Source organism: Promicromonospora sp. NPDC023987 (assembly GCF_040639055.1).
Taxonomy (GTDB): domain Bacteria; phylum Actinomycetota; class Actinomycetes; order Actinomycetales; family Cellulomonadaceae; genus Promicromonospora.
In genome coordinates this window covers 1-53078 of the sequence record NZ_JBEZZF010000038.1, presented here as the reverse complement: position 1 = coordinate 53078, position 53078 = coordinate 1, and the positions used below count along the sequence as shown (strand labels likewise).

Sequence of the window (53078 nt, the reverse complement as noted above, 5' to 3'; positions counted from 1 at the left end):
CTCGGTGAGGCTGTTCACGCCCCGCTTCATGGCGCCGTAGGCGGGCAGCACTGGGTTGGCGCGCAGGCTGCCGATGCTGGGTATTTGTTGGTCCGACGCCTGCTGGCCCGACAAATACCCAGCACTCAACGGAGGGGGGAGGGTGGTGAGGAGGGTCTTCAGGTTCAGGCCCGGGGTTGCCTCGATGCGGATCGAGCCCGGCCCGGTGCCGTCCCCGTCGGTCAGCTCGCGGACGCTGCCGGAGGTGATCAGGCGTCCGTGGTCCACGATGTGGACGTGGTCGGCGAGGTCGGCCGCCTCGTCCATCAGGTGGGTGGTCAGGACGATCGCTACGCCGTCGGCGCGCAGCTCCCGCACCAGCTCCCAGACGGCGCGCCGGCTCTGGGGGTCCATGCCGGCGCTGGGCTCGTCGAGGAAGACGACGTCGGGGCGCCCGACGACCGCCGCTGCGAGCGCGACCCGCTGGCGCTGCCCGCCGGACAGGCGGCGGACCGTGGTGCGGGCGAAGCCGTGCAGGCCCAGCCGTTCGGCGAGCTCGTCCACCGGGCGGGGCGTCGCGTACATGGCGGCGACGTGGCGCAGCAGCTCCAGCGCGCGCACCCCGGTGGGCAGGCCGCCGTCCTGCAGCATGACGCCGACGCGTGGGCGCAGGGCACGCGCGTCGGCGACGGGGTCGCGGCCCAGGACCCGGACGGTGCCGCCGTCGGGCGAGCGCAGGCCCTCGCAACACTCGATGGTGGTCGTCTTGCCCGCACCGTTGGGGCCGAGGACGGCGGTGACGGCGCCCGGGCGAGCGACCAGGTCGAGGCCGTCGACGACCGCGCGGCCGTCGTAGCGTTTGACGAGACCGCGCACCTCCACGGCGACCTCGGCGGCGGCACCGGCAGGACGATGTGGTGCGGCGCCTGCGGTGGCCGCCTGGGCGGGGTCGATCGCGGGCGCGTCGGACAGGGGCACCGCACAATCGTAGGCGGCGTCGCGGGGGACGTCGTCGCACTACGTGACCCGGGTGTGGACCGTGCGTGTGAGATGTGTCGCGATCGACCCGAACTGAGGCTCGCCTTCCTTGCGCATCTCGAATTAGGGAACAAGGATGTTCTCAAAAGCATTGGCGTCTAGGAAGGCGTGCCGGGGGTGAAGCATGCCTCCGGACCGACGTGAGGGAGGTGACCAGCATGAGCGCACCGACACAGGTGCCGGTCGGGCACGTGGCGAGCCACGAGACCGATGGCACCACCCGCCGGCGAGTGCTCGAGCTCGTCGCGTCCCGTGGCCCGGTCACCGCCGGCGCCCTCGCGGCCGTCCTCGAGCTCACGGCCCCGGCTGTGCGCAGGCACCTGACCCTCCTGGAGGAGGACGGCAAGATCACCGTGCACGAGGCCTCCCGGTCGGGCGTCCCCCGGCGCGGACGTCCCGCACGGCGGTACGTCGTCACGGGCGGCGGCCAGTCCGAGCTGGCCGGCGGCTACCAGGAGATCGCCCGGCAGGTCCTGCGGTTCCTGCGAGAGACGGGCGGCAGCGAGGCGGTGCACGGCTTCGCCAAGGAGCGGTTCGACGCCGTCGCGCGCAGCTACGCACCGCACCTCACCGCCGACACCGCAGAGGGCCGGGCCGCCCAGCTCGTCCAGCTGCTGTCCGCCGACGGTTATGCCGCCTCGGTCCGGCCCGTTCCCGCTCCGCTGACCGGCCCGACGGCCGGCACCGTGGCGCGAGCGGTCCAGCTCTGCCAGGGGCACTGCCCGGTCCAGCACGTGGCCGAGGAGTTCCCCGAGCTGTGCGAGCAGGAGGCCCGCGCGTTCAGCGAGCTGCTGGGCTCGCACGTCCAGCGCCTCGCGACCATCGCCGGTGGCGCGCACGCCTGCACGACGAACATCCCCGTGAACCTCCCTCTGCCAACCCCCGCGACGAACATCCCCGCGACGACCCCCACCGAAGGAAAGTGATGAGCGCAGAAACGCAAGCGCCAGAGCAGCGCTCCGACGATGAGATCATCGCCAGCATCGGCTCTTACGAGTACGGCTGGCACGACAGCGACGCCGCGGGCATGTCCGCGCAGCGCGGCCTGAGCGAAGAGGTGGTCCGCAACATCTCGGCGCTGAAGAGCGAGCCCGAGTGGATGCTGAACCAGCGGCTCAAGGCGCTGCGCCTCTTCGGCAAGAAGCCCATGCCGAGCTGGGGCTCCGACCTGTCGGGGATCGACTTCGACAAGATCAAGTACTTCGTGCGGTCCACGGAGAAGCAGGCCACCTCCTGGGAGGACCTGCCCGACGACATCAAGAACACGTACGACAAGCTCGGCATCCCCGAGGCCGAGAAGCAGCGCCTCGTCGCGGGCGTCGCCGCCCAGTACGAGTCCGAGGTCGTCTACCACCAGATCCGTGAGGACCTGGAGGAGCAGGGCGTCATCTTCGTCGACACCGACACCGGCCTGCGCGACTACCCGGAGCTCTTCCAGGAGTACTTCGGCACCGTCATCCCGGCGGGCGACAACAAGTTCTCCGCGCTGAACTCGGCCGTGTGGTCGGGTGGCTCCTTCGTCTACGTGCCGCCGGGCGTGCACGTGGAGATCCCGCTGCAGGCCTACTTCCGGATCAACACCGAGAACATGGGCCAGTTCGAGCGCACGCTGATCATCGCCGACGAGGGCTCGTACGTGCACTACGTCGAGGGCTGCACGGCGCCGATCTACACGTCGGACTCCCTGCACTCCGCGGTCGTCGAGATCATCGTGAAGAAGAACGCCCGCGTGCGCTACACGACGATCCAGAACTGGTCGAACAACGTGTACAACCTGGTCACCAAGCGCGCCACGGCCGCTGAGGGTGCCCAGATGGAGTGGGTCGACGGCAACATCGGCTCGAAGGTCACCATGAAGTACCCGGCGATCTACCTGCTGGGCGAGCACGCCCGCGGCGAGACGCTGTCCATCGCCTTCGCGGGCGAGGGCCAGCACCAGGACGCCGGCGCCAAGATGGTGCACGCGGCGCCGAACACGTCGTCGTCGATCGTGAGCAAGTCCGTGGCGCGCGGCGGCGGCCGCACGTCCTACCGCGGCCTGGTCCAGGTGCTCGAGGGTGCCTCCCACTCCGCGTCCAACGTCCTCTGCGACGCGCTGCTGGTCGACCAGATCTCCCGCAGCGACACCTACCCCTACGTGGACGTCCGCGAGGACGACGTGTCCATGGGCCACGAGGCCACGGTCTCGCGGGTGAGCGAGGACCAGCTGTTCTACCTCATGTCCCGAGGTATGGAAGAGACCGAGGCCATGGCCATGATCGTGCGCGGGTTCGTCGAGCCCATCGCGCGCGAGCTGCCCATGGAGTACGCACTCGAGCTCAACCGCCTCATCGAGCTGCAGATGGAAGGGTCCGTCGGCTGATATGACTCTCACGACCGATCACACGCGCGCTGTTGCCGACGGCGCCCACACGCACGGCGCCGTCAAGCCCCAGGGCTCGCGCGCCGAGCGCCGCACGTCGTTCTCGCTGGACGACATCCCCATCCCCAACGGGCGCGAGGAGGAGTGGCGCTTCTCCCCGGCCGACCGCCTCCAGCCGCTGTTCCAGGCGGACCTCGGTACCTCGGGCGTCACGGTCCAGGTGACCGCGGCCCCCGAGGTCCAGGTGGAGACCGTCGCCCGCGACGACGCCCGCCTCGGCACCGCCGGCCAGCCCGGCGACCGCACGGCCGTCACCGCGTGGAACGCCTTCGAGCAGGCCACGATCGTGACCGTCCCCAAGGAGGCCGTGGCCTCCGACGTCACCTCGGTGCGCCTGACCGGCGTGTCGAAGGACGCGACGGCGGCCCACGTGCTGGTCCGCGCAGAGCGGCACTCCGAGGCAGTGGTGGTCCTGGACCACGACGGCAGCGGCACGCTCGCCGAGACGGTCGAGATCGTCGTCGAGGACGGCGCGCAGCTCACCGTCGTCAGCGTCCAGGACTGGGCCGACGGCGCCGTGCACGCCTCCTCGCACCGGGCCCGCATCGGGCGCGACGCGAAGCTCAAGCACGTGGTCGTGACGTTCGGCGGCGACGTCGTGCGCGTCACCCCGGACGCCGAGTTCACCGCCGCCGGTGGTGAGGTCGAGATGGTGGGCCTCTACTTCGCGGACACGAACCAGCACCAGGAGCACCGCCTCTTCGTGGACCACGCGGTGCCGGACTGCAAGTCCCGCGTGACCTACAAGGGCGCCCTGCAGGGCTCCGGTGCGCACACCGTGTGGGTGGGCGACGTCCTGATCCGGGCCGCCGCCGAGAACACCGACACCTACGAGCTCAACCGCAACCTCGTCCTGTCGGACGGCGCGCGCGCGGACTCCGTGCCGAACCTCGAGATCGAGACCGGCGAGATCGCCGGCGCCGGCCACGCCAGCGCCACCGGCCGGTTCGACGACGAGCAGCTCTTCTACCTCCAGGCCCGGGGCATCCCCGAGATCGAGGCCCGTCGTCTCGTCGTGCGCGGCTTCTTCGCCGAGCTCATCCACGAGATCGGCGTCCCGTCCGTCGAGGAGCGCCTGCTCGCCTCCATCGAGGCCGAGCTGGAGAAGTCGATGAGCGTGATCACCGGGGCACCGTCCGTCGTGCCCACCGAGGCCGAGGTGGCTCCGAGCGCATGACCGCACAGCTCGCCTGCATGACCGACGACCTGGGCCCGGAGGAAGCGATGCTCGTCGAGCTCGACGGCGCCGACGGGGCCCCGGTCCCGGTCGCCGTGGCGCGCGACGCCGAGGGCACGTACCACGCCATCTCGGACATCTGCTCCCACGGCGCCGTCTCGCTGTCCGACGGCGAGGTGGAGGGCACCCTCGTGGAGTGCTGGCTGCACGGCTCCCAGTTCGACCTGCGGACCGGCCAGCCCCTCCAGCTTCCGGCGGTGCGCCCGGTGCCCGTCTACCCGGTGACCATCGACGGCGACAAGGTGCTCGTCGACATCGACGTCACCGTGCCCGTCTCCTGAACAACTGACTTCGCAAGCTACCCCTGGAGTAACCGATATGCCCACCCTCGAGATCCGCGACCTGCACGTCAGCGTCGAGACCAAGGAAGGCCCCAAGCCGATCCTGCGCGGTGTCGACCTGACCATCGCCAGCGGTGAGACCCACGCCATCATGGGACCCAACGGCTCCGGCAAGTCCACCCTTGCGTCGGCGCTCGCCGGCCACCCCAAGTACACGGTCACCTCGGGTACCGCCACGCTGGACGGCGAGGACCTGCTGGAGATGACCGTCGACCAGCGCGCCCGCGCCGGCCTCTTCCTCGCCATGCAGTACCCGGTCGAGGTCTCCGGTGTGTCGGTCGCCAACTTCCTGCGCACCGCCAAGACCGCCATCTCCGGCGAGGCCCCCAAGCTCCGCACCTGGGGCAAGGAGGTCAAGGGCGCGATGGAGAACCTCCGCATGGACCCGGCCTTCGCCGAGCGCTCCGTGAACGAGGGCTTCTCCGGTGGTGAGAAGAAGCGCCACGAGATCCTGCAGATGGAGCTCTTCAAGCCGCGTTTCGCGATCCTCGACGAGACCGACTCCGGCCTCGACGTCGACGCGCTGCGCGTCGTGTCCGAGGGCGTGAACCGCGCCAAGGAGGAGACCGACATCGGCATCCTCCTCATCACGCACTACACGCGCATCCTGCGCTACATCAAGCCCGACTTCGTGCACGTCTTCGTCGACGGCAAGATCGCCGAGGAGGGCGGCTCCGAGCTGGCCGACCGCCTCGAGGAAGAGGGCTACGACAAGTACCTCGGCGCGAACAAGACGGTCTCGGCCTGATCCACTGCTGACGTATCGCGAAGGGACACCATGACCACCACCGACACCGTGCGTCCGGGCGGCACCGCCCCGGGCGACGCCACCCCGGCGGTCGCGTCCGTCGAGACCGAGATCTCGACGACCGAGCTGGCCGCCGTTCGGGCGGACTTCCCGCTGCTCGAGCGCACGGTGCGGGGCGGTCAACCCCTCGTGTACCTGGACTCCGCCGCGACGTCCCAGAAACCGCAGGTCGTCCTCGACACCGAGGTGGACTTCTACGAGCAGCGCAACGCAGCGGTCCACCGCGGCGCGCACCAGCTCGCCGAGGAGGCCACCGAGGCGTTCGAGCAGGCGCGTGCGGCGGTCGCCGCGTTCGTCGGCGCGGACGACGACGAGATCGTCTGGCAGCCGGGCGCCACGGCCGCGATCAACGTCGTGGCCTACGCCTTCTCCAACGCGACCCTCGGTCGCGGGGGGGAAGCCGCCGCGCGGTTCCGGCTCGCGCCCGGTGACGAGATCCTCGTCACCGAGGCGGAGCACCACGCCAACCTCGTCCCGTGGCAGGAGCTGTGCGCCCGCACCGGCGCCACCCTGCGCTGGATCCCGGTGACGGACCACGGCAGGCTCGACCTGTCGAACCTCGACGCGCTCCTCACCGAGCGCACCAAGGTGCTGGCGTTCGGGCACGTGTCGAACGTGACCGGGGCCGTCGCGCCCGTCGCGGCGCTCGTCGCGGCCGCCCAGCGCGTGGGCGCCCTCACGGTGCTCGACGCGTGCCAGTCGGTGCCGAACATGCCCGTGGACCTCCACGAGCTCGGCGTCGACTTCGCCGCGTTCAGCGGGCACAAGATGCTCGGGCCCACCGGCGTCGGCGCCTTGTACGGGCGGCGCGAGCTGCTCGAGGCCATGCCGCCCACCGTCACCGGCGGGTCCATGGTCGAGGTGGTGACCATGGAGAGCACCACCTACGCGCCGCCGCCGCAGCGGTTCGAGGCGGGCACCCAGATGGTCGCGCAGGCGGTCGGCATGGGCTGCGCCGCGCAGTACCTCGACGAGCTCGGCATGGCCGGCGTCGCCCGGCACGAGACCGAGCTCGCGGCGGAGATGCTGAAGATCGCCGAGATCCCGGGCGTCCGGGTCATCGGACCGCTCGATACGGCCGATCGCCTCGCCGTGGTCTCGTTCGTGGTCGACGGCGTGCACGCGCACGACGTCGGACAGGTGCTCGACGACAAGGGAATCGCCGTCCGGGTGGGGCACCACTGCGCGCAGCCGCTCCACCGCCGGTTCGGCGTGGCAGCGACGGCGCGCGCGTCGGCGTCGGTCTACACGACGGTCGAAGAGGTCGTGGCGTTCCGGGAAGCGTTGGCGGGGGTCCGCGCGTTCTTCGGAGCAGAGTGAGAACTTCGGCAAGACTGTTGGGAAGATCGAGAGAGGCAGCGTCGTGAGCACGCTCGAGCAGATGTACCAGCAGGTGATCCTGGACCACGCGAAGCGTCCGGTGGGCCACGGGCTCGTCGACCTCGCGGCGGGCCACGGGCACCTCGCGGGGGAGTCGCACCAGGTGAACCCGACGTGCGGTGACGAGGTGACCCTCCGGGTCGACGTCACGCCGGAGGGCACGGTGGCGGGCGTCTCGTGGGAGGGGCAGGGATGCTCCATCTCCCAGGCGTCCGTGTCGGTCATGACATCGTTGGTGGAGGGCGTACCCCTCGCCGAGGTGGCGCGGCTCGACGGGCTGTTCCACGACCTGATGTCGTCCCGCGGCAAGGGCCTGGACGACGACGAGGCCGAGGACGCACTCGGTGACGCGGCGGCCTTCACCGGCGTGTCGCAGTACCCCGCGCGAATCAAGTGCGCGCTGCTCGGCTGGGCAGCGCTCAAGGACTCGCTGGCGCGCAGTGGCGCGCTGGCAACGAGGTGAGGAGAGACCGATGACTGAGGCGAGCACCGAGGTCGGGCAGGAAGCCCCGGCCGCTCCCGCTGACGGGGTGGGCCCTTCGCCCACCACCGCGGTGGACGTCGAGGAAGCGATGCGCGACGTGATCGACCCCGAGCTGGGCATCAACGTCGTCGACCTGGGCCTGGTGTACGGCATCCAGGTGGACCAGAACAACCACACGACCATCGACATGACGCTCACGTCGGCGGCCTGCCCGCTGACGGACGTGATCGAGGACCAGACCGCGCAGGCGCTCGAGGGCATCGTGGACGGGTTCCGCGTGAACTGGGTCTGGATGCCGCCGTGGGGTCCGGAGAAGATCACGGACGACGGCAAGGAGCAGCTGCGGATGCTGGGGTTCAACGTCTGAGCCGGAGGTGCAGCGCAGGGTGCGGGCTGAGGAACGAGGCACGCGCCCGTAGCGGAACCGCAGGCTCAGACGTCGGAAGAACGTCTGAGGATCTAGCAGGTCAGGTGGCAGGTCCCTGAACTGGGGAAATGTCCCCTGACCTGCTAATTCTCTTTCGGGCCCGCGGGACGGAAGTGGACAGGAGTGGCCTCGTGAGGCCAGCCGAAGTCCCAGCGAGGCCGGCTGGCGCGGTGTGTGCACCTGGTCGGTGAGCGGACCCACCGCAGCAGACCTTCCCGTCGCACCTTCGAACTCCTGGGGAGCACACGAGCCCGGTGACCGGCAAGGTCACGAGCGTCCGGGCACGGTACAGCGGCCCAGACACGGAAAAGCACACCCGTTCCTTCGGGGACAAGCTGGCGGCCGAGGCCTGGCTCAACGACGAGCGGATTCGGTATGAGTCGGCCCCTGGAAGCCACATCCTTCCCGAACTGGTCGACATTCCGCTGAAGAACCTGACCTGACCCGACTCGATGTGACGAGCTGGTACACGAAGCTGGCCGCGACACTTGCGGAGGCGCGGTCACGGACGTGGCATGGACAGGAGAAGTCCGACGGACGTGGCGCGCTGTACTCGGCCTATCAGACACTGTCGTCGATCCTGACCGACGCCGTCGACCACGAGCTGCTCGACGCCTCGCCGGCGAAGGCCAGCGCGTGACCGAGGGCTCGTATGACGCGCTTGGCCGGCTGGCACAGTTGTGGAAGCCCGGGCGTGTGAGGGGTGAGGACACGGCGTCGGTCAAGTACTGGTATGGCGTGCGTGACACCGGCGTGAACGGGGTGCGCACCCAGACGCTCACGTCCGACGGGTCCGGCTACCGCACGAGTTTCACGATCTACGACGGACTGCTGCGTGAACGCCAGACTCAGGTGCCGTCGGCGTCGGACCTGGCCACGGGCCGCGTCATCACCGACACCACCTACGACACGCGCGGGCTGGCCACGCTGAACAACCATGCCTGGCATACGACCGGTGACCCTGCCTTCGGACTCGTGACGACGTCGGCGGCGGTACCCGGGCGCACCTTGACCGAGTACGACGGCGCAGGCCGGCCGACCCGGGAACGGTTCCAGGTGGACGAGGACGCCGAGGACTACGACAACGGCACCTACGTCCTGAAATGGGAGACCCGCACCCAGCACCGTGGAGACCGCACGCTCGTTACTCCTCCCGCCGGCGGCACCCCCACCACCACGATCACCGATGCGCGGGGGCGCACGAGGACGATCCGGCAGCACACGGGTACCACGCCAGCTTCCGGCTACGTCGCGACGACGTACACCTACGATGCCGCCGACCGGCTCACCCGTGCCGTGGACGACGCCGGAAACCGGTGGACGTACGAGTACGACCTGCGCGGCCGTCAGACGCGCACCACGGACCCCGACAAGGGCGAGGCGTTGACCGCCTACGACATTCTCGGGCGCGTGAAGACCACGACCGACGCGCGCGGCCAGGTCCTCGGCTACACGTACGACGCGCTCGGGCGCAAGACCAGCATGCGTGAAGGCGGAACGAGCGGGACCGTGCGCGCCGAGTGGACGTACGACCTGCTCGGCGACGGAACTAGAGTGCCGGGCCAGCCGGCGTCCGCGACGCGGTACGTCGGCACCGGCACGGACCAGAGCGAGATCGTCACGACCGTGGACGGATACGAGGTCCACGGTCAGCCCACGGCGACCACGACCACGATCCCGCAGAGCGTGAACGGCACGGACCTGGGCGAGCTCGCACGGTCATGGACGACGACGTACGGGTACACGGTCTCCGGACTTCCCGAGACCGCTAACTACCAGTTCGGTGGCGGTATCCCGTCCGAGACGTTGAAGACGTACTACGACGCGGCCGACCGGCCGCGTGGACTGGCCAGCGACCGTGGCGGCATCTATGTGGCTGCCGCGGACTACAAACCCACCGGGGAACCCGCCCGCTTCTCCCTCGGGAACACGCACGCCTACGTGCAGGACTGGGACTACGAGTTCGGCACCAACCGGCTGAAGAAGACCACCGTCGTGGCTGAGGACCCCTCGGGTGTGGCGGTGGATGTGCGGCGCGCGTCCTACACGTGGGATCACGCCGGTAACCTGACCAGTGTGTTCGACACCCCCGCAGCCAACCTCGGAGGCCGCGCACACGATCGCCAGTGCTACGACTACGACGGCCTCGGCCGCCTGATCGAGGCATGGACCCCGGCCACCGCCGGCTGCGGCACGGCCCCTTCGTCGGGGATCCTGGGAGGTGCGGCCGCCTACTGGCACTCGTACTCCCACGACTCGGTAGGGCAACCGCACCAGTGTGGTCGAGCACGCTGTCGGGTCCGGTGGTGACACGACCAATACGTACGACTACCCGGCTGCGGGCGGCGCCGCCGGGAGTCAGCCGCATGGCGTTACCCAGGTCGAGCACACCGGTGACCAGACCGGGACCAGTAGTTTCGCCTATGACGACGCCGGGAACATGACGGGTCGTGAGCACGCAGGACTGCCGCTCCAGGAGCTGTCCTGGGATGCTGAGGGCGAGCTCGCTACGGTTGCTGAGGATGCCGACGGGGACGGGGCTGTCTCCACCGTGGAGCAGGACGACGCCGACGGCTACGTCTACACCGCTGACGGGAAACGCGTCCTGCGGACCCAGGATGATGCCACGACGCTGTACCTCGGGCATCAGGAGCCCACCCTGGATCACTCGACGGGGAGTGTCTCCGGGCAGCGGTACTACGCGTTCGGCGGGATGACGATCGCGACGCGTACGGGGTACAACTTCGGTGACGTGGACACGATCATCTCCGACCAGCAGGGCACCGGCACGGTGCAGGTCCCGAACGTGGACGGGCCCGGGCAGCGCGTGCATCGCTATACGGACCCCTATGGCAAGCCCCGCGGCCCGCAGGCGTCCCAGCCGGGGGCGGGTGGCGGCGCAGACGGTAATTGGACCGGCGAGCACGGTTTCCTCGACAAGCCCGTCGACGCCACCGGCCTCACCGCTATAGGCGCTCGGATGTATGACCCGCTGCTGGGTAAGTTCATCTCCGTGGACCCGATCATGGATCTGACTGACCCGCAGCAGTGGAACGGGTACGCGTACAGCCACAACAACCCCACCACCTTCACCGACCCGACCGGTATGCGGGAGGTCTGCGAGACCGGGTACTCCTGCAACTACGGCAAGGGCGGGAGCATCACCAAGGCCAAGAAGAGGCCCAAGCCAAAGCCCACCATCTGGGATATTGCTTCTGGGATCAGGCACAGTCGTACCTACAGCATCTTCCGGCCGGCACCGATGATTGTTCCAGCCGACCCCAGGCAGCGTGCCCTGCAGGACATTCGGTCGGCTCAGGCTGAACTTGCTCGAGCGCGTGTTATCGCCGCAAAGGCGCGAGCAGAGCGTGCCCGCAAGGCGACGATAGCTGCACAAAAGAGCGCGGCATTCTATGCCGGTACAAGGCTGGCATCGCCTGGAGGCATGCGAGGTGCTACGCAGGCTGGGAGCGTCCACTACTGGCGAGGATTTTTCTTCCAGCAGACTGGCCTCGATATCTTTGCACCCAGATACAATGTTGAGGTAAATGCTGGCGGATGTGTCATCGGCTGCTTGGACGGTGCGCTCGGTTACGACAGTAAGCATGGTCCCTATGCCGACGGTTCGTGGGGTGGAGGTGCGGAGCTGGGGGTTAGTGCAGGAATTGGTATCGGCAACGGGATCAGCCCTGGCTCGTATTCGGGCGTCGCGGGGTCGACGTCGATTGGGCTGATGACCGTATCCGGATCTGCTGTTATCGGGCCAGGTGTGATTGGGTCGGCAGGTTTGGGGTACTCGCCGAGATTTGGATTCCGACACGGTGTTCACTACCAGCGTGGCTTCACGATAACGGCGCACTAGGTGGGTTTTAACATGGAAGACAACGCACGGCTGCTCCTTCTAGGTCTGGGAGTGGTATTCGTGATCGCAGGAATTGTTGACGCCATATTCCACAGGCAGATGGGAGATCTTGCTAAGCGGATCGTCGATCGGATTCCGGAGAGCTTTATCGAAGATATGTTTCCAGTAGATCCTCGTGGGTATAATTTTCGGCGAGGGGCACTTATTAGTGGAGTTCTGTTCTCGATATTTGGCTCCGCATACGTATGGGTCATTCTTGCGATCTTATGAGCCAACGGGACGGTCGAACATTTGATAGCAACCATCGCCTACGTCACATGTACAGATGTGAAAATGCACTTGGTGGTCGAATGGCGTCCGAAACTGCATCCAGGGCTGTTTCACATTGGCAACCTTTGGAACTGCTGGGAACGCAGTGTCCTTGGACGGCAGGTCCGGGGACGTGGCGTGCCTGATGACGCCGCAGCTGTCCGCGTCCCCCTCGTTGGCCCACGCGGTGACGAGATCGGCGACCTCGAAGGCTGGACCACGACCGGTCAGGCGTTCACCGCGGCGCAAGATTGGTATGGAGAGCACGCCGTACGTCAGCGACCTGATGCTCGGTCTCGGCGGGTGGGTCGGTGGCTCCGCGGTGGGCTCGGGTGGTGCTGAGCCATGACGAAGGAGCGTCGGAAAGACTCTGAACGCGAGGCTCTGTTCATCAGTCGAGCAAACGCGGCACGGCACTTTATTCAGACCGTCGGCATATTCGCATTATGTGTCGCCGTGACAATCGTGGCCGCAGTGATGGATATGCCAAATCTTGTCGCAATTATGGCACCAGCATCGACTATCTCCGGCACGCTCGGATTCCTGTGGATCGTTGACCGAGTGAAACCAACAGCTGTCACGCTGGTGCGAATCCCCAGAGCGCTGCGCAGTGTGCCGTTCATGGTGGCCGCAGTCGTCCTGGCGGTTCTGGCGGCGGTCGCACTATCTCTCCAGTTCGGAGCCGTGGCGGGCCTGGCGGCTCACCTCCTTGTGTACGGCACCGAGTTTGCCTTGGCGGTCGCAATCAAGGCTGGTCGGGTGCGCCGCGAGCCGCCGGAGTGACGCCCCTCCTTTGCATGGTGTGTACCGCCTGCTGAGGGGGCGGTGACTAGTCCGGCGAGCACGGTTTCCTTGACAAGCCCGTCGACGCCACCGGCCTCACCGCTATAGGCGCTCGGATGTATGACCCGCTGCTGGGTAAGTTCATCTCCGTGGACCCGATCATGGATCTCACCGACCCGCAGCAGTGGAACGGGTACGCGTACAGCCACAACAACCCGACCACGTTCACTGACCCGACTGGCATGCGGGAGGTCTGCGAGGCCGGGTACTCCTGCAACTACGGCAAGGGCGGGAGCATCACCAAGGCCAAGGAGAAGCCCAAGCCCATGCCGGCCACGGTCGAATCCACTGCCGACACTTCCAATTGGGCTGGTGGAAAACATTTCCGTGCACGATTTCAGGCATACGATGGAAGCATGCGGAAGAACCTCTTGGGCGGATGTTCGGACCCATCTCGAAAGCGAATATAACGGCAATGGCGAGTATGAGAACATTGCCATTGCGCTACTGGGTTCGCACGAATTACTCGCAAGACCGACAGCGATCACGTCCGATGGTGGAGACGGTAGTTGACGGACTGCGACTATCCAGTACCGGGTAACCAACGACACGACGCTTGCCTCCGCGACGCGCTTTGGATACAACAGTCCGGATACTGATCGGGCAAAGAACTGGATCGCGAATGGTTCCTTCGGGGGAAGGGTGTCACAGGAATTCGTGTGGTATGAAAGGTACACATATGACTATCAAGGGAACTAGCACCGGTCGGACGGGGAGGGTAGCCTCGGCGGCTGCAGTCGCCGTAGCGCTCGCAGGCTGTGCCCCGCTTGAGTTTCCGGTCGACATGGGAACTCCTGTTGACATGACGCCCGAAGACCTATCTGGGGTATGGGTCCGGACTAATGATGAGCAGGGCGATCAGGTGCAAATTTGGTTCGGTTCCGAGGGTGAATTCTTCACGTGCAACTTTCCTGCCCCATATGTCTGGAGTCACTCCGAGTTGTATGGTGACGGCTCAGTGTCGATCGATGGATACTTTGAATTCGGCAATGGTCGCATATATGCTGGCACGGAAGGTTCAGGTCGGGCTGGCGCGCCCGTGATACTTTTCCCAGGGCAAGTCGATGGCAGCGAGGTGCTGCGAGTTCAGGCAGGAGGAGACCCTGATTCCTCTGATGTCATTGATTTTGTAAAGGACAGCAATGTTGACGGCCTTGAGAAGGTGTGCTGACCTCGATCCCTGTCTTTTGCCGTCTGATGTTTCGCTCGTCTGCCACAGGGTCGCGTTCTGCATGATTCATGACGGTCTCAATATGGCTAGATCTCGAGTTTCGACAACCTGTGCAGTGATATTCGTTATGTCGGTGGCCCGAGCGCTGCCCGCCGAGAAAGCCGTCGCGGTCCCACTGGGAGACGCGTTACCTATGTCCTGGACCCCCGATTCGCCTGCATACCGGTTCCGTGAGGGTCTGCGACAGATCCATGTAATGGCCGACAGTTCCGCGTTCATCATGTCGGGCTACCGGTCCCAGCCGGCCCGCGCCGCGGAGGTCCGCGCGGACCCAGATTCCCTGCTCCAGGTCGTGACAGGGATCGAGGAGATCGCCGAGGACAACTGGGCGGCTAAGACAGCCGTCGCTTCTCTGCTGGTGCGCGCCCGTGCCTACCTGCCGGTCTCCAGCAGCCTCAGGGATACGGCTACCGTTTAGGTGCCCCCGAGCAGCGCGACGTTGCGATGCTCACCTTGGCCGCGCTGACCGCCTGGAGCGCGGACTCTCAGCCGCAGCCCTTGTCGACGATCCTGGACCGAGCCATGGCGGTGCCCGCCGGGCAGGGATGAGGTCCCTCAGTGAGGAGCGCCTGCTCACTGCCGAGCGGGAGACGCCAGCTCCGGCTTCCGTGCTTGGTTGCGGAACTTCGTGGGTGATGCGCCGACCACGCGGCGGAACGCGGTGCTGAACGCGCTCTCGGACTGGTAGCCAGTGGCTCGTGCGAGGTCGGAGATCGAGAGCGTGTCGCGAGTGAGGGCGTCGCGGGCGAGGCCCATGCGCCATTGGATCAGGTACTCCAGTGGCGGGACCCCGACGTGGTCCTTGAAGGTCCGGGCGAACGCGGAGCGCGACATGTGGCTGATCTCGGCGAGCTCCTTGAGGCTCCAGGAGTGGGCCACGTCCGCGTGCACGGCGCGTAGGGCGGTGCCGATGCCGTCTTCGTTCAGTGCGCCGAGCCAGCCGGCGGGCCGGTCTGTCTGGCCGGCGTGAGCGCGCAGCATGTGCACGAGCAGGACCTGCGCGAGGTGGTTCTGCACCAGAGGGCCACCGGCGCCGTCGGCCCCTACCTCGGTCGCCAAGAGTGCGATCAGCTGCCCGAGCTGCATGCCACGAGGGTCAGCGGCGCGGACGATCACGAGCGGCGGCAGAAGATCGGTCAGGAGGGCCGCGTAGCTGTCGTCGAACGCGATGTGCCCGACGCAGAGGTAGCTGTCGTCCTCGGACTCCGGGCCTATCCGCACGATCCCGTCGTCGGGCGCCAGCACCGGCTGCGCGGGGCGCGGGCTTGCGTCGAGCGCGCTGGCCAGCACGTAGGGCGGCGGGTTGCCCAGCATGAAGGTGTCACCCTCCTGCAGGAGCACCGGCTCGTGCCCGTCGAGGATCAGCCAGCACGTGCCGCGCACGAGGCCGCCGATCCGCACGTGCAGGAACGTGTCGAAGCGCAACGCCCACTCGCCCGTGGCCCGGAGGTTGGGCCCGACCACCGTTCGAGGCTTGAGCAGGCTGATCGCATCTGCCACTGGGTCGTTGAAGCCGAGCAAGACTCTTCTCCTGGGACTATCGGTAAGAAATCGTGGACCATCCGTTATGGAGGATACCTCGGCGCTCGTGCAGTATCGATGACGAACGCATCGGCGCCGAGAGAGCAACGGAGAGAGTCGCATGGGACAGCTTGAGGGCAAGACAGCGGTCGTGACCGGCGGTAGCAGCGGGATCGGTCTGGCGGCCGCGGTGCGGCTGGCGGACGAGGGTGCGTATGTGTTCGTCACGGGGCGACGTGAGGCCGAGCTGGAGGCCGCTGTCAGGACCATCGGGGCCCAGCAGGCCACGGGAGTGGCGGGCGACATCTCGAGGCTGGAGGATCTGGACCGGCTCTATGACGTCGTCCGGGCACGGGGCGAGGGGGTGGACGTGCTGGTGGCGAACGCGGCGGTCGGTGCGTTCGTGACACTGGAGCAGACCACGGAGGAGCACTTCGACCAGACCTTCGGGATCAACGTCCGGGGAACGCTGTTCACGGTGCAGAAGGCGCTGCCGTTGCTCAACGAGGGGGCATCGGTGATCCTGACCGGTTCAACGGCCGCCGACCGCGGCATGGAGGCGTTCGGCGCCTATTCCGCGTCGAAGGCGGCGGTGCGGTCGTTCGCGCGGACGTGGTCGACCGAGCTCAAAGGCCGGGGCATCCGCGTCAACGTGGTCTCGCCGGCGTGGATCGAGACCCCCGGCGGCACCGCCTCCTTCGGCGACGAGGAGACCGCCCGAGCCATGAAGGACCACGTCGCCGCGACGGTACCCAAGGGCCGTATGGGACAGCCTGAGGAGGCTGCCGCGGCGGTGGCGTTCCTGGCCTCGGAACAGAGCAGCTACATCGTCGGCTCTAACCTCTACGTCGACGGCGGCACCAACCAGATCTGACCGGATGGCCGCTACCCGTGCCACGGTACGGGTAGCGAGCTTCAGCGGATCGGCTCACTCGTCATAGCTACACGCCGACGACGAAGGTCAGCGCGGCCCACATCGATACTGTCGAAACCGTCGTCCAGAGGACGATCGCCACGCCCTGCCACAGCAGCACCCAGCCCCGCGACGTTCCGCCGGCGACGAGTAGCGCGGATGTGAACTGGGTCGGGATCGCCAGCGGACCGAGGATGCTCGCTCCAGGCACGCCGAATCGCACGAGCCACTTCTTGAACTTCCGCTGTCCCTTCGACTCGGGCTTGGCCGGGCCGCGCGGACCCTTCCGATCCATCACCGCGGTACGCGCCCGGGAACTGAGGAACACCACGAACAGCACGCAGATGAAGTTGCCCGATGCGGCAGCTATGGCCGCGATGACTGGATTGATCCCGCCAGAGACGCCGATCAGTGCCGCAACCTCTCCCTCGATGAACGGGATCGCGGCGGCGAGCATGATGACGAACGGTTGGAGGATCTCAGGCACCTGAGACACAAGCTCCTGAAAATTCCGGACAAGGTCCTCGATGGCGGTCATTGAAGCGTCCCTCTCTACGGTCGGCTCGGTTCGCCGACATCACACGCAGTAGAGACCGTGTTCCTGGAACAGGGTCAACCTCGCCGGGAAAAGACCTTCGACCCCTTGACTGTGTTCCGGCAACACGGTGTCAACTGACGGCACGACGGGCAGAGACGGAGACGTACCCATGACATCGGCAACATCACGAACCCAGAGTCCGAAGCCCGTTCCACCGGGTGTGGAGTACCACCGGGTGCTCGCGGGGGAGGAGCGGCGAATCGGTCGCGGCCTGCTCGCCATCCTCCTGCTCGTCGGAGGCATGTTCGGCGCGATCCAGGTGTTCTACCTGCTGGCTGTCTGGATCGAAGGGCTCATCGGCATCGAGCCACAGATGTTGACCCCGCTGACGTTCGGCGCCGGCGTGGCCGCCACCGCGCTGCTCATCCCGTGGAGCATGCTGATCCAGCGCCGGCTCTACGGTGTGCGCGGCCCGTCGCTGCACTCGGTCGTATCCCGCTTTCGCTTCGACCTGTTCGGGCGCGCGCTGGCGGTCGTCGTGCCTCTCTTCGTGACCGCGGTCGCCGTCACCGAGTACCTGGAACCGCGTGCGACCGCCGTGTGGTCGCACGGCGACCTCATCGCGTGGTTCGTCGTCGTCGTGCTGCTGGTACCCCTGCAAGCAGCAGGAGAGGAGTACGGTCTGCGTGGCCTCGTCTTCCGCGTCGCGGGGAGCTGGGTGCACGGCCGGTGGGCGTCGCTCATCCTGGGCATCGTCGTCTCCGGGGCCGTGTTCGCCGTGATCCATACCGCAGGCGGCCCGTGGTGGAACGTGTTCTACGTGATCTTCGCTGTCTCGACGGCCCTCGTCACGTGGCGCACCGGGGGAGTGGAGGTCGCCGTGGTCATGCACGGTGTCTACAACGTCATGACCTTCACGTTCTGGTTCATCTTGCACGCCGACCTCACCGACAGGTTCGATCGGTCGGCCGGCGCAGTCACCCCGGCGCTGCTCATCCCCAGCAGCCTCGTCTTCATCGCCATCGTGGTGATCGTGTGGATCCGGACCCGGCGCACGGGCCCCGCGAAGACACCGGCTGCTGGTGTGCGGCACCCAGAGGGCTCGGGTCCCACAGCGGGCGCAGGCTCTGAGCAACGACGATCATTTGACACAGTGGCGACCACATAGTTTCTGCTGACACAGGTGGCTGGCTTGCGCTCCGTGAGCGCGGAGAGGGTGGGACATGCCGTGGAGTACGCGCGAGCTGGCAGACCTGGCTGGAACGACGGTCAACACGGTTCGTCACTATCACCGAGTCGGGCTGCTCGACGAACCTGAGCGTCGCTACAACGGATACAAGCAGTACGGGGTCGGGCACCTCGTGAGTCTCCTTCGGATTCGACGCCTCGCCGAACTGGGTGTGCCGCTCTCGGCGATCGGCGACGTCAACGCAGGAGCCGATCACACACCGGATGCACTCCGTGAGCTCGACACCGAGCTCCAAGCGAGCATCGAACGCTTGACGAAGGCCCGGGGAGAGATCGCCGCGATCCTCCGTGAGGAGTCTCCCGCGCACACACCAGCAGGATTCGCCTCCGTGGCATCGCGGCTGTCCGAAGCGGACAGCTCGATGATCCACATCTACACACAGCTGTACGACGAGGAAGCGCTCGCGGATGTTCAGAAGATGGCCGAGGCTGACTCCGGTGATCTCAGCGCTGACATCGAGCAGCTTCCAGTCGATGCGGACGAGGAGACACGGCGGGCGCTCGCTGAGCGGCTCGCGAGGACCCTGAGGCAGAACTTCATCGACTATCCGTGGTTGACCGATCCCGCCGCACACCTCTCCAAGAGCGAGCTCATCACGGCGGAGACGTTCGTGGAGGCGGTGGCGGAGCTGTACAACGCAGCTCAGCTGGATGTCCTCGTCCGCGCCAATGCGCTCGCACGAGCAACAGGGGCCGACCCAGACATGGCCGACGGCCAGACACCGATGAAGCATCAAGAAGGGATCGAGCAATGACTGAGCAAGAACCGGCGCGTTCGGCTGACTCGAACGACTCGAACGACTCCGCCATGCTTCGGCCCCGGACCTTGGCGGAGGACCTTCTCTTGCTTCTCTTCCAGCCGAGCTCCGGTCGCCAGGGGGGTGCCGGGAACATCGCCGGCGAGGCCACGCTCTACTGGGTTCTCGCCGGCGCAGTGCTCGCAGACCTCGGCCTCGGCGGCCACGTCCGAACCGGCACCACGCGCATCGGCACGATGACCGTAGAGGCCGTCGCCGACAATCCTCCGTCCGACCAGCTGCTTCGTTCGAGCTGGGACTACGTCGCTCGCAAGTCGCGAGGTGTGCAGACGGTCCTCGCTGCGACGGGACCCGCCTTGCGTGAACCGTTGCTGGACCGACTCGTCCAACGCGGAGACCTCCGCCGCCGCACACAGAAGACACTCGGCCTGTTCCAGACCTCAGTGCTTCAGGAGGGTGACACCGGCCGCCGTGACGGCCTGCTCGCCGAGGTCCGTGCCGTGCTCGTCGACGGTGAGAAGCCCACGGAACGCACAGCGGCGCTCGCGGCGCTCCTTTATGGCAGCGGGACTCTGCCTCAGTTCGACCGCGACATCCCATGGACCTCTCCGGTCATCGCCCGCGCTGAAGAACTCAAGGACGGCAACTGGGGAGCGGACGCCGCGGCAAGGGCCGTGGCGCGCACCGTCACGGCGGCCATCGTGAACAACGTCATCATCGCCGCGGCAGTGCTACCTCGCGGATAGCGCGACGACCGGGGGCCGATCGCTTGAGTGCTGCGCGGCGGAGGCAGCTCACCGGTCACGCTCTGTCGCGGGGCCCGTCGCGGCACGGTGGCGCTCCTGGGTGCCCGGCGTGGGGAACAACAGCGCGAAGGTCGCGCCGGACCCGGGAGCGCCGTCGATCGTCAGCGTGCCGCCGTGGGCGCCGACGATCTCGTTGACGAGTGCGAGGCCGAGGCCGAGGCGTATCCTGCCCGCTTCCTTCTTCGATCCGCGGCGGAACCGTTTGATCAGCTCACGCGCGAGAGCCGGGTCAAGGCCTTCGCCGTCGTCGATCACGGCGAGGCCCACTTCGGTGCCGCGTGACCGCAGGGCGATGACGACTCGACCGCCCGGGCGCACGTGGGCGAACGCATTGTCGACGAGCGAGGACACCGCGCGGCGCAGGGCGCTGGTGGTGCCCTTGACGACGTAGCTGGTGTCGGGTCGCGCGTCGACGACGAGGTCGAGGCCCGCGAGCTCGGCCCGGGCGGCGAACGAGGCTCGCACCTCCTGCGCGAGGGCGTTCAGGTCGACGGGCACCCGGGGGAGCGGCCGGTGCTGGATCTCCGCGGTGAGAAGAAGGTCGTCGACCACCTCTGCGGCGATCTTGGCGTCCTGAGCCAGTTGCTCCAGCTCCAGCCGCTGTGCCGGGTCGACCGCCGCTCCGCGGAGCAGAAGCTGGGCGCGGGTCAGCACGATCGCCAGTGGAGTCCGAAGCTCGTGGCTGACATCGGCGACGAAGTGTCGTTGCGACGCCAAGGCTTCGCCCAGCGAGCGGACGGCACGGCGGCCGAAGGCCCAGCCGAGCGCCGCGGATGCCAGGACGCCGAGGGCGCCGGCTGCCAGGGAGAACCGGGCGAGTCGTTCGGTCTCCTCCTGCTGTTCGACGAAGTTCATGATGGCGGTGACGCGGGTGCCGTCGGCCGCTTCTCCGACATAGGCGAGAAACGGGTTGTCACAGATATCGACGCGTGACTGGCCGTCGGGCAGGCGTGCCGCGGTCTCGCGCACGTGGCGCTCCGGGCAGCTGGTGGGCATGCCGTCCAGGACCACGGTGTCGGTGCCGTCCAGGGTGACGTGGTGGCTCCCGGCCTCGGCGACCTTGGCATGCAGCTTGTTCTCGGACGCATCGCGCCGAGCCTCGAGACCGACCACGTACACCAGGGCGATCACCGCGGACACCACGATCGCGACCGCTGCGCCGGTCTGGAGCGCAACGGCCAGTGACGCCCTGCGCAGCAGCCTACGGTCGCTGATCGCAGCGCTCACGAAGGCCCGAGCCGGTAGCCGAGGCCGCGTACCGTGCGGATCATGCCGTGGCCGAGCTTGCGTCTCAGGTAGTAGACGTAGGTGTCGACGGCGTTCGGGCTGTCCGCGTTCTGGAAGACCCGCCGATGGAGCTCCTCACGGCTACGGACGCGGCCGGGGTTGGCTGCGATGACACGCAGCAGCGCGCACTCCTGGGCGGACAGCTCGACGGGTTCGGCGCCGGGGGACAGGACGCGGCGGCTCGCGACGTCGAGGCGGCGCCCGCCGAGATCGATCATGGGCGACGTGTCGGTATGCCGGCGCAGGAGGGCGCGCAGGCGCGCCAGGAGCTCGTCGCTGTCGAACGGTTTGACGACGTAGTCCTCGGCGCCGGAGTCGAGGCCCTCCACCCGGTCCTCGGTGGTACCTCGTGCGGTGAGCAGCATCATCGGCGTCGTGATCCCACGGCTGCGTAGGCGGCGGACCAGTTCGACCCCCTCCAGCGCGGGAAGCGTGCGATCGATGACCAGGGCGTCCCACCGGCCGGTCAGCCCGTGGTGCAGCCCGGCCTGGCCGTCGAAGACGGATACCACCTCGTAGCTCTCCGCGGTCAGCAAGCGGACGAGCAGCTCCGAGAGGCGCTTGTCGTCCTCGACGAGCAGCACACGACGAGCGTCGAGGTCCATGCGCAGATCGTCTCACCCGCGCTCTGAGGTTGCTCTGAGATTTGGTCCAGAGACTTGATCACAACCGGGACTTGTCGGTTCCCGGGCGCGATCCGTCGCGGGTCGCCGTGCACCTCACCTACCCAGCGTTCCGCACCACCGTTGACGACCGATGCGCTCAGGGGGCGCACAGGGGGTATCTGATGCAGCATCTTCTCGACCACGCCCGTTCCTTTCCGAACCGGTACGCCCGGACCGTGCTCGCGCACCGCGCGCACGCCGACGAGTTCCTGCCGCTGTGAGCCCCCTTCGGAGTGCGGCGGCGCATGCGCCGCCGTCGAGGCGCGGGACGTTCCTGGCGGACCTGACCGCGTCGTTCGTGGTCTTCCTGGTCGCGGTGCCGCTGTGCGTCGGGGTGGCCGTCGCCTCCGGCGTTCCGGCCGAGCTGGGCCTGGTGACCGGTATCGTCGGTGGACTGGTCACCGGGTTCCTCCCGGGCAGCAGCCTGCAGGTCAGCGGCCCGGCCGCCGGACTGACGGTGCTGGTCTACCAGGCGGTGCAGCAGTTCGGCATCTCGGTGCTGGGGGTCCTGGTGCTCGCCACCGGGTTGCTCCAGCTCATGATGGGTGCGCTCCGTCTGGGCCGCTGGTTCCGGGCCATCTCGGTCTCGGTCGTCGAGGGGATGCTCGCGGGGATCGGGCTGGTGCTGATCGCCGGTCAGCTCTACTCCATGGCGGGGATCGGCGCGCCCAGCGAAAGTCTTGCGAAGATCACCGGGCTTCCCGGGATGCTCGTCGACACCTGGGGCTCCAGGACCGCGCTGACGTCGTTCGCGCTCGGCCTGGGCACGATCGCCGTGCTCATCCTGTGGCAGAAGATGCCACGGCGGTTGCGGGTCGTACCCGCACCCCTGGCCGCGGTCGGGCTGGCGATCGTCGCCGGCGCGCTGCTCGGGCCGTCGGTGGACAAGGTCGAAGTCCATGGTCTGCTGGACTCGATCCAGCCGCCCGGCCTCGGCGACCTCGGCCGGCTTGCCGAGCTCGGAGTGATCGGCACGGTCCTCGCCTTCACGCTGATCGCCTCGGCCGAGAGCCTGTTCAGCGCCGCAGCCGTGGACCGCCTCCACGACGGGCCACGGACGCGGTACAACCAGGAGCTCATGGCGCAAGGAGCCGGGAACGCCGTGTGCGGTGTGCTCGGTGCCCTGCCGCTCACGGCGGTCATCGTCCGCAGCGCGGCCAACGTCCACGCCGGTGCGAGAACCAAGGCGTCCCGGGTGCTGCATGGAGCATGGCTGCTGCTCTTCGCCGCTCTGGTGCCCGCGGCTCTCGGCCTCATCCCTGTCACGGCTCTGGCGGCGGTGCTGGTGCACGCCGGGTTCAAGCTGATCCCGCTGGCCGAGATCCGTCGGTTGTGGCGTGCGCACCGGGGCGAAGCGCTCGTCCTCATGGCGACCGCGCTCGCGATCGTCTCGGTGGGCATGTTCGAAGGAGTGCTTGTCGGACTGGCCCTCTCGGTCGTCAAGACCGCCTGGGACACCTCCCGCGTGCACCTGGAGGTGAGCGACGAAGGCCACGACCCGCTCGTCGCGCGCCTGAGTGGCAGCGCGACGTTCCTGCGCCTGCCCAAGCTGCTCGACCAGTTGGAGGCTCTGCCTCAGGACCGCCCTGTCGAGATCGATCTGTCCGGCCTGCACCACCTCGATCATGCCTGCCGCACCTCGCTGGAGAACTGGGCCGCGCGACACAGCGCCGAGAGTGTCGAACCGGTGCGGTTCGCCCGACAGCTGTGAGCGGGTCTTCGGGCTGTTGCGCCGAGTCGTCGACTCCCGTTGCCGTTCATCAACGCTCCGAGATCGCCGGGAACCGGTGGCGTCCCGAGCCGGCCACGTGGGTCGCTCCGTCCGGCAGCGTCACCTCCGCGGTCGCGTTGACCGGAACGGTGACGGTGACTTCTGGACCACCCCGGCGCCGTCGCCAGGCGACCGCGATCCGGCCTCGCGGGGTGTCCACGTGGGTACTCGCCCAGGCGAGGTCCCCGAACGCGCCCGGGGTGACGCGGAAGCGGGCCCAGCCGGGCTCGAGCGCTTCGAGTCCGAGGACGCGGGCCAGCATCCAGCCGACGGGCGAGGACAGCGTCGGGTCGTTGTGGCTGCGGGCGTCGGCCTGCCACTGCTCCCAGAAGGTCGTCGCACCGAGACTGCGCCAGTAGCCGTATCCGGGATAGCCCTCGGCGCTGAGGACGTCGAGCGCGAGGTCGGGATGGCCGTGGTCGCTGAGCGCGTACGGGAGCGAGATCGTGCCGAACGACCCGGTGTCGAGGTGGCGGTCGTTGCGCTCGACCTCGGCCGCGAGCCGGTCTGCCACCGGGCGGATCATGGCGTCGGGTACCAGCCCCAGGTGCAGCGGGATCGCATTGCTCGTCTGCCGGTAGTCGACAGTCATTCCCGTCCGGTAGATGCCGGCGGAACGGTCCAGGTAGCGCTCGTTGAAGTCGTCGGTGAGCTCGGTCGCCCGGCGGCGCCAGCTACGGGCCTGGGCCTGATCGTCGGCCACCTCGGCGATGGCTGCGGCGTCCCGCAAGGTCTTGATCAGGTAGGCGGCAGCCACCAGCCCGGTGCCCTCCGGCGCGTACGGGTCGCCGTCCTTGCTGGGCGGGTACCAGTCGCCGAAGATCTCCAGGAGCTCCCCGTCCTGCTCCTGAAGGATGAGCAGGAGCTCCACGTAGCGGCGGACCGCCGGGTAGTGCCGCTCGGGTACCGTCCGGTCGCCGTGGTGCAGGTAGTAGCGGTGGACCAGGTGCGGGTAGGCGGCGGTCGTCGAGGGCGTGACGGGACGCGGGAAGGGTGCGATCGGCGTGTAGTGGCTGATGGTTCCGTTCTCGGCCTGTCCGATGCGGATGTCGTCGAGCCACTTGTCGAAGAGCGGCGCGCTGCTCAGCCCGAGCAGCTGGGTGGTGTCGGCCTGGAGCCCCTGGGCCAGCCACCCCATCTTGAGCAGGCCGGACGTGTCGGGGTGACCGTGCATGCCGTTGCGGCTGGTCCGAGCCGCCGCATCGACGATCCACTGCAGGACCGGTTGGTCGAGGGCGAGATCCATGGTCGGGTCCAGGTCGGAGCGGACCGGCACGGCGACCAGATCTGGCCGTTCGGTCGTCCCGGTGACCTCGACGTACTGGAAGCTCTTGTACGCCCAGGACGGCTGCCAGTCGATCGGGCCCCCGGCGGCGATGTACTCGTCGCGCTGCAGTCTGCCGGTGATCGAGGGATTCTCGACCCCGCCCGGCGCGCCGGGATCGATGCGCCCGTGCTCTCCGAGCTTCTCGTGCTGCAGGATGCCGACCACGGAGTTCGCGGCGCTCTGCCCCCGCAGGCGTACCCAGCCGGAGACGACCTCGCCGAAGTCGTACAGCCAGACCCCCGGCTCCGGTTCCCGGACCGCGACGGGCTCGACGGGCCGGTGGGTACGGATCGGCTGATGGGGGTAGGGCTCCAGACGACCCTGTGGCGGCGGGACCTGTCGGGCGGACGCCCAGCCGCCGTCGTCGTAAGCCGCTGTGGTCCAGCCCTCCAGCTCACGTGCGCGTCGGGCGTCGTAGGTCTCCCCGGTGTAGAGGCCGTCGAACAGGGTCGGGCCCTCGGTCAGACGCCAGTCCGGGCCGCTGCCGACGACGACCCGCTGACCGTCGTCGAGCGTGACCTCCAGCTGGGCGAGGACCTGGGGCTCGCTCGTCCACGGCTGCAGGTTGGTCCCGTCGGAGTCCGCGGCACGGGTGGCGAAAAGCCCGCGTCCCACGTCCACGCCGATGGCGTTGTCGCCGCGCCGGACCAGCCGGGTGACGTCATGAGTGGTGTAGAGCACGCGCCTGGTGTAGTCGGTGAAGGGCGGGGTCAGCTGCCGATCGCCGACGGCGCGATCGTTGAGCATGGCCCGGCCGTGGCCCAGGCCGACCAGATAGAGCCGTGCCGACACCGGGTTTCGGTCCAGCCGGAACGTATGCCTGAACCGCGGGTTGGGCGGCGGGTCGCCGGGCAGGGCGTACAGCCACCGGTCGAGCAGCTCGATCTCCTCGCCGTCGGCGACCGCGGCGCCGTGGGGGTACGGGCTGCCGTCCTGCTCGTCGCCGAGCCGGCCCTGCCAGGCGACCGCGTCCGTGGAACTCGTGACCCCCAGGTAGTAGCGACCCTCACCCATCGGCTCGGCGAGGTCCAGCCGTGCTTGCGCCTCTTTGGGGCCGACGGTCGCCTGTCCCCGGGCGAGGACCTCGCCGTCGGCCCGGTCCCGGCGCAGGACCAGGTCGACGTCGGCCGACTCTGCGGACACCGTGAGCAGGACGGCGACGGCGCTCATGCTGCCGGCGACGGCAAACGTCTGGCCGAGCTCGTGACCCGGCACGACCCTGTCGGGCGTGAAGCGCTCCGGCTCGAGGGTCCTGGTCGGCTGGGGAAGAACGGCGCCGCTCCCGATCCAGGCTGCCTGCCACGGTTCGTCGGGCAGTGCGGTCTCGAACCAGGCGGGCCGGCTCCACGGGCCGACCCGCCCGGCTTCGTCCCACACCCGTACCGTCCACCGGTGGCGGGCCCGGGGCTGGAGCGTCGGTCCGGCATAGCTGATCGCACTCTGGTCCGCCGACTCGACCCGGCCGGAGTCCCAGACCTCGACGGGAGCTCCCGCGATCGGGGACCTGGCCACCCGGAGCTGGTACGCCGACTGCCGGCGGTCGTGGCCGGATCCGAGCAGCCGCCAGCCGAACCGAGGCGGCCGGACCCCGACCCCGAGGGGGTCCGACAGGTGCTCGGTCGTCAGCCGGTCGGCGCGGAGCGACCGGTCGTCGGCCCACGCCGTGCCCGGCACCGCGTAGGCGGCCACGACCGCGCCCGCGGTCCCGGCGAGGAATGTCCTGCGTGACACCGTCACGTCGTCCTCCGATGCGTCATCACATGTGCGGTCAGCGCTCTGGTGCGCTCGCGGCGCATGCTCGTTTCGTCGGGACCACACAGTCGTGGTCACGCTGCTGCTGCAGGTGCACACGATCCTGGCGAGACCTCGCATGCCGGGCATCCGCTCGACGACGCAACCGGGACTACGCCAGCCGACGTAGCCCAGAGTCCGTCCGGTACCACGCGGCCGGCTGACGATCCGGTTGCGACGACGCTCCAGCGAGTTTCGTCAACGCGCTCCCGGGAGAGGACACCTTTCGGGTGAGCGCCGTTCTAACAACCGTCTCAGATTCGCTCGGTATGAAATAGGCATCGCCCGGCGAGGCAGGTCTCGGCCTCGCCGGCTGGACCGCCTACGCGACCCTGAAAGGCAGTCATTCATGATCTCTGTGCTCGTGGTGGACGCCCAGCCGCTGCAGCGCTTCGGGTTTCGCATGCTGCTGGAGAGCACCGCCGACACCAAGCTCGTCGGCGAGGCCGAGAACGGCGCCGAGGCCGTACGGCGGACCACCGAGCTGCGTCCCGACGTGGTGCTGATGGACATCCACATGCCGGGCGCCGACGGGATCGAGACCACCCAGCGCATCGTCGCCGCCGGTGGGCGTTCGCGGATCCTGGTGCTGACGACGTTCGACGTGGACCGGTATGCACTCGCCGCGCTGCGGGCCGGGGCGGGCGGTTTCCTGCTGAAGAACACCCGCCCGGAGGAGCTGCTCGCCGGCATCCGGGCCGTCGCTGCCGGGGACGCGGTGATCGCGCCGGCGCTGACTCGGCGGCTGCTCGACGAGTTCGCCGACCGGCTCGGTGATGACCTCTGCGGGCCTGTGCGGAAGGACCCCCGGCTGGACTTCCTGACCAGCCGTGAGCGCGAGATCCTCGTCGCTATCGGCCAGGGCCTGACCAACGGCGAGATCGCGCAACGGTTCACGCTGTCCGAGTCGACGGTGAAGACCCACGTCGGGCGGGTCCTCGCCAAGATCGGCGCACGGGACCGGGTCCAGGCCGTCATCCTTGCCTACGACCTGAGACTCACCCGGCCGGCCGATCTCGCGCGTCCGTCGTGGCGCGACCGTGGTTCCCAGCCGCGCCGCTCCGGGCGGCTCCGCTCCGCGTGATCGACCGCTGCGCTGCCGGGTCCGCCTGCAGCGGGTGGTGTATCGCCCAACTTCGACGGTATTTCCCGGAGCCGTCCCTTTGCGATGCTCGACACCGGGCTTGGGTCCGGTCATGCGGTGGTGACCTGCCCATCGATGACTTGCACTGGCACGTTGACCAGGGGTTTCGTTGCCGGCCCGGCGGTGACCTGGCCGTCGCCGTCGAAAGTGGAGCCGTGGCATGGGCAGCGGAAGCCGGAGTCCGCGGGCGAGACGGGGCAGCCCTGGTGTGTGCAGGCGGCGAGGAACGCCAGGAAGGTGTCGGTCGAGGGGTGCAACAGGTATGCGGCGGAACCGTCCGGTGTGGTGAAGCTTGTCGACGAACCGACGGCGACGGCAGCGACCTCAGCGATCACCGTCGGGGAGCTCGTTCCTGAGGCTGTTGGCCGGCTTGGTTCCGGGTCGGCGGTGGTGCGCCGGGTAAGAGCGACGACAGCGCCGCCGAGGGCAGCGGTCGTCGCGGCGATCAGACCGCCCGAGAGCAAGGTGCGTCGGTCGGCACCGTTCCCTTGCTCTGGGGTGGGGTTCGGCTGGCGACGGCGACGTATCGCGTCGCGCAGGAGGGTAGTCATGGAGAACAGGCCTGCGTCGCCGGCGATCAGCAGCGGGGTCCAGGCGGCGGCGAAGACGATGTCGGCGCCGAAGTAGTACGGGTGGGTCGTCCAGCTGACGGTGAGGAAGAAGCTCAGCGCGAGGAGATACCCGCCGAGTGCGGCGATCCGGGTGAACAGCCCGAGCAGAGTACCCAGCCCGACAGCGACCTCGCCGAAGGCGATGACCAGGCCGGTGACGGTCGGGTACTCGGCCGTGAAAGACACCAGCGGGCCGATCGGCGAGGTCGTCGCGGCCTGCAGCATCTGGGCGTGGACGCCGAGGGGTGAGGTGTGGTCCAGGTAGTTCGGGTCGAGGAGCTTGGAGATGCCCGCGTAGAGGAACGTGCCGCCGAGGAAGACGCGGAGCGGCAGGAGCGCCCAGACCGGTATCCGTGGGGGCGCATCGGCCGGTGGCGTTGTTTCGCCGGGAGGAGGTGTGGGGGACAAGAGAAGGCGCCTTTCATGTCGCAGGTGCGGCGATGAGGATTCGGGTCACGACTTCCGGGGGGAGACCGTCATGAAGTCAACGCACATCTCGTCGCCGGTGCCGTCGCCCCACACCACGTAGCGCGGCGGCAGCTTCCTCAGCTGCGGCAACTGTTTGCGCAGCCCCGCGTCGTGCGTACACGTCACCCGCAGCGTGTCCCCCGGACCGACCTCCAGCGGCGTCGGCAGCTTCACCATCCGCTGGTTGTCGAAGTCGAACTGCGGCACGTCCAGCAGGACCTTGGCCTGAGGCGTGCCTGGGTTGAGCTCGACCTTCATGGACTTCCCGAGCATGTGCATGTGACCGAAATTGGCGAACACCGTCACTGGCTCCTCCACCTCGTGGTCGCAGGACTGGGTGTCACCGGGCTTCGGCACGCCGCCCTCGTTGCACGCCTCCACCAGCTCGTCCGCGAATCCGCCGGCCTCCGACCCGAACCGCTTCTTCACATCCGCGATCGAGGCCGCCCGGTCACAGAGCGGACCCGATTCGTCGGCGGCGCAGGGCAGGTCGGTCGGCGCGTTGACCGTCCACGTCTCGAGCTCCCGGGTCTGCGGCGTGCCGTCCGTCAGCCGCAGCCGCACCGCCGAGCGGTCCGACCCGGCCGGCTTGCCGTCGGTCGCGAGCAGGTTGTAGTGCATCTGGAAGATGATCAGGCTGCCCGGCTCCAGCTTGAAGCCGACGTCCTGGTCGAGCAGCGTCTCCGTGGCGCCCGGTGCCCAGGTGGCCGCCCACACCGCGCCCTGGTCGCCGCCCTCGTCATCGTCGTCCACGAAGTCGGCGCCCTGCACGCCGGTCCCGCCGAAACACTGCCAGCCGAGGCCGGGAGTCTTCGCGTCGTGCTCGCGCACCGCGGCAGCGGCGCCCGGCGGCACCGCGAACACGACGCCGTGGTGCGCGATGGCGACGTTGTCCGGCATGACCTGGGTCCCGGTCAGGAACGCCTCCTTGGTCAGGCCCGGATCCAGCACCTGGCACCGGTACTCGTCCACGGCGCCCTCCGGCGGCGTGGGCGTGTAACCCTCGGGCATCTTCAGGTCGAGGAACCGCTCGCCGGCGCGCAGCGGCTGCGGTGGAGCCGCTGACGCGCCCGCGTGCGCGCTGTGCGGGCCGGCCGCAGTGGGCGCCGCACCGTTGTCGGCGGCCGACCCGCAGGCGGCGACAGCAAGCACCGTCGCCAGTGCCATGGCGGCCGCCCCGAACTTCCGCAGTGCACTCTCAGGTTTCGTCATGGCCAGAACGCTAGGCCGGAGCTCGTCCGGTTTCGTCGTACCGCGGTCCTCACTTTCGGGAGGGAGGTGGTACCACGGTACGTCTCGCCGGAGCGCCGTTCAGGGCGGGTGGGACCGCGGCCGGAAGGTCGACCCGGAGCAGCGCGCCACCGCGTGCGGACCGGGCGACGGTGACCCGGCCGCCGTGGGCGTCGACGACTCGCTTCACGATCGACAGCCCCAGGCCGGATCCCGGCATCGCCCGGGCGCTGTCGGCGCGGTAGAACCGGTCGAACACCCGCGGCACGTCGGCGGCGTCGATGCCCGGCCCGGCGTCGTCGACCTCGAGCACCGCCGACGCGCCCTCGGCACGGAGCCGGACCTGGACCGGCTGGTCCGCAGGAGACCACTTGCCGGCATTGTCGATGAGGTTGAGCACCGCCCGTTGGAGGCCGGCGGGACGCCCGCTCACCCACACGGAGGTCACGTCGAGCGCGACCTCGATGTCGGGCACACGGGACCGCGCCCGGGTCGCGGCGACCACCACCACGTCGGCGAGGTCGATCACCTCGGTGCTCTCGTCGCTGACGTCACCGCGCGCCAGGTCGGTCAGCTCGGCGGCAAGGGTGCTCAGCTCGGCCACCTGGGCGCCGAGATCGTTGAGCAGCCGCGTCCGGCTCTCCGCCGGCAGCGCGCTGTCCAGGGTGCCGCGCCGATCGAGCCGGATCAGCAGCTCGGCGTTGAGGCGCAGGCTGGTGAGCGGGGTCTTGAGCTCGTGGGCGGCGTCCTCGGCGAGCAGCCGCTGGGCCCGACGGGAGTCCCGGAGCGCGGCGAGCATGTCGTTGATCGCCTGGATCAGCCGCCGGATCTCCCCGCCGCCCTCGTCCGGGATGTCGGCGTCGAGATCCCGCGTGTGCGCGACACGGACCGCGGCGGCGGTCAGCCGGTCGATCGGCGCCAGCCCGGTCCGCGCCACGGCCCGCCCGACCAGGGCGCCGCCGACCACACAGAGCAGCCCGATCAGCAGCATGCCGAACCCGAACTCGTTGATCGGGCCGTCGTCGGCGGCGCGGGCCACCTGGACCGCACCGTCGCCCGCCCGCAGCGTATAGACGAGGTACCCGCCGTCGTCGCTGTCGCCCGACTCCATCAGGACGGCCGACGCGCCCTGCGCCACGCGCCCGGCGTGCTCGCTGACCGGGGGCAGAGCGGGTTGGCCGGCCGGCGTCCGGATCGAGCCGTCGGGCAGGATGACCCGCACCAGCCGACCGGATCCGGGATACGGCGCCAGCTGCACCTGCGCCAGACCGGCGCGCTCCGCGTCCGTCGCCAGGACCCGGGAGTCGGCGCGCAGCTGATCCTCCGCGGCGTCCCGCAGCTCCCATTCCAGTAGCTCGCTGGCCACCTGGAAGGCCAGGAACACGCAGACCGCGATGGCCGTCGCCGCGATCACCGTCAGCCTGGTCCGCAGGGACCGCCGGCGCCACCAACGGGTCAGCCGGCGCGAGCCCCGGCCGGCGGGCCTGCTCACGGAGGAGTCTCCCGCAACGTGTACCCCAAGCCGCGCAACGTGTAGATCAGTCGCGGCTCACCCTCGGCCTCCAGCTTGCGGCGCAGGTAGCTCACGTACACCTGGAGGTTGTTGGCAGTGGCGCTCATGTCGAAGCCCCAGATCGCCTCGAACAGCGCGTCGCGGGTCAGTACCCGGTTCGCGTTGCGCACGAGGACCTGCAGCAGGGAGAACTCGGTCCGGGTCAGACGGAGCGGTCGCCCGCCCCGCCACGCCTCGAACCTGTCGGGATCGACCCGGACGTCGGCGAACGACAGGATCTGCGACTCGTCGTCGCCCGGCGCGCGGCGACGCAGCAGGGCCCGCACCCGCGCCAGCAGCTCCTCGGTGGCGAACGGCTTGGGCAGATAGTCGTCGGCGCCCGCGTCCAGCCCCGCGACCCGGTCGAAGACCTGATCCCGAGCGGTCAGCATCAGCACCGGCAGATCCCGACCCGCCGCCCGCAACCGCCGGCAAGTCTCCAGCCCGCCGAGGCGGGGCATCATCACGTCGAGGATCAGCAGATCCGGTGCGTCGCCACCGAACCCGTCGAGCACGGCGAGACCGTTGACGACGGTGCTGGTGTCGTAACCCTCGACCTGGAGCACCCGCTCCAGCGACTCACGGATAGCCGCCTCGTCATCCGCGATCATGATCCGCACGCCGGCCCGCCCTCTCCAGTCGATGCTTTTGCCGCTCATTGTCACCGATCAACCTGAGACCAGGATTAGAACGTCGCCGCTGTGGTCCTGCTCGACTTGCTCAGTCCTGAGCTGCCGGGCGCGGCCGGGGCGGTCGCGCTTGATCGACGGCGGTTCGGTGTATCAAAGCTGGGTTCACGCTGCCATCGAGGGCGGCACCGCGCTACACTACATAGCAAGCAATGTAGTTGGGGGACTGATGGACGAGAAGCCGCCGTTTCGCCGAACTTCGCTCGGCTATCAGGTCAATCACCTGGCCCGGGTCTTCGAGGCCGCTCTGCGGACGCAGATCGCACCGTTTGGCGTAACTCCCGGGCAGTTCCCGGCGTTGTTGTGCCTGTTCGAGGAGGACGGGCTCACACAGGCCGAGATGTGCTCGCGCGTACAGATCGCGCAGCCGACGATGGCTAACACTCTGCGCCGTATGGAACGAGACGGCCTCGTCACCCGGACGCCCTCACGCCAGGACGGGCGCAGCTCGCAGGCCTGGCTCACCGACCGTGCACGTGAGATTGAAGACGATCTTGTCCGTATAGGTCGGGGGATCAATGCCGCTGCCGCCGTCGGCCTGAGTGAGGCAGAGGCTGAGGCTCTGCTGAAGTCGATCTCGCTGATGATCGGCAACCTGACACTGCTTCTGGAAGGTTCGCGCGATGAATAGTCCACGTTTCGCTCCCCGGCTGACCGCTGTGGCGGTGATCGTGCTCTGCGTCTGCGGCCAGGTACTCCTGTCCAGCCCTCACCACGACCCGACGACCACAGAGAGAGGGCGGATCTGAGATGTCCCACCGGAATCCTCCCCTCCACCCGCTTGTCGTCCACGCCTCCGTGGTTTTGACGCCGCTGCTCATCGCTGTCAGCCTCGCACGCATCGCCGTCCCGTACTGGTCCGGCGCGCTCGACTGGGCAGTGATCGCCCTGGCCATCGTCACACCGATCGCGGCGGTAGCGACCAAGCTCAGTGGCGACGCCCTCAAGGCCGAACGCTACGAGGATGCCGCCGACACAGAGCAAGCATGGATCGACCAGCACGAACGCTGGGGTATCCCCGCCGTGGCCTCAGCCGTCGGACTGAGCGTGTTCAGCCTGGCACGGGTCCTCGTGGGAGGTGCCTGGGGCGGGTTCATGACCGCTGTACTGACCGGCTTTGTCCTGCTCTTCGCCGCCGCCGCCGCGTTCTTCGTCGTGCGTGCCGGCCACTCCGGTGCGACGACTGTGTGGAGCACGCTCCAGCGCTAGCGACTGACTGACGACGGAGTAGATGCGAACACCCCGGAACCCGACCGTGTGCCGGGGTCTTGGTGCGCACCTCACGCAGATGGACTCCGCCGTCGACGGCGAGGACCTGACCGGTTAGCGCTTGTGCCCCGTCCGAGGCCAGGAAGGCCACGGTGTCGGATGTCAGCTCCCGGTGATCAGGAGGAGCTTGCCGGTGGTCGCGCGCGACTCGGCGTGGGCGCGGTTGGAGAACCACGTGGTCGTCTACGAGACACGTCGCCGTCCGGGACCTGTTGCCTGGCGACGAGGACGAGCTGTGCTACCACCGCCTCGGATCGAGTAGGGTACCGTTCGGTACTCAAAGGTCTAGGCTTGACGTGTGACAGCACAAGAGAAGGGCCCCATTGGCCGTCCCAGGGGATTCGACGCCGACGAGGCCTTGCAGCAGGCGATGCTGGTCTTCTGGGAGCACGGCTACGAAGGCGCAAGCCTGAGCCAGCTCGAAGCCGCGATGGGCATCACTCGCACGAGCATGTACGCGGCCTTCGGCAACAAGGAACAGCTGTTCCGCAAGGCCTTGGAGCGCTACGACGCAGGCCCCGCGGCGTACGGGGACCGTGCGATGGAGAAGCCCACTGCGCGCGAAGTCGCCGCGGCGTTCCTTGCCGGTGCCGTCATGGCGACCACGCGCCCTGGCGGGCCTGCCGGGTGCCTTGGCGTGCAAGGCGCGCTCGCCACCGGGGACGCAGGCCGGGCAGCCCATGACGCTTTGGTCGCCTGGCGTGAGGACGGCGGTGCTCGCCTCCGTCACCGGATACAGCGAGCCGTGGACGAAGGCGATCTGCCCGCGGATGCTGACGCGGGAAGACTCGCCCGGTACATCATGACGGTGTCGTTCGGTATCGCCGTCCAGGCTGCCGGCGGTGTCTCCCGCGCCGAGCTGCAAGAAGTCGCCGAGACCGCCCTGTCGGACTGGCCACCCGGTCGCGACGTGTACGCGGACACTCCGTAGGTCGCGCCTGCTGCGCGGGTTCGGCTTGGATCTTGATCGAGTCGGTGAGTCGGGACGCCGCGCCACGCTCGCGCCGTAGCGAGCGTGCCCGGAGGGCAGGGTCATGCGGCCAGCTGCCGCTTCAGCACCTCGGCGTCGTGCAGGGCGGACATGTGGTCTCCCGTCAGCCGGGGGGCGTGAGGTGGTCTACCACGTGGGCCAGCACGTCGGCGTCGCCAAGGATGCGGTTGTGCCCGAGACCGGTGGTGGTGACGAGCGCGCCGCTGTGCGGGTGCGCCTCGAGCAGCAGCTTGCTCTGGCTCGGTGAGATCTGCTGGTCGCCGTCGTCGTGCAGCCAGAGTGCCCGGACGCGGCTCGGGAGCGGACGTGCCACCAGGTCGAACCGGTCGGCGACGTCGGGAGTGACCTCCGGGTCGTCCCGGAGCTGGCGTGCCCACGCCTGCGAGAACCGGTCGCGGAGCGTCCACGGGAGCCCGATCGTCCGCACGAACACGTCCTCGGTGAAGCTGAAGGACGCGATGCTCGCGATCCCGGCGAGGCGTTCGGTGGGGACACCGTCACGAACGGCGACACCGGCCGCGAGACTTCCGAGGGAGTGGCCGACCACGCCGGCCCACGGTCTGTTCTCGACGTCGGTCAGGCGTCGAACGACGGCGACGTCGTCGAGCGCGGTGCGGATGCGCCCGCCGGAGTCGCCATGCGCCGGCGCGTCGTAGGCGACGACGCGCAGACCTGCTGCGGTGAGCGTGGTGATGAGGCTCCCGAAGGCAGACGCGCGGCTCTGCCAGCCGTGCACGAGCAGGACCGCAGGGGTATCCGGGTCGCCCCAGGTGTAGGTCACGACGTCGACGCCCTTGTGCGGCACGAGGCTGCGTCGCGCCGCCTCGTGCACCGGACGGTCGGCGGTGCGGACCGGTGCCGGACGCCCGACGCGCAAGAACGCGCGCGCGGCGAGGGCTGCGGCAGGACCGGGTGCGGTCCGGCCGAGGAACTCGAACACGCCACGGACCGCGGCGGGTGCCTGAGGCATGGGTGCTCCTTGGTCGGAGGGCAACGGCTGGGCGGGTGATGTCGTGTGGCAGCGTGTCACACCGGGAACGGTAGTCCGTGGTCCTCGGACATGAGCTCGACATCGATCGGCACAGCGGCGAGCAGTCCGGCGTTTGCGGACGTCATGACGGCGGAGAAATGCATCCGCGCGAACGCCGTCCGGAGCGCTCTGTCAACTTATTCGGCACCGATCGGTACGCATCGTGCTACTCTCTTGTTCGGTATCGATCGATACTTAACGACAGGTGGTCGCAGACCGCACGTTCAGGAGCGGAGTCAAGGACGATGGGACAGTTCGACGGCAAGACTGCAGTGGTGACGGGCGGTAGCGCCGGGATCGGTCTGGAAACGGCCAGGCGGCTGGCCGCGGAGGGCGCGCACGTGTTCATCACGGGCCGGCGCGAGACCGAGCTCGACAAGGCTGCCGCCGAGATCGGCAACGCTACGGCAGTGCCTGGCGACGTCAGCGTCGCGGCCGATGTGGACCGGCTCTACGCACTCGTGCACGAGCGCGGACAGGGCCTGGACATCGTGTTCGCCAACGCGGGCATCAATGCGATCGTGCCCCTGGAGGAGCTCACCGAAGAGGTGCACGACTCCGTCTTCGACATCAACGTCAAGGGCACCTTCTTCACCGTGCAGAAGGCCCTTCCGCTCCTCAACGACGGCGCCTCCGTGATCCTCACGGGTTCCACAGCGGGTGACGGCGGGTCCGCCGGCATGAGTGCGTACGGTGCCTCGAAGGCAGCGGTGCGCGCCTACGCGCGCGCCTGGAGCAGCGAGCTCGGCGGTCGTGGCATCAGGGTCAACGTCGTCTCGCCAGGACCGGTGGACACGCCGTTCTGGGTCACGGCCTTCGGCGACCGCGCCCCGGAGATGATCGAGGGTGTCGCGTCCGGCACCCCTGCACAGCGGCCCGGCAGCCCGGAGGAGGTCGCCGCTGTCGTCACGTTCCTTGCCTCGTCCCAGAGCAGCTTCGTCTACGGCGCGAATCTCTACGTCGACGGCGGACTGGGGCAGATCTAGCGACGGGCCGCCGGGCCTCCGTCTTTCGATGGAAGCCCGGCGGTTGGATCCTTTGCCCGGCGCGGGTGGAGGGCGCGGCTCGTAGCGTCGGCTCACGTCAGAATCACCCGCGACGGAATGAGCCGACATGAGCGCTGCGGTGACCGCGCACCGCTGGTACCGCTGGGTGGACCGGGAGCTGGCCCGGATGGATCCGGAGACGGACTGGGAACGCATGGTTTCCCTGCACGTCAGCCACCAGATACCGGTGCTGGGGCTCGCGATGATGGTCTTCCCGAGCACGATGCGGATGATGCAACCGGCGCAGGGTGCCGCGACGCTGGCCCACACCGGAAAGCTGGAGCGGCACCCCGGTCGCCGGTTCCACGACGGCAACCACTACCTGATGGCCTGGATGGTCGACGGTGTGACGAGCGCCGCGGGCAAGGCCGCCGCGGAACGGCTCAACCGGGTCCACCACGCCGTGGACCGGGGGAGCCCCCAGCTGCCAGGGAACTTCGACGACGTCGACGACTTCGTCTATCCGCTCGTGCTGCTGGCCACGACGAGTGACAGGCTCTGCACGGCGCTAGGGTTGCGCGGCACGAGCGAGGCGATGAAGATCGCCTGGCACCGCTGGGCGCAAGCACTCTTCCGGCAGCTGGAGCGCGCGTCCGGCCCGCTGGCCGGCGAGGCGTTCCCGCAGGACTGGAACGCGATGACGGAGTTCGCCACGATGTTCGACGCCCGAAGCTACGAGCCGACGCCGGCCGGCCAGCGGCTCGCGACCGCGATGACCGAGCACTTCGCCCGGCGCTGGTTCCCGGCCCCCGTGCGCTGGTTCGGCCGGGACCTGACCAGGTTCCTGGCGGGGGAGCGAGTTAGCCGCCAGCACGGGCTCGGCTGGCTCAGCCCCGGGCGTGAGTGACTCGTGCGGTTCGTCCTGCGGGAGGCGCTGCGGGCTCAAACAGCGTTACCCGACTACCGCACACCGCTGCCCGAGCGCTTGCGCCGGGCCCGGAACCGACCGGCACTCGCTGAGCTCCTCAGCGATCTGGGTGGACGTCTCCGACGGTGAACGCGCTGATCGACTCGCCCTGCGAGAAATCGCCCCTCGGTATGCCCGGGTGATGTCCTTCGTACTTGCCGCCCGGTGCTGCGTCCGCGACCTGGTCGAGGGCGAGTCGCGAGACGATGCGATAGCGGTCGCCCCGGTAGATGGAGTGGACGTACTCCACGGGGCGCCCGTCGGTATCAGTGGTGAGCCGTTCGAACAGCAACGCGGGGGACAGTTCCGGGACGTCCAGGAGGTCGGCCTCGCTGGCGCTGACCACTGTCGGTTCGATCGCCTGAACTGCCTCGTGGACGCGGACTCCGTGGTCCTGCCGTAGGTGTTCGTAGAGGTCACCGCTCTCCAGCTCTCGGGCAGTGAGGCCAGGTACCCGGTCGGCTGGGATATGCAGGTGTTCGATCGCCATCGGGGATCCGTCGACCAGGCACAGCCGTGCCACGTACGCGATCTCTGCGCCGGGGGAGACGTGGAGCTTGCGTCCGATACGAGCGCCGGCAGGGATAAGAGTGAACTCCAGGAGCTGCCGGGACCAAGTTCCGCCGGCGCGCGGCATCTGCATCGCGTGCTCTCCGCCGACGAGCTCCTGAGTGATCTTCTCCGGGGCGACGAACATTCCCCGGCCCTGTTCGCGCACCAGCCGTCCGGCGGCCACCAGCTCATCGACAGCCGCCCGTATCGTCGGCCGCGACACACCGAGCTCGGCGCACAACGCACGCTCGGACGGGATCAGATCGCCGGCTCTACCAGCCTCGATGATCTCGAGTATGAAGCTGCGCACGCGCTCGCGCTTGAGGACCGTTCCCGGTTCCTTGGTATCCATCGAGTCGGACCTCCCGTCGCTCCGTGGCGATACGTGACCGTCCTACCATTCTCCCTCCGACGTGACCAATGATTGTCAGTGGTCAGGGCAGTGTGTGACCAGTTTCCTCGGGTACGGGTAGCGCCGCTAAAGAGGCGCGATCATCTGCACTTACGCGCGGTATGACGGGTGTTGACAGCAATCTGCGCCTGTGGAAGATTGCCGGCGAACGACCAACTGGTAAAGGTGCCAGATCGACTGGTCAAGTCGATGTCGCGATACCCCGCGTCGCAGAAAGGAGCAGCAGCCGTTCGGCCGCAAAGGAGCAACGATGCAAAGGAGCAACGATGCCAATCTCGAACAGGAGCCGTACCCGGCTTGCCGCCACCATCCTGGCACTCGCCCTGGCCACGGGAGGTGCTGCGGGCCTGATAGGCGGCGCGGCGCCGCCCGCGGCCGGAACGCCTCCGTCACCTGGCGCGCCGGTGTCCGAGCAGACCGAGCAAGTTCTGCTGTTCGACGACTTCGACGGGACTTCCCTTGACACCAGCCTGTGGACACCCGGCCTGCATCAGTGGGGCAGCGACAACAACGGCGTCGTGCCCGAGAACGTCTGGCTGGACACAGTCTCCGATGGTGCGGGCGGCAGGCTCTCAGCGCTGGTCACCAGGGCCAACGGCGACGACTACGACGGCTCGGTGCGTGGGATCAAGGCGACCGACGCGTCGTATCCGATCGGTGACCCGCGCCGGTACACCCGCCAGGACACCGGTGTGCGCACCGGCGGACTGGTCTGGACGAACGAGCGGTACGGCGCCGGTCGCTACGAGGTGCGGATGAAGGCTCTGCCGTACTCCGGCGGTTGCTCGTGCGTCTGGAACTACTACAACCCCGACGACGGCAGCGACTACACCGAGATCGACATCGAGATCCCGGCGGCAGGCACGGCGGACCGTTCCGACTGGCGGCAGTGGGTCGGGTTCAACAGCTATATCGCCCCGACCGCGGCCGGTGGGACGTCCGAGGACGTCGATGTCAACATCGACAACCACGACGGTGCGTTCCACACCTACCGGTGGGACTGGTACGACGGCAGTGGCGGCACGGCGCGGATCGAGTTCTACATCGACGACATCCACTTCACCACCCAGACCCTGACCGTCCCGACCTCGCCGGCCCCGCTCTGGGTCGGCAACTGGGCAGCGCACTGGTCGGGCAGCTTCGACTACGACACCCAGTACCTGTACGTCGACTGGGTCCGGATCAGCACCCTCCCCGCCTCGTGACCACACGGCCTCACCAGCTGCAGAGGAGAGGTAGGTCGTCCAGGTTGCCAGCCCGTCTCCCGACGACGACGTGACCGGTTCACGTGCGGCGGGCGGCCCAGACCGTGCGCTCGGTGCGCATCATCAGGTCGGTGCGGCGCGGGATGTAGTGCGGGCTGCTGGCGTCGAGAAGCCGGTCGAGCGCGGTGAGGTCGCTGGGGGAGAGCAGCCCGGCGACGACGCCGCGGAGGCGTTGCAGGACGCCGAGGGCGTAGCGGCCGACCGCCTCGTTGCTCGGACCGTCGATGTTCACGGCGATCGTGCGCTCGTCCTCGATGGTGAATCTGGCCGCGACCAGCATCGGTCCCCAGTCGGCGCCGCGGTGCGGCATGTGCTCCGCCTGGAGGCGGTCGGTGGCGGCGTGGATGCGCTCTTCCAGGCCGGGCCTCTCGGACGGAAAGTCTTCGGGCAGGAACCGAGGCTGTCCGGCCAGCTCGACGACGGCGAACAGACCACCAGGCGCGAGTGCGTCATGGACGGCACGCAAGGCACGGTCGGGGTGGCCCAGGTGGTGCATCGAGGCGGAGGCCCAGACCAGGTCCGGTGAGCCGAGGTCGGGCCAGGGGGTCTCGTCGAGGTCGGCCTGCACGATGCGCACACGGTCCTGGACACCTCGCGCGGAAGCCCTGGACAGCAGGCGCTGAAGGTGCTCGGTCGAGGTGTCGACCGCGAGGACGTGTGCGTCGGGGAACCGATCGAGGAGGGCGAAGGTGCCCGTGCCCGTACCGCAGCCCAGGTCCACGACGTGGCGCGGCGTCTCGTGCAGCGGCAGCCCGGCGGCGATGGAGGCGATGTGGTCGGCGAGGAGCTCGGCGTCCAGGTCGAGGATCTCCGCCTGACCGTCGGGTCCGTGCTCATGGTGGTGACCGCCCGACGGGTCGTGGTGGTGGGGGTGCGCGCGTGCGTGGTCCATGCTCGCCACGCTAGGCGAGGGGATGCGCATGCAGCAAGGGAAATCCCTCTTTGCGCAAGGCGATGGCCCGGCGTGATGCACGACGCGCAAGAGTCTGCGCCCGGGGCGGCCCGTCGGCCACGACGCCAGATTCGGGCTTGCGTCCTCAGCAACGGTCGGATGGGATCCTTGCATATCTGGCAAGGAGCCATGCCTTCGGCGTCGGCCTGGCGTCGATGGGGCTTTTCATCTCCGCGGACAGCAACTACCTGGCCATCTTGCCGGGCCTGCTCGCCGTGGGCTTGGGCATGGGCCTGGCGATGACGCCCTCCACCGAGGTCATCACCAGCTCGTTGCCGGCTGACAAGCAGGGGGTCGCCTCCGCGCTCAACGACATCACCCGCGAGTTCGGCACCGCCCTGGGCGTCGCGCTGCTGGGTGCGCTCCTGTCCGCTGGGTACCGCGACTCGATCAACAGTCGCCTGGTCGGCGTGCCGCAGGAGGCCGCGGATACTGCCCGTGAAGGCCTCGCCAACGCCGCAGAGGTCTCGCGCGGCGCCGGTGCACACGCGGAGCAGATCATCCAAGCCGCTCGGGAGTCCTTTGTCGACGGCTGGCAACAGACGATGTGGGTAGGTGCCGCCGTCATGCTCGCGCTGTTCATCTACATCGTCGTGCGCGGTCCGAAAGCGTCCGCAACCGGGACGGTGGACGCGACCGAGGCGGTCACCGCCCCAGCGACGGTCGGCATCTGATCTGTACCTGCCGGTCAGTCGGTCAGCGTGACGACGACCTTGCCCCGCACCCCGCCCTGCTCCAGCCGTCGATGGGCGTCGGCGACGCGTGAAAGCGGAAAGGACTCGTCGACCAGGGGTCTGAGGACACCGGTATCGGCCATCTCGGAGATCTCGTTGAGCAGCGCCGCGTCTGGTGCACCGCGGAAGAACCGTATGCGGCTACGCCCATGGACGGCTGATGCCGCAATGGTGGCGAGGCTGCGCACCAGGTGGTCGGTGTCGAAGCGCGCGGCGATCATCCGGCCGCCTGGGGCGAGCAGACGGCGGTACCGGGGCAGCTCGGTGCCGACCGTGTCGAACACGACGTCGAAGCGGCCCAGGTCGTCCGGGCTGGTGGTGCGGTAGTCGTGCGCTTCTGCGGCCCCGAGCCCAGTGACGAAATCGAGGGTCGTGGCACCGGCGAGAGCGGTGACCTTCGCGCCCAGTGCCACACCCATTTGCACGACGGCGCTGCCAACGCCGCCGGCCGCGCCCCGGACGAGCAGTCTCTCTCCATCGCGCAGACCGGCCTTGTGACGCAAGCCGATCAGCGCTGTGAGGGAGCCGACCGGCAGCGTCGCCGCTTGGGCCGGGTCCAGGGTGCGGGGCGCTGGCGCGAGGCAGTCGGGTGGCACGGCGACGTACTCGGCAAGGCTGCGGAGCGTCTGTCCCGACTCGTCGGGCTTCTCTTCCAGAAGACCCCACACACGGTCTCCTACCGAGTAGGTCGTGACCGCGTCGCCTACCTCGACGACCTCGCCGACGAAGTCGAGCCCGGTCTGTCGTGGGAAGGGCCCTCGCATGAACCACGACGGAAGCGCTCCTGATCGCAGGACCAGCTCTCCGCCGTTCACCGTGGCCGCCAGTACTCTCACCAGCACGCGGTCCCGTCCGGTGACGGGCCTCGGGACAGTGCCCTCGTACAGGACGTCCGGCGGGCCGTACCTGTCGAAGAGGGCAGCGCGCATCTCGGTCATCGGGTGCTCCTAGCGTTGTGAATCGAACTGATGATCCTGCCAACGAGCGAGGTGGAGGCACCCTTCCGCATTCGCGTCAAGTGAGAGAAGTTTCTCGACGACTCTCTCCGTTGCACCGTTTCACGGTTGTGTGCCTGCGCGGACGACGACTCGACACCCGGTGTCCCACAACCGGGCGTCGAGCCGTTGACCCTTACTGCGGCAGCCCAGGCCCGTCGGGCCCCGCACCGGGCACCGGGTAGTAGACGGCGTCGTCGCCCCATTCCGAGGGCAGCGCGAGCAGGGTGTCGAAGTGGTGCATCGCGACGCCGCCGAACGACGGCTCGTCCTCGAACACCCCGTACACCTTGTCCAGCTCCGCTTCGAGGACGGTGCGTCCCTCCTCCCAGAACGTGACGGTCTCGGGGTCGCCCCCTCCCGACAGATCCTTCGTCTCGACGCCGATGACCACCGACTGCTCCTTGCCGATCGAGTTCGCGTACTCGATCTCGTGCGCGGCCTGCGCGATGATGCCGGCGCTGCCGTCAGCCGTGTCGCGGTAGTCCATGATCGAGATGTAGTCGGTGAGGTCCTGGATGTGGTCGCTCAACGGCTTGGACTCACCCTTCCACGTGATCGCCTGGCAGCAGGTCGAGCTGTCGAGCCAGCGTGGGATCGCCGGTCCGACCAGGATCGGCAGTCCCGAGGCATCCCTGCGCTCGATGAGGTGCTCGAGAACCTCGAGCCAGCGCACCGGCAGGTCGTTGCCCGGCACCTTCCACTCGGAGAGAATGTACGGCTCGATGTCGACGTTCACGCCGTCGAACCGGGCTTCGGGCGGCACCGCGAGGTTGTAGTCCAGCACCTTCTCGAACTCGTCGACGGCGAAGTGCTCGAACTGCTCGAGTGCCCCGAGGTACGGCGGCTGGGTACCGCCGGCCACCGTCGCCTGCACGTGGTAACCACGGTCCTTGGCCCAGCGGACGAAGTTCGCGACCGCGTCCCGGTCTTCCCGCAACATGTCGCGCGCGCCGTACGAGCCGACAGCGAAGTAGATCGTGCGGATGGGATCAGAGTCGAACGTCTCCGTGTCGTCGAGCACCGCGGCGAGGCGATCCCGCGCCGCCGGATGGAAGACGGCCTCGTACGACGCCCGCTCCCACACCCAGATCGAGCGGTCCTGGTCATATCGCTGGGGCGACTCCGCCTCGGCACCGCCGACCGAGACGTACCGGGTCGGCGCCTCGTCACGGTGTCCGTGGACGTCGATCGCGCGAGCCTCGATGCTTACGAACGCCGGCTTCCGCCCAGCGTCCACCCACGCCCGGAAGTCGCCGTCGCTGTGGGGCAGCGCCGTGGCCCTGCGCCAGCGGTCGCCGTTGAGGCGCACCTCCACGCGGCGCAGCCGATGCGCCGACTCGACGTGCACGACGACCCCGACGAGACGCGACCCGTGCGGGCCCTCGCTGGGTGACGTGATGGACACGACGGGGCGTGCGGCCGCCGGGTTGTCGACGTCGACCGCGATGAACGGTGACCACGTCGTGTAGAGCGTCGTGAGGTCCTTGCCTCGCACCGCGAGGTCCAACCGCCCGTCGCGATCGGAGATGTCGAGGTCGACGGACCACGTGCCGTTCGCCTCGTCGAGCTGCACCGGAACGAGCTCCTGCGCTCCCACCACGACGACCAGGTCGGCGGTGTCGCGGTAGGTTCCGGTCACGGTGAGGGCCTCGCCGCTCACGGTGTCGCCGTCGGCGGGTGAGGTGATCGCGATCTTGCCGGGTTCCGTCTCGGCCGCTTGCGAGACCGGCGCGGTGGCGAGCCCGCCGAGCAGGCCGATGAGTGCCACGGCGGACAGCCAACGTTGTTGTTTCACGGTTGTTCCCTTTCTGTCATCCGGATCCTCGACGGTCGCGAACGGAGCGCGGACAGGTAAGTGGCAGGGTGGCGGCGACTTTGCCGCGCGCCGGCCGGCGCTCCGGATGGCCGCATCGGACGCGCCCAGGATCCGCGTGGCCGCACACTGCTTTGTGGGCGTCGCGTCGTCGAGGATCCTCGCTGCGACCGTCGAGGTGTTCGCACACCAACGTCGACCGCGTCTCCGGCGGCGTCAAGCAGTTCGGCGGTTTCAGGAATGAATCCCGACGACCCGAGAGGGTCCGGCCGGGCCTGGCATGGCATGGCCCGTTCCCATCAGGCGAACAGGTCGAAGGACAGCTCCGCGACCGCCGTCTCGTCGACGTCGACGCCGAGGCCCGGAGCGTCCGGGACGGTCGCGACCCCCTGCTCGACCCGTACGCCGTCGCCGGCGACGTAGCTCGACTCGACGAACTGGCGGCCGTTGAGATCGACGGCCGTGTCGAGGCCGAACGCGGCGAACAGGTGCAACGACGCCGCGAAGCCGAGCTCGGTGTCGGTGAGTCCGCTGCCCATGATCCCGAGCCCCGCGTCCTCGGCGTACTGGCAGAGCCGTCGCGACAGCAGCAGCCCACCGCTGCGCTGGACCTTCGCGATCGCGATGTCGAGCGCGTCGAGGCGGAGCGCGGCGACGAGGTCGGACGGATGCCGGAGGCTCTCGTCGAGGGCGATCGGTACCGGCGAGGCAGCCCGGAGTCGTCCGAGCCCGGCGAGATCGTTCGCGGGCAGCGGCTGCTCGAAAGCCACGACCCCGACATCGGCGAGCGAGCGGGCGAGGCTGAGCGCCCCGTCGAGCGTGAACCCCTGGTTGCCGTCGATCCAGAGCTGCCCGTCGGGTGCCTGGTCCCGCACGGCCCGGACCATCGCCAGCTCGTCGGCGACCCGGTGCATGCCGACCTTCACCTTGAAGTGGCGGTACCCACGGTCGCGGCCCTCGGCGACTGCGGCGATCGCCGCCTCGGGCGAGTCGCCGGAGACGATCCAGCCGAGCTCGATGTCGTCGCGCCGCCGCTGGCCCCACAGCTCGCCGACCGAGACCCCGAGGGCCCGCCCGACCAGGTCGTGCAGCGCCAGGTCGACGGCGCTCTTGGCGAGGGGCGCTCCGATGCTGATGCCGCGGTTGATCACCGTGTCGAACCGGCGAGCGACGCCGTCGAGGTCCCAGACGGGGTGTCCGACGATCGCGGGGCCGAGGTAACGGTCGATGGTGGTGAAGATCGACTCGGCGGTCTCGTAGGTCCATGCGGGTGTCGGGGTCGCCTCGCCCCAGCCCGCGTGGTCGCCGGCTTCGACCCGGACGAGGATTCGCGTGGTCGTGCTGTCGGCCGACGTCACGGTGCCGCCGGCGATCGCGAACGCCGCCTTGGTCGGCAGGCGAACTGCGAAGACGTCGACGCGTTCGATCAGCAGGCCGGAAAGGCGATCGATGGATGACGCTGCGTGCTCTGGCATGTTTCCTCCTCTTTGTGGGAATGAATATCGAACATTCATTCCTGGTGTATCGGGCGTGACTTCGGTAAACCTACCGCCATTCGTTCTTGACGGTTGCCGAATTCCCGGCGTACTGTCCCATCTCATCAACCCAAACATCGTCGTTGAAGGGTTTGAGTAGAGAATGAATTCATTCCATAAATCGCAGACGTTGTTCCGGAGCGTGGCCTCCCAGCTCCGCGACCGGATCGACGCCGGCGAATGGCCGTTCGGCGGTCGGCTCCCCACCGAGGCGGAGCTCTCGAAGGCGTACTCCGTCGGCATCAACACCGTTCGGCGTGCGGTCGAGCTGCTCGTCGACGAGGGCGTGGTCACGCGCCGCCAGGGCTCGGGAACCTACGTCGCCGTGCGGCGGCACGGCAACGGCTCCCAGTTCGTCGGCGTGATCGTGCCGAGCACCAGCTACTACTTCCCGAGCGTCATCGCGGGGATCGAGCGGGTCACCGGTGCGGCCGGCGCCCGGCTCATGCTCGCCTCCAGCGACTACGACCCAGCCCTCGAGCTCGTCCGCATCCGTGAGCTCATCGAGTCGGGGGCCTCCGGCCTGCTCATCGCGCCGACCCTCCATCTCGGTGACCCCACCGATCAGCTGGAGGCGATCCGCTCGCTGCCGGTTCCGACCATGCTGCTCGAGCGGCGCCCGCCGTCTCCGGCGCCCGACGACACGCTCTCCTACATCTGTACCGACGTCGTCGGCGGAGGATATTCCGCCGTCCGCCACCTCGTGGACCAGGGGCGACGGCGCATCGGTTTCCTTGGTCGAAGCGACACCGCCACGGCTGATCAGGTGTACGAGGGCTACCGCCGGGCGATCTCCGACCTCGGGCTCGACCAGGTTCCGTCCGCCGCGGTGCGCGCCCCGGAGTGGCCGGCCGCCGCGCTCGAGGCGTACACCCACATCGCGCGGGACGAGCGGCTCGATGCCATCTTCTGCCTGGGCGACCGCGAGGCCACGGCCCTCCTGCCCCGGCTCCGGGCAGCCGGTATCAGGGTGCCCGCCGACCTCGCCGTCGTGGCGTACGACGACGAGGTCGCCGATGTCGCGGAGGTGCCGCTCAGCGCCGTCTCGCCGCCGAAGTTCGAGGTGGGCCGGCTCGCGGCCGCGACGCTGCTGCGGCAGATCGCCCTGAACGAGACCCGGCATGCGGTCAGGACCCTGCTGCAACCAAGCATCACCGTCCGGGCATCGAGCGTGCTCGAACCGTCGACCGAACCGGCAGAGCAGCCGGCGATCGCCGCGCACTGACCAGAGGTGCACCGACGCACCATCCCTATCGCACAGCTCAGAACGGAAGCATCATGAACAACCGACACCCCAAGATCGTCCGCACCGCTGCGGCCCTCTCGATCGCCGGACTGACCCTCGCGGGCTGCGCCGGCGGCGATGACGCCGCCGGCACGACCACACTGACCATCGGGTACTACGCCGCGGCCGGAAGCGCCGCCGACACCACCATGCAGGAGCTCGTCGACGAGTTTCGCGAGGCGAACCCGGACGTGACCGTCGAGGTGCAGTCCGCGCCGTACGTCGACTTCTTCAAGCGGCTCCGCACCCAGGTCGCCGGGGCCAACGCACCCGACGTCTGGCTCTCCGACGGGGTGCTCGTGCAGGAGTTCGCGGCGCGTGGCAGCCTCCGCGACCTCTCCGAGTACGCCGAGCAGATCGACGAGTCCGACTACATCGGCGTCGACCTCCACCGAGACCAGGAGGGGCACCTCTGGGGCTTCCCGCAGGCCGCGCAGGCGCCGGTGCTCTTCTACAACGCAGCCATGTTCGAGGACGCGGGCCTCGACGCGCCGACCGACGACTGGACGTACGAGGACCTCGCGGAGGCCGCGCGCGAGCTGACGGTGGACAAGAACGACGACGGGCGGCCCGAGGTCTACGGGTTCCGTGCCTTCACGCCCGGCTTCACCGAGAGCTGGTGGCCCATGATCCGCGCGTTCGGGGGCGAGATCATCGACGACACTCGTACCGAGGTGACCGTCGACAGCGCCGAGTCCGAGGCTGCTCTTGAGTGGGCGACCGAGGCGATCGGCCCGGACGGTTTCGCGCCCGACGTGGTCGCGACGGAGTCGCTCGGCTCCGTGCACGAGCTGTTCGCCAACGAGACGGTGGCCATGTCCTTCGGGATCTACGCACGGTCGCAGGCCGCGCTCGCCGGCGACGTCGACTTCGACGTCGTCCGCATGCCCACCGGCCCGTCGGGCGACCGGGGCGAGATCGCGATCGTGAACGCCTGGTCGGTGAACGCCGCGACGACCGACGCCGAGGCGGACGCGGCCTGGGAGTGGATCGAGTACTTCTCCTCCGAGGAGCCGCAGACGCAGTGGGCCGAGCTCGGCGAGGGCATCCCGATCAACCGGGCGGTCGCGGAGTCCGACGCCTTCCTCGGCGCCGAGACGGCGCCCGCGAACCGACAGGCCTTCCTCGACGCGCTGGAGGAGGCCGAGGACATGGGCGAGAACGCCGTGTGGTCGGAGTACACCGCCGCGATAGGCGATGAGATCACTGCCGCGATGTCGGGCGACACGACGATCGCCGACGCGCTGTCCGCAGGGGAGCAGGGCGCCCAGGAGAGCATCGACCGCTTCCTCGCCAGCCAGGAGTAGTCCCATGGCGATCACGATGAACAAGCAAGCGGCGGAGCTGCCCGCCGGCGCCTCGGACCCCCCGGCGCGCACACCCGGAAAGCGCCGGCGCCGACGCGGCATGGGATGGGGCGTCCTGTTCGCCTCCCCCTACCTCGTGCACCTCCTGCTGCTGACGCTGTGGCCGCTTCTCGCCTCGCTCGTCTTCGCGTTCACCTCGTACGACATGGTGAACCCGCCCCAGTGGGTGGGACTGGCGAACTTCGAGCGGCTGGCCGGCGACCCGATGTTCTGGCGCACCCTCGGGAACACCGCGTACTTCGCCGTGCTCTTCGTGCCGCTGCAGACCGGTCTCGCCCTGCTGCTGGCGACCGCCCTCAACCAGAAGCTGCGCGGCATGGCATTCCTGCGGGGCGCGTACTTCATCCCGGTGATCTCCTCGTGGGTGGTCGTCGCCTTCGTCGCGGACGCCATCTTCAACTCCCGGTTCGGCGTCGCGAACACGGTGCTCCAGTCGCTCGGCCTGCCGAGGCAGGACTGGCTGCAGGATCCGGCGCTCGTGATCCCGACCCTGGTAGCCGTCGCCGTGTGGAAGGGCGTCGGGTACATGGCGGTGCTCTTCCTCGCCGGCCTGCAGGCGATCCCCGAGGAGCAGTACGAGGCCGCGAAGCTCGACGGGGCGAACGCGTTCCACCGGTTCCGCTACGTCACGCTGCCCTGGATCTCCGGAACGACCTTCCTTGTCCTGATCCTGACGGTCATCCAGACCCTGCAGTCTTTCGACCAGGTGTTCGTGATGACCGACGGCGGCCCGAACGGCGCCAGCGAGCTGACGGTCCTGTACCTCTACCGCCAGGGCTTCGAGTACTTCCAGATGGGATACGCCTCAGCGATCGCATGGGTGCTCCTCGCGATCATCATGCTGCTCACCCTCATCCAGTTCCGTCTACAGAAGAGGTGGGTGCACTATGCCGCTTGAGACTCTCGAGCGTCCGACGCTCCGCCGAGACCGGCGCAAGCGCGCACTCCGCAAGGTCCCGGCGTACCTGTTCGTCGTCGCTGGTGCCCTCGTCATGATCGTGCCGTTCCTCGCGGCGTTCAGCAGCTCGCTGAAGTCGTACGAGCAGTACATCCAGGTGCCCCCCGTGTGGATCCCCGATCCCGCGCACTGGGAGAACTACCTCGAGGTCTGGCAGCGAGCGCCCTTCAACCTCTACCTGATGAACAGCGTCATCGTCGCGGTCGCGTCGGTGGCCGGATGCCTGCTCACCAGCTCCATGGTCGGGCACGCGCTGGCGCGCATGGTGCTGCCCTGGCGGAACGTCCTGCTCACGACCGCGGTCGGCACGATGATGCTTCCCACGGTCATCTCGATCGTGCCGAGCTTCATCCTCTTCAAGTCGTTCGGCTGGCTCGACACGCTGCTCCCGCTGATCGTGCCGTACTGGCTGGCGACCCCGTTCGGGATCTTCCTCATGCGGCAGGCGTTCCTGGCCATCCCCAAGGACTTCGAGGAGGCTGCGACCCTCGACGGTGCCAACCCGTGGCAGGTGTTCTGGCGGGTGCACCTCCCGCTCGTGAAGCCGTCGCTCGCGACGCTCGGCGTCTTCACGTTCATGGCGACGTGGGGGGCGATCCTCGAACCGACCATCTATCTCGTCTCACCCGAGAACTACACCCTGCCGATCGGCGTGCAGAGCCTCCAGGGGCAGTTCGCCGGCGACGAACAGCTCGTCACGGCCGCGGCGCTCATGAGTCTCGTGCCGATCCTCATCGTCTTCCTCCTCGCGCAGCGCTACTTCGTGCAAGGCGCCGCGAACGCCGGCATCAAGGGCTGAACGCATGTCAATCGAAAGGAACCCTGTGAACTCCACCCCATTCCGCGTGGGCATCATCGGTGCGGGATCGATCGCCGAGCTGCATGCCGCGGCCGTCACCCGAGCGGGACACCGCGTCGTCGCGGTCTGCGACGTCCGCGAAAAGGCGGCCGACCGGCTCGCCTCGACGTACGAGGCGCGCGGCTACACCGATCATCGGCGCCTGCTCGCCGAAGCAGAGGTCGACGGGGTGATCATCACGGTGCCCCACGCCCTCCATGCGCCCATCGCGCTCGACGCGATCGCCGCGGGCACGCACGTGCTCGTCGAGAAGCCGCTCGCGGTGCGCCCGGCGGAGGCGCACCGGATCATCGCGGCCGCGCAGGCGGCGGGGGTCGTGGTTGCCGTGGGGCACGTCCTGCACTTCATGCCGAACCTGGTAGCGGCCGACGAGCTGATCCGTTCCGGCGCGATCGGCGCGCCGGTGCTGCTCACCGAGCGACGGGCGTCCGACTACTCCGACGGCTCACGGCCCGACTGGTTCTTCGACCCTGCCATCGCGGGCGGCGGCATCCTTATGAACGTCGGCACGCACGCCATCGACCGGATCCAGTGGTTCGGTGGCAGCCCGATCGTGCGTGCGCACGGCTTCGTCGCGGCCCGACCCGGAAGCCGCGTCGAGACCGAGGTGATGTCGGTCTTCGAGCTCGCGAACGGGGCACGGGCATCGCTTACCGTCACGGGCACCGGCCTGCCGTTCACCGAGGTGATGTCCGTCGTCGGCGAGACCGGCGCCCTCACCGTCGAGCGGGGGCACGGCGTACGACTGTTCATCGGCGGCAACCTCCAGGACACGATCGCCCCTGGTGACGACGACACGTCCACGGCGTTCGCCGACCAGTTCCTCGACTTCGTGCACGCCGCGACATCTGCCGACCGGCCCCGCGTCAGCGCGCAGTACGGGCTCGAGGTGCTGGAGGTGGCCCAGGCCGTCTACGAGTCGGCCCGGCGCGGTGAACCGGTCGATGTGCCGGCCCGCGTCACCGAGGAGGTGGCGGCATGAGCGCCGACGACCGTCCCCTCGCGTTCAGCTCGCTCGGTGCGCCCGGCGCGACCGTGGCCGAGCTCAAGGAGATCGCCGATGCCGGCGGCATCCGCTCGGTGGAGCTCCGTTGCGCCGATGGTGAGCTGCTCGCACCCGACACCTCCCTCGAGGAGGCGCGCCGGCTCGGCACCGCTCTGGCCGAGGCGGGCCTCCACCCGATCTGCGTCGCCTCGTACGTGCGGATCGCGCGTGATGATGGTGATCCGGTCGGCGAGGCGGTCGCGCACGTACGCCTCGCCGAAGCGGTCGGCAGCCCGTTCGTGCGGGTCTTCGGCGGCGTCGAGGGCGTCGCCGAGTCCGAGGAGGTCGCGGCCCGGCGTCTCGCCGACGTCGCGGCCGCGATCGAGGGCAGCGACGTGACGGTGCTCATCGAGACGCACGACGTGTTCCTCACGGGCGCCGCCCTCTCCCGCATCCTCACCCGCGCCGGGAGCGACCGGCTCGGTGCCCTCTGGGACGCGGTCAACCCGTGGCGTGCAGGTGAGTCGCCGGAGGCGACGGCGGCGGCCCTCGCCCCGTGGCTGCGGCACGTGCAGCTGAAGGACGCCGCCGGCCCGACGGAGCTCGCCCCGGTCCTTCCGGGCGGCGGGGCGGTGCCGCTGCGGGGCATCCTCGAAGCCCTCGACGGCATCGGGTATACCGCCGCCATCTCGCTCGAGTGGGAGCGGGCCTGGTATCCGGAGGTCGCCCCGCTCCCGATCGCGATCGACGCGTTCCGCGGCGTGCTCGCCGCGCACTCGTCATGACCGACGGCGCGGACGTTCTGCCCGTCGTCCCGCTCCCGCGCACGGTGTGGCGACACGCCGGGGTGCTGGCGCTGCACGGCCTCGTCGAGGTCGACGTCGATCCCGGGCTGTGGCCGCACGTCCGCGCCGCGGCCGAGCCGCTCGGCTTCGTGCCGAGCTCAGGCGGCGTCCCGCGCGGCAGCAGACCGGTCGGGGTGCTCCGGGTCGATCCGGAGCTCGGTGCGGAGGTCTTCCGGATCGCCGTCCAACCGACCGGGGTGGCGGTGACCGGCGGCGACCCGGCCGGTGTGTTCCGGGGGCTCACCGTGCTCCGTCAGCTGCTACCTCCGGCGTTCGGGTTCGTGCGCGGCACGCGCCCCGCCGAGCTGCCGTGCGTCGAGATCGAGGACGCTCCGGGCAGCGGATGGCGCGGCTTCATGCTCGACGTCGCCCGCTGGTTCGTCGAGGTCGACGAGATCCTCCGCCTGATCGACCTCATGGCTCTGCTGCGGCTCAACGTGCTGCACCTGCATCTCACCGACGACCAGGGATGGCGGCTGCAGGTTGATGCCTGGCCGCGCCTGACCGAGGTCGGCGCGTGGCGCGTCGGCACCACGCGCCGACCGCCACCACGGGTCGACGGCGCCGGCGGCGTGGGCGGCGGGGATGGGGCTCG

Annotated in this window: 52 protein-coding genes and 1 pseudogene; 37 read left to right on the top strand and 16 right to left on the bottom strand. The window is 68.7% G+C overall.

Features of this window, described 5'->3' with window-relative positions; translation table 11 throughout:
* Positions 1-861 (bottom strand): ABC transporter ATP-binding protein (locus AB0F40_RS17185; RefSeq protein ID WP_357469939.1); only part of this gene is annotated, 861 nt, incomplete at its 3' end.
* A 314-nt stretch (positions 862-1175) separates the two neighbouring features.
* On the opposite strand from AB0F40_RS17185, the gene AB0F40_RS17180 reads away from it, so the two are divergent.
* From AB0F40_RS17180 to AB0F40_RS17100, 17 genes and pseudogenes are all read left to right on the top strand, one after another.
* Positions 1176-1943 (top strand): metalloregulator ArsR/SmtB family transcription factor, encoded by a 768-nt coding sequence (locus tag AB0F40_RS17180; protein WP_357469933.1) that lies wholly within the window; start codon positions 1176-1178, stop codon positions 1941-1943.
* Complete coding sequence (sufB, locus tag AB0F40_RS17175; protein ID WP_357469930.1) at positions 1943-3379, top strand: Fe-S cluster assembly protein SufB; 1437 nt, start codon at positions 1943-1945, stop codon at positions 3377-3379. The genes AB0F40_RS17180 and sufB overlap by 1 nt, the downstream gene beginning before the upstream one ends.
* 1 nt (position 3380) lies before the next feature.
* Entirely contained in the window at positions 3381-4616 is a 1236-nt protein-coding gene (sufD, locus tag AB0F40_RS17170) for a Fe-S cluster assembly protein SufD (protein WP_357469927.1), read from the top strand.
* Positions 4613-4957 (top strand): non-heme iron oxygenase ferredoxin subunit, encoded by a 345-nt coding sequence (locus AB0F40_RS17165; RefSeq protein ID WP_357469925.1) that lies wholly within the window; start codon positions 4613-4615, stop codon positions 4955-4957. Before sufD ends, AB0F40_RS17165 begins: the two co-directional genes overlap by 4 nt.
* A 37-nt stretch (positions 4958-4994) precedes the next feature.
* Positions 4995-5765, top strand: coding sequence for a Fe-S cluster assembly ATPase SufC (gene sufC, locus AB0F40_RS17160; RefSeq protein WP_357469922.1), 771 nt, complete (start codon positions 4995-4997; stop codon positions 5763-5765).
* A 30-nt stretch (positions 5766-5795) separates the two neighbouring features.
* On the top strand, positions 5796-7145 hold the full coding sequence (locus AB0F40_RS17155; RefSeq protein WP_357469919.1) for a SufS family cysteine desulfurase: 1350 nt from the start codon (positions 5796-5798) through the stop codon (positions 7143-7145).
* Between the two features lie 43 nt (positions 7146-7188).
* Positions 7189-7668: a Fe-S cluster assembly sulfur transfer protein SufU gene (gene sufU / locus AB0F40_RS17150; RefSeq protein WP_357469916.1), complete on the top strand. Its 480-nt coding sequence runs from the start codon at positions 7189-7191 to the stop codon at positions 7666-7668.
* A gap of 10 nt (positions 7669-7678) precedes the next feature.
* Positions 7679-8056, top strand: a complete 378-nt coding sequence (locus AB0F40_RS17145; protein WP_357469914.1) for a metal-sulfur cluster assembly factor — start codon at positions 7679-7681, stop codon at positions 8054-8056.
* A 314-nt stretch (positions 8057-8370) separates the two neighbouring features.
* A complete protein-coding gene (locus AB0F40_RS17140; RefSeq protein ID WP_357469911.1) occupies positions 8371-8559 on the top strand; it encodes a hypothetical protein in 189 nt (62 codons plus the stop codon).
* Positions 8560-8570: 11 nt separating this feature from the next.
* Positions 8571-8756, top strand: a complete 186-nt coding sequence (locus AB0F40_RS17135) for a hypothetical protein (RefSeq protein ID WP_357469907.1) — start codon at positions 8571-8573, stop codon at positions 8754-8756.
* Between the two features lie 56 nt (positions 8757-8812).
* Complete coding sequence (locus AB0F40_RS17130) at positions 8813-10426, top strand: hypothetical protein (RefSeq protein WP_357469904.1); 1614 nt, start codon at positions 8813-8815, stop codon at positions 10424-10426.
* Between the two features lie 130 nt (positions 10427-10556).
* The gene (locus AB0F40_RS17125) at positions 10557-11978 is read left to right on the top strand and encodes an RHS repeat-associated core domain-containing protein (protein ID WP_357469900.1); all 1422 of its coding nucleotides are present in this window, start codon (positions 10557-10559) and stop codon (positions 11976-11978) included.
* Between the two features lie 12 nt (positions 11979-11990).
* Positions 11991-12248 (top strand): hypothetical protein, encoded by a 258-nt coding sequence (locus tag AB0F40_RS17120; RefSeq protein WP_357469897.1) that lies wholly within the window; start codon positions 11991-11993, stop codon positions 12246-12248.
* 384 nt (positions 12249-12632) lie between these two features.
* Positions 12633-13070, top strand: a complete 438-nt coding sequence (locus tag AB0F40_RS17115; RefSeq protein WP_357469894.1) for a hypothetical protein — start codon at positions 12633-12635, stop codon at positions 13068-13070.
* A 74-nt stretch (positions 13071-13144) separates the two neighbouring features.
* Positions 13145-13540: pseudogene (locus AB0F40_RS17110) on the top strand (RHS repeat-associated core domain-containing protein); the annotation flags it as partial.
* 392 nt (positions 13541-13932) lie between these two features.
* Positions 13933-14301, top strand: a complete 369-nt coding sequence (locus AB0F40_RS17105; protein ID WP_357469891.1) for a hypothetical protein — start codon at positions 13933-13935, stop codon at positions 14299-14301.
* 256 nt (positions 14302-14557) lie between these two features.
* Positions 14558-14779, top strand: coding sequence for a hypothetical protein (locus tag AB0F40_RS17100; RefSeq protein ID WP_357469888.1), 222 nt, complete (start codon positions 14558-14560; stop codon positions 14777-14779).
* A 155-nt stretch (positions 14780-14934) separates the two neighbouring features.
* Here the strand turns inward: AB0F40_RS17100 and AB0F40_RS17095 are convergent, their stop codons facing one another.
* Entirely contained in the window at positions 14935-15861 is a 927-nt protein-coding gene (locus AB0F40_RS17095; RefSeq protein ID WP_357469936.1) for an AraC family transcriptional regulator, read from the bottom strand.
* A gap of 142 nt (positions 15862-16003) precedes the next feature.
* Between AB0F40_RS17095 and AB0F40_RS17090 the strand changes: the two genes are divergently transcribed.
* On the top strand, positions 16004-16756 hold the full coding sequence (locus AB0F40_RS17090) for an SDR family oxidoreductase (RefSeq protein WP_357469886.1): 753 nt from the start codon (positions 16004-16006) through the stop codon (positions 16754-16756).
* A gap of 67 nt (positions 16757-16823) precedes the next feature.
* Here the strand turns inward: AB0F40_RS17090 and AB0F40_RS17085 are convergent, their stop codons facing one another.
* On the bottom strand, positions 16824-17333 hold the full coding sequence (locus AB0F40_RS17085) for a small multidrug efflux protein (RefSeq protein WP_357469884.1): 510 nt from the start codon (positions 17331-17333) through the stop codon (positions 16824-16826).
* A gap of 169 nt (positions 17334-17502) precedes the next feature.
* Between AB0F40_RS17085 and AB0F40_RS17080 the strand changes: the two genes are divergently transcribed.
* The 3 genes from AB0F40_RS17080 to AB0F40_RS17070 are packed head-to-tail and all read left to right on the top strand — an operon-like array spanning position 17503 to position 20085.
* Entirely contained in the window at positions 17503-18501 is a 999-nt protein-coding gene (locus AB0F40_RS17080; protein ID WP_357469881.1) for a type II CAAX endopeptidase family protein, read from the top strand.
* Between the two features lie 55 nt (positions 18502-18556).
* Positions 18557-19336 (top strand): MerR family transcriptional regulator, encoded by a 780-nt coding sequence (locus AB0F40_RS17075; protein ID WP_357469878.1) that lies wholly within the window; start codon positions 18557-18559, stop codon positions 19334-19336.
* Positions 19333-20085, top strand: coding sequence for a GPP34 family phosphoprotein (locus tag AB0F40_RS17070; RefSeq protein WP_357469875.1), 753 nt, complete (start codon positions 19333-19335; stop codon positions 20083-20085). Before AB0F40_RS17075 ends, AB0F40_RS17070 begins: the two co-directional genes overlap by 4 nt.
* A 48-nt stretch (positions 20086-20133) precedes the next feature.
* Here the strand turns inward: AB0F40_RS17070 and AB0F40_RS17065 are convergent, their stop codons facing one another.
* Both AB0F40_RS17065 and AB0F40_RS17060 read right to left on the bottom strand, forming a co-directional pair.
* Positions 20134-21372 carry a HAMP domain-containing sensor histidine kinase gene (locus AB0F40_RS17065; RefSeq protein ID WP_357469872.1) on the bottom strand — a complete coding sequence of 413 codons (1239 nt, stop codon included), beginning with the start codon at positions 21370-21372 and terminating at the stop codon, positions 20134-20136.
* Positions 21369-22037, bottom strand: coding sequence for a response regulator transcription factor (locus AB0F40_RS17060; protein WP_357469869.1), 669 nt, complete (start codon positions 22035-22037; stop codon positions 21369-21371). The genes AB0F40_RS17065 and AB0F40_RS17060 overlap by 4 nt, the downstream gene beginning before the upstream one ends.
* A 277-nt stretch (positions 22038-22314) precedes the next feature.
* On the opposite strand from AB0F40_RS17060, the gene AB0F40_RS17055 reads away from it, so the two are divergent.
* The gene (locus AB0F40_RS17055; RefSeq protein ID WP_357469866.1) at positions 22315-23808 is read left to right on the top strand and encodes a SulP family inorganic anion transporter; all 1494 of its coding nucleotides are present in this window, start codon (positions 22315-22317) and stop codon (positions 23806-23808) included.
* A gap of 49 nt (positions 23809-23857) precedes the next feature.
* Here AB0F40_RS17055 and AB0F40_RS17050 read toward each other — a convergent pair whose 3' ends face one another.
* The gene (locus tag AB0F40_RS17050) at positions 23858-26926 is read right to left on the bottom strand and encodes a family 78 glycoside hydrolase catalytic domain (protein ID WP_357469863.1); all 3069 of its coding nucleotides are present in this window, start codon (positions 26924-26926) and stop codon (positions 23858-23860) included.
* Between the two features lie 409 nt (positions 26927-27335).
* Here AB0F40_RS17050 and AB0F40_RS17045 point away from each other — a divergent pair, with 409 nt between their 5' ends.
* Entirely contained in the window at positions 27336-28070 is a 735-nt protein-coding gene (locus AB0F40_RS17045) for a response regulator transcription factor (RefSeq protein ID WP_357469860.1), read from the top strand.
* A 110-nt stretch (positions 28071-28180) separates the two neighbouring features.
* Here the strand turns inward: AB0F40_RS17045 and AB0F40_RS17040 are convergent, their stop codons facing one another.
* Genes AB0F40_RS17040 through AB0F40_RS17025 form a run of 4 tightly spaced genes read right to left on the bottom strand, consistent with a single transcriptional unit; the run spans position 28181 to position 32650 of the window.
* Positions 28181-29149, bottom strand: a complete 969-nt coding sequence (locus AB0F40_RS17040) for a TQO small subunit DoxD (protein WP_357469857.1) — start codon at positions 29147-29149, stop codon at positions 28181-28183.
* 45 nt (positions 29150-29194) lie between these two features.
* On the bottom strand, positions 29195-30421 hold the full coding sequence (locus tag AB0F40_RS17035) for a hypothetical protein (RefSeq protein ID WP_357469853.1): 1227 nt from the start codon (positions 30419-30421) through the stop codon (positions 29195-29197).
* A gap of 49 nt (positions 30422-30470) precedes the next feature.
* Complete coding sequence (locus AB0F40_RS17030; RefSeq protein WP_357469850.1) at positions 30471-31931, bottom strand: ATP-binding protein; 1461 nt, start codon at positions 31929-31931, stop codon at positions 30471-30473.
* Complete coding sequence (locus AB0F40_RS17025; protein ID WP_357469847.1) at positions 31928-32650, bottom strand: response regulator transcription factor; 723 nt, start codon at positions 32648-32650, stop codon at positions 31928-31930. The genes AB0F40_RS17030 and AB0F40_RS17025 overlap by 4 nt, the downstream gene beginning before the upstream one ends.
* A gap of 199 nt (positions 32651-32849) precedes the next feature.
* Between AB0F40_RS17025 and AB0F40_RS17020 the strand changes: the two genes are divergently transcribed.
* From AB0F40_RS17020 to AB0F40_RS17010, 3 genes are all read left to right on the top strand, one after another.
* Positions 32850-33311 carry a MarR family transcriptional regulator gene (locus AB0F40_RS17020; protein ID WP_357469844.1) on the top strand — a complete coding sequence of 154 codons (462 nt, stop codon included), beginning with the start codon at positions 32850-32852 and terminating at the stop codon, positions 33309-33311.
* Positions 33312-33430: 119 nt separating this feature from the next.
* Complete coding sequence (locus tag AB0F40_RS17015) at positions 33431-33889, top strand: DUF2231 domain-containing protein (RefSeq protein ID WP_357469841.1); 459 nt, start codon at positions 33431-33433, stop codon at positions 33887-33889.
* A 358-nt stretch (positions 33890-34247) separates the two neighbouring features.
* On the top strand, positions 34248-34880 hold the full coding sequence (locus AB0F40_RS17010) for a TetR/AcrR family transcriptional regulator (RefSeq protein WP_357469839.1): 633 nt from the start codon (positions 34248-34250) through the stop codon (positions 34878-34880).
* Between the two features lie 163 nt (positions 34881-35043).
* On the opposite strand, the gene AB0F40_RS17005 is transcribed toward AB0F40_RS17010, so the two are convergent.
* Positions 35044-35910 carry an alpha/beta fold hydrolase gene (locus AB0F40_RS17005; RefSeq protein WP_357469836.1) on the bottom strand — a complete coding sequence of 289 codons (867 nt, stop codon included), beginning with the start codon at positions 35908-35910 and terminating at the stop codon, positions 35044-35046.
* Positions 35911-36215: 305 nt separating this feature from the next.
* Between AB0F40_RS17005 and AB0F40_RS17000 the strand changes: the two genes are divergently transcribed.
* Both AB0F40_RS17000 and AB0F40_RS16995 read left to right on the top strand, forming a co-directional pair.
* A complete protein-coding gene (locus tag AB0F40_RS17000) occupies positions 36216-36956 on the top strand; it encodes an SDR family oxidoreductase (protein WP_357469833.1) in 741 nt (246 codons plus the stop codon).
* 127 nt (positions 36957-37083) lie between these two features.
* Complete coding sequence (locus tag AB0F40_RS16995; protein ID WP_357469830.1) at positions 37084-37863, top strand: hypothetical protein; 780 nt, start codon at positions 37084-37086, stop codon at positions 37861-37863.
* A 118-nt stretch (positions 37864-37981) separates the two neighbouring features.
* Here the strand turns inward: AB0F40_RS16995 and AB0F40_RS16990 are convergent, their stop codons facing one another.
* The gene (locus tag AB0F40_RS16990; RefSeq protein ID WP_357469827.1) at positions 37982-38827 is read right to left on the bottom strand and encodes a GntR family transcriptional regulator; all 846 of its coding nucleotides are present in this window, start codon (positions 38825-38827) and stop codon (positions 37982-37984) included.
* Positions 38828-39153: 326 nt separating this feature from the next.
* Here AB0F40_RS16990 and AB0F40_RS16985 point away from each other — a divergent pair, with 326 nt between their 5' ends.
* Positions 39154-40092, top strand: coding sequence for a glycoside hydrolase family 16 protein (locus AB0F40_RS16985; protein ID WP_357469824.1), 939 nt, complete (start codon positions 39154-39156; stop codon positions 40090-40092).
* 79 nt (positions 40093-40171) lie between these two features.
* On the opposite strand, the gene AB0F40_RS16980 is transcribed toward AB0F40_RS16985, so the two are convergent.
* On the bottom strand, positions 40172-41044 hold the full coding sequence (locus tag AB0F40_RS16980; RefSeq protein ID WP_357469822.1) for an L-histidine N(alpha)-methyltransferase: 873 nt from the start codon (positions 41042-41044) through the stop codon (positions 40172-40174).
* 215 nt (positions 41045-41259) lie between these two features.
* On the opposite strand from AB0F40_RS16980, the gene AB0F40_RS16975 reads away from it, so the two are divergent.
* A complete protein-coding gene (locus AB0F40_RS16975) occupies positions 41260-41778 on the top strand; it encodes a hypothetical protein (RefSeq protein ID WP_357469819.1) in 519 nt (172 codons plus the stop codon).
* Positions 41779-41792: 14 nt separating this feature from the next.
* Here AB0F40_RS16975 and AB0F40_RS16970 read toward each other — a convergent pair whose 3' ends face one another.
* The 3 genes from AB0F40_RS16970 to AB0F40_RS16960 form a co-directional block, all read right to left on the bottom strand.
* Positions 41793-42776: an NAD(P)-dependent alcohol dehydrogenase gene (locus AB0F40_RS16970; protein ID WP_357469816.1), complete on the bottom strand. Its 984-nt coding sequence runs from the start codon at positions 42774-42776 to the stop codon at positions 41793-41795.
* A gap of 193 nt (positions 42777-42969) precedes the next feature.
* On the bottom strand, positions 42970-44631 hold the full coding sequence (locus tag AB0F40_RS16965) for a hypothetical protein (protein WP_357469813.1): 1662 nt from the start codon (positions 44629-44631) through the stop codon (positions 42970-42972).
* Positions 44632-44948: 317 nt separating this feature from the next.
* Positions 44949-46124, bottom strand: a complete 1176-nt coding sequence (locus AB0F40_RS16960; RefSeq protein WP_357469810.1) for an enolase C-terminal domain-like protein — start codon at positions 46122-46124, stop codon at positions 44949-44951.
* A gap of 202 nt (positions 46125-46326) precedes the next feature.
* Between AB0F40_RS16960 and AB0F40_RS16955 the strand changes: the two genes are divergently transcribed.
* The 7 genes from AB0F40_RS16955 to AB0F40_RS16925 all read left to right on the top strand — a co-directional run.
* Positions 46327-47409 (top strand): GntR family transcriptional regulator, encoded by a 1083-nt coding sequence (locus tag AB0F40_RS16955; protein WP_357469807.1) that lies wholly within the window; start codon positions 46327-46329, stop codon positions 47407-47409.
* Positions 47410-47462: 53 nt separating this feature from the next.
* Positions 47463-48776, top strand: a complete 1314-nt coding sequence (locus tag AB0F40_RS16950) for an extracellular solute-binding protein (RefSeq protein ID WP_357469804.1) — start codon at positions 47463-47465, stop codon at positions 48774-48776.
* Between the two features lie 4 nt (positions 48777-48780).
* Complete coding sequence (locus AB0F40_RS16945; protein ID WP_357469801.1) at positions 48781-49734, top strand: sugar ABC transporter permease; 954 nt, start codon at positions 48781-48783, stop codon at positions 49732-49734.
* Positions 49724-50593 carry a carbohydrate ABC transporter permease gene (locus AB0F40_RS16940; RefSeq protein WP_357469798.1) on the top strand — a complete coding sequence of 290 codons (870 nt, stop codon included), beginning with the start codon at positions 49724-49726 and terminating at the stop codon, positions 50591-50593. Before AB0F40_RS16945 ends, AB0F40_RS16940 begins: the two co-directional genes overlap by 11 nt.
* 25 nt (positions 50594-50618) lie before the next feature.
* Complete coding sequence (locus AB0F40_RS16935) at positions 50619-51635, top strand: Gfo/Idh/MocA family oxidoreductase (protein WP_357469795.1); 1017 nt, start codon at positions 50619-50621, stop codon at positions 51633-51635.
* Positions 51632-52423 (top strand): sugar phosphate isomerase/epimerase family protein, encoded by a 792-nt coding sequence (locus tag AB0F40_RS16930; RefSeq protein ID WP_357469792.1) that lies wholly within the window; start codon positions 51632-51634, stop codon positions 52421-52423. Before AB0F40_RS16935 ends, AB0F40_RS16930 begins: the two co-directional genes overlap by 4 nt.
* Positions 52420-53078 (top strand): family 20 glycosylhydrolase (locus tag AB0F40_RS16925; protein ID WP_357469789.1); only part of this gene is annotated, 659 nt, incomplete at its 3' end. The genes AB0F40_RS16930 and AB0F40_RS16925, both read left to right, overlap by 4 nt.

Bases quoted from the DNA above. Each gene is read 5' to 3' on its own strand.
- AB0F40_RS17180 (WP_357469933.1), top strand. From the start codon at position 1,176: ATGAGCGCACCGACACAGGTGCCGGTCGGGCACGTGGCGAGCCACGAG.
- sufB (WP_357469930.1), top strand. From the start codon at position 1,943: ATGAGCGCAGAAACGCAAGCGCCAGAGCAGCGCTCCGACGATGAGATC.
- sufD (WP_357469927.1), top strand. From the start codon at position 3,381: ATGACTCTCACGACCGATCACACGCGCGCTGTTGCCGACGGCGCCCAC.
- AB0F40_RS17165 (WP_357469925.1), top strand. From the start codon at position 4,613: ATGACCGCACAGCTCGCCTGCATGACCGACGACCTGGGCCCGGAGGAA.
- sufC (WP_357469922.1), top strand. From the start codon at position 4,995: ATGCCCACCCTCGAGATCCGCGACCTGCACGTCAGCGTCGAGACCAAG.
- AB0F40_RS17155 (WP_357469919.1), top strand. From the start codon at position 5,796: ATGACCACCACCGACACCGTGCGTCCGGGCGGCACCGCCCCGGGCGAC.
- AB0F40_RS17145 (WP_357469914.1), top strand. From the start codon at position 7,679: ATGACTGAGGCGAGCACCGAGGTCGGGCAGGAAGCCCCGGCCGCTCCC.
- AB0F40_RS17125 (WP_357469900.1), top strand. From the start codon at position 10,557: ATGACGGGTCGTGAGCACGCAGGACTGCCGCTCCAGGAGCTGTCCTGG.
- AB0F40_RS17120 (WP_357469897.1), top strand. From the start codon at position 11,991: ATGGAAGACAACGCACGGCTGCTCCTTCTAGGTCTGGGAGTGGTATTC.
- AB0F40_RS17115 (WP_357469894.1), top strand. From the start codon at position 12,633: ATGACGAAGGAGCGTCGGAAAGACTCTGAACGCGAGGCTCTGTTCATC.
- AB0F40_RS17105 (WP_357469891.1), top strand. From the start codon at position 13,933: ATGACGCCCGAAGACCTATCTGGGGTATGGGTCCGGACTAATGATGAG.
- AB0F40_RS17100 (WP_357469888.1), top strand. From the start codon at position 14,558: ATGGCCGACAGTTCCGCGTTCATCATGTCGGGCTACCGGTCCCAGCCG.
- AB0F40_RS17090 (WP_357469886.1), top strand. From the start codon at position 16,004: ATGGGACAGCTTGAGGGCAAGACAGCGGTCGTGACCGGCGGTAGCAGC.
- AB0F40_RS17085 (WP_357469884.1), bottom strand. From the start codon at position 17,333: ATGACCGCCATCGAGGACCTTGTCCGGAATTTTCAGGAGCTTGTGTCT.
- AB0F40_RS17080 (WP_357469881.1), top strand. From the start codon at position 17,503: ATGACATCGGCAACATCACGAACCCAGAGTCCGAAGCCCGTTCCACCG.
- AB0F40_RS17075 (WP_357469878.1), top strand. From the start codon at position 18,557: ATGCCGTGGAGTACGCGCGAGCTGGCAGACCTGGCTGGAACGACGGTC.
- AB0F40_RS17070 (WP_357469875.1), top strand. From the start codon at position 19,333: ATGACTGAGCAAGAACCGGCGCGTTCGGCTGACTCGAACGACTCGAAC.
- AB0F40_RS17060 (WP_357469869.1), bottom strand. From the start codon at position 22,037: ATGGACCTCGACGCTCGTCGTGTGCTGCTCGTCGAGGACGACAAGCGC.
- AB0F40_RS17045 (WP_357469860.1), top strand. From the start codon at position 27,336: ATGATCTCTGTGCTCGTGGTGGACGCCCAGCCGCTGCAGCGCTTCGGG.
- AB0F40_RS17035 (WP_357469853.1), bottom strand. From the start codon at position 30,421: ATGACGAAACCTGAGAGTGCACTGCGGAAGTTCGGGGCGGCCGCCATG.
- AB0F40_RS17025 (WP_357469847.1), bottom strand. From the start codon at position 32,650: ATGAGCGGCAAAAGCATCGACTGGAGAGGGCGGGCCGGCGTGCGGATC.
- AB0F40_RS17020 (WP_357469844.1), top strand. From the start codon at position 32,850: ATGGACGAGAAGCCGCCGTTTCGCCGAACTTCGCTCGGCTATCAGGTC.
- AB0F40_RS17015 (WP_357469841.1), top strand. From the start codon at position 33,431: ATGTCCCACCGGAATCCTCCCCTCCACCCGCTTGTCGTCCACGCCTCC.
- AB0F40_RS17005 (WP_357469836.1), bottom strand. From the start codon at position 35,910: ATGCCTCAGGCACCCGCCGCGGTCCGTGGCGTGTTCGAGTTCCTCGGC.
- AB0F40_RS17000 (WP_357469833.1), top strand. From the start codon at position 36,216: ATGGGACAGTTCGACGGCAAGACTGCAGTGGTGACGGGCGGTAGCGCC.
- AB0F40_RS16995 (WP_357469830.1), top strand. From the start codon at position 37,084: ATGAGCGCTGCGGTGACCGCGCACCGCTGGTACCGCTGGGTGGACCGG.
- AB0F40_RS16990 (WP_357469827.1), bottom strand. From the start codon at position 38,827: ATGGATACCAAGGAACCGGGAACGGTCCTCAAGCGCGAGCGCGTGCGC.
- AB0F40_RS16985 (WP_357469824.1), top strand. From the start codon at position 39,154: ATGCCAATCTCGAACAGGAGCCGTACCCGGCTTGCCGCCACCATCCTG.
- AB0F40_RS16980 (WP_357469822.1), bottom strand. From the start codon at position 41,044: ATGGACCACGCACGCGCGCACCCCCACCACCACGACCCGTCGGGCGGT.
- AB0F40_RS16975 (WP_357469819.1), top strand. From the start codon at position 41,260: ATGGGGCTTTTCATCTCCGCGGACAGCAACTACCTGGCCATCTTGCCG.
- AB0F40_RS16970 (WP_357469816.1), bottom strand. From the start codon at position 42,776: ATGACCGAGATGCGCGCTGCCCTCTTCGACAGGTACGGCCCGCCGGAC.
- AB0F40_RS16960 (WP_357469810.1), bottom strand. From the start codon at position 46,124: ATGCCAGAGCACGCAGCGTCATCCATCGATCGCCTTTCCGGCCTGCTG.
- AB0F40_RS16950 (WP_357469804.1), top strand. From the start codon at position 47,463: ATGAACAACCGACACCCCAAGATCGTCCGCACCGCTGCGGCCCTCTCG.
- AB0F40_RS16945 (WP_357469801.1), top strand. From the start codon at position 48,781: ATGGCGATCACGATGAACAAGCAAGCGGCGGAGCTGCCCGCCGGCGCC.
- AB0F40_RS16940 (WP_357469798.1), top strand. From the start codon at position 49,724: ATGCCGCTTGAGACTCTCGAGCGTCCGACGCTCCGCCGAGACCGGCGC.
- AB0F40_RS16930 (WP_357469792.1), top strand. From the start codon at position 51,632: ATGAGCGCCGACGACCGTCCCCTCGCGTTCAGCTCGCTCGGTGCGCCC.